We start from the raw sequence: 57,671 nt of genomic DNA on the forward strand, positions 1-57,671 counted from the left end.
CTTGACCGCCATCACCACCTCTTCGAGGCTGGTGTTGCCGGCGCGCTCGCCCAGGCCGTTGATCGTGCATTCGATCTGGCGCGCGCCGCCCAGCTTGACCGCGGCCAGCGAGTTCGCCACCGCCATGCCGAGGTCGTTATGGCAATGCACCGACCAGACCGCCTTGTCCGAATTCGGGATGCGCTCGCGCACCGAGCGGATCAGCGCGGCATAGCCTTCGGGCACCGCATAGCCCACCGTGTCCGGCAGGTTGATCGTGGTCGCGCCCTCGTCGATCACGGCCTCGAGCACGCGGCACAGGAAGTCCATGTCGGAGCGGCTGCCGTCTTCCGGCGAGAACTCGATGTCGTCGGTGAACTGGCGCGCGAAACGCACCGCCAGGCGCGCCTGCTCGTAGACCTGGTCCGGCGTCATGCGCAGCTTCTTTTCCATATGCAGCGCCGAGGTGGCGATGAAGGTATGGATGCGGAAGGAGTTGGCCGGCTTGAGCGCCTCGGCGGCGCGGGCGATGTCCTTGTCGTTGGCGCGGGCCAGCGAGCAGATGGTCGAATCCTTGACGGTCTGGGCGATCGCGCGGATCGCCTCGAAGTCGCCGTTCGAGCTGGCGGCGAAGCCGGCCTCGATCACATCGACCTTCAGGCGCTCGAGCTGGCGCGCGATGCGGATCTTCTCCTCACGCGTCATCGAGGCGCCGGGCGACTGCTCGCCGTCGCGCAAGGTGGTATCGAAAATGATCAGTTTGTCCGACATGGAAAACGCTCCTGGGGGATAAGTGCTCGAACGGGTTTCGGCGGTTTCTGTTCCGGGTGCCCCGCTGCCGGCTGTTCGCATCGTCGCCGATCGCTGCGGCACAATGCAAAACGCCCCGGCGTGCAGGGATGCAGGCCGGGGCGTGGATAAATCCTGTGCGACTTCGCGTTAAGGTATCGCTTCCTCAGCGCGCGCGCGTCCCGACCTGGCTGCCTAGTAGGCTACCTAGCAGGGTACGGGCGAGTCGGGCTTGGCGCGAAATCATGGCAGCGAATATAGCCGAGATGGCAACGGCGCGCAACACGCGGGTTTTCCCCAGCGGCCGCGCGCCGGCCTGCCCCGCGGGGTGCGGGGCAGCGGCAGCAGCATCAGGCCTGCGGCGGAATGCGCAGCTTCTGGCCCGGATAGATCTTGTCCGGATGCGACAGCATCGGGCGGTTGGCCTCGAAGATGGCGTTGTAGGCGGAGGCCTTGCCGTAGTACTTCTGCGCGATCGCGGACAGCGTGTCGCCCTTGGCCACGGTGTGCCATTGGGCCGATTCCGACTCGACGTTGACCGACATCTTGTCCTCGACCTGCTCGACGCCCTCGACGTTGCCGCAGCACAGGATGATCTTCTCGCGCGTGGCCTGGTCCGGCGCAACGCCAAATACCGTGACCTTGCCTTGGGCGCCGTCGACCTGCACCGACAGCCCGGTCGCATCGAGTCCCATCTTGCGGATGTAGTTTTCGATCGCTTCGCCGGCGGTACGGTTGGCCGCTTCGGCCTTCTGCGCGGCATCGGCGTCGGGCGCCGCCTGGGCCGGCTCGGCGGCCTTGGCCTCGCGTCCGAACAGCTTCTCGCCTGCTTCCTTGATGAAATCCAGCACGCTCATGGGATTCTCCTTGTGTCAGTGGCAAGTCGGTAGCCGATCGCGGCTACGCGGCGGGCCGCCATGCCTTCGCGGCATGACGCCTCGGCAACATACCGCGAATTGGACGGACATCACAAGCGGGGAATCGCAAGCAAACGCAAAAACGAAAAAGGCGCCGAAGGGCCTTTCCAGTTCATCAAATCGACATCCGCCGCGGTTCCGGCCGCGGCCGGCGTCAATCGGCGCTGTCCGCCCGGGCGCGCGCCACGCCGCCCTGCTCGCCGTGCATCGCGCGCCAGCCCCACAGCACGTAGCCGGAGATCGCATAGCCGACGAACAGGCCGAACAGCGCCACCGGTGGATCGCTCGACACCACCACGAACAGCACCATCACCAGGATCATCACGCCGAAGGAAACGCGATGGCGCACGTCGAGCGCCTTGCCGCTGTAGAACGGCGCGTTGGTGACCATCGACAGCCCCGCGTACAGCGTGATCGTGAACGCCACCCATGGCATCCACAGCTCGCGCACCGGCAGCTTGTTGTCGATCGCCAGCCAGACGAAGCCCGCCACCAGCGCCGCCGCCGCCGGGCTCGGCAGGCCTTGGAAGAAACGCTTGTCGACCACGCCGATATTGGCGTTGAAGCGCGCCAGCCGCAGCGCCGCGCAGGTGCAATAGACGAAGGCCGCGATCCAGCCCCACTTGCCGAGGTCCTTCAGGATCCATTCGTACATCACCAGCGCCGGCGCGACGCCGAACGAGGTCATGTCCGACAGCGAGTCGTACTGCTCGCCGAAGGCGCTCTGCGTATTGGTGATACGCGCCACGCGGCCGTCCATGCCGTCGAGCACCATCGCCGCGAAGATCGCGATGGCGGCGACATCGAAGCGCATGTTCATCGCCTGCACGATGGCGAAGAAGCCGGCGAACAGCGCCGCCGTGGTGAAGGCGTTCGGCAGCAGGTAGATGCCGCGCCGGCGCGGGCGCACGTATTCGACCTCGAGCTCGTCGTCGTCCACGGGATCGATCTCCGCGCCCCGCATCTGGTTATGGCGGAACGGCCGCAGATGGGTCACGTTGCCGCCGATCACGCGCTTGTTGCGCCGGTTGAATGCACCCATGCCGAATCTCCTCGATCGCCGTGGCTCAATCCAGCTCGGCGAGGACCGTCGACGAGGCCGACACCTTCTCGCCGATCGTCACCCGCGGCCGGGCGTCCAGCGGCAGATAGACGTCGACGCGCGAGCCGAAGCGGATGAAGCCGTAGCGCTGCCCGCGCGCCACCGTGTCGCCGACGCGCGTGTAGCACAGGATGCGCCGCGCGATCAGGCCGGCGACCTGCACCAGCGTGACGACCTTGCCGTCGCCGTTGCGGCGGATCACCACCGCGTTGCGCTCGTTCTCGGTCGAGGCCTTGTCCAGGTCGGCGTTGACAAACTGGCCGGGGAAATAATCGATCTTCTCGACCGTGCCGTCGACCGACACGCGGTTCGAATGCACGTTGAAGACGTTCATGAACACGCTGATCTTCAGCGCCTCGCGGCCGGCGTAGGGGTCCTGGGTCTTCTCGACCGCGACGATGCGGCCGTCGGCCGGCGCCAGCACCGCGTTGGGCTGGGTCGGAATCGGCCGGGGCGGGTCGCGGAAGAACTGCAGCACGAACACCGTGACGATCCAGAACGGCAGCGCCCACCAGAATCCCGCGCTGGCATGCACCAGCAGCGAAATGACAAAAGCGCCGGCCAGGAACGGCCAGCCTTCACGGGCGATCAGCGGATGGGGATAGTTCATGCAGGTGGGAAAGAGGTCAATGGAGGTCAGTCAAGTCTGACAAGGATAACAAAAAAGCCGCCCAGCCCTCGCCCGTTTTCCCTCGGCGGACCATGGTCTGGCCATGGCGACCGCCTCTGGGGGACGGAAGGCTGAACGGCTGCGGGGCTGAGGCCGCGCCGGCCGGCAAACCCGGCGGCGCGGCGTTCGGCACGCTTAGTTCTTCGACTGGTCGACCAGCTTGTTCTTGGCGATCCAGGGCATCATCGCGCGCAGCTTCGCACCCACTTCCTCGATCTGGTGCTCGGCGGTCAGGCGGCGGCGCGAGATCAGGGTCGGGGCGCCGGCCTTGTTCTCGAGCAGGAAGCTCTTGGCGTATTCGCCGGTCTGGATGTCCTTCAGGCACTGCTTCATGGCCTTCTTGGTCTCCTCGGTGACGACGCGCGGGCCGGTCACGTACTCGCCGTACTCGGCGTTGTTGGAGATCGAGTAGTTCATGTTGGCGATGCCGCCTTCGTAGATCAGGTCGACGATCAGCTTCAGCTCGTGCAGGCACTCGAAGTAGGCCATTTCCGGCGCGTAGCCGGCTTCGACCAGCGTCTCGAAACCGGCCTTGATCAGCTCGACGGTACCGCCGCACAGCACGGCCTGCTCGCCGAACAGGTCGGTCTCGGTTTCTTCACGGAAGTTGGTCTCGATGATGCCGGCACGGCCGCCGCCGTTGGCGGTGGCGTACGACAGCGCGATGTCGCGGGCGGCGCCCGACTTGTTCTGGTGCACCGCGATCAGGTGCGGCACGCCGCCGCCCTGGCTGTAGGTCGAACGCACGGTGTGGCCCGGGGCCTTCGGCGCGATCATGATCACGTCGAGGTCGGCGCGCGGGATCACCGCGCCGTAGTGCACGTTGAAGCCGTGGGCGAAGGCCAGCGCGGCGCCTTCCTTGATGTTGTCGTGCACTTCGTTCTTGTAGACGTCGGCGATCTGCTCGTCCGGCAGCAGGATCATCACCACGTCGGCGTCCTTGACCGCCTCGGCGACTTCCTTGACCTGCAGGCCGGCGTTGACCGCCTTGTTCCACGACGCGCCGTTCTTGCGCAGGCCGACCGTCACCTTGACGCCCGAGTCGTTCAGGTTCAGCGCGTGGGCGTGACCCTGCGAGCCGTAGCCGATGATGGTGACGTTCTTGCCCTTGATCAGGGACAGGTCGGCGTCCTTGTCGTAAAACACTTTCATGATGATTCCTTCGCTCTTTTTCCGATGTTGGGAGTCGACGACGCGCCGCGCATGTAGTCGGCGCGTGCGCGCCGCCGTCGATACTGCAATGTGGTGTGGTGGGGTTGCCGCGCGAGAGACCGGCGTCAGACCTTCAGGATGCGCTCGCCGCGGCCGATTCCCGAGCCGCCGGTACGGACGGTCTCCAGGATCGCGCTGCGATCGATCGCATCGAGAAAGGCATCGAGCTTGCTGCCGTTGCCGGTCAGCTCGATCGTGTAGGTCTTCTCGGTGACGTCGATGACCCGGCCGCGGAAGATGTCCGCGGTGCGTTTCATCTCCTCGCGCTCCTTGCCGACCGCGCGCACCTTGACGAGCATCAGCTCGCGCTCGATATGCGCGCCCTCGGTCAGGTCGACCACCTTGACCACCTCGACCAGCCGGTTCAGATGCTTGGTGATCTGTTCGATCACGTCATCCGAGCCGGTCGTCACGATCGTCATCCGCGACAGCGAGGCGTCCTCGGTGGGCGCCACGGTCAGCGTCTCGATGTTGTAGCCGCGCGCCGAGAACAGCCCCACCACGCGCGACAGCGCGCCCGGTTCGTTCTCCAGCAGGACCGAAATGATGTGTCGCATCACAGGTCCTCCGCGCCGAGCAGCATTTCGGAAATGCCCTTGCCCGCCTGCACCATCGGCCAGACGTTCTCGGTCGGATCGGTCTGGAAGTCCAGGAACACGGTGCGGTCCTTCAGGCGGAAGGCTTCCCGCAGCGCCGGCTCGACGTCCGCGGTCCTCTCGATGCGCATGCCGACGTGGCCATAGGCCTCGGCCAGCTTGACGAAGTCGGGCAGCGCGTCCATGTAGGAATGCGAGTAGCGGTTGTCGTACTCGATCTCCTGCCACTGGCGCACCATGCCCAGATAGCGGTTGTTCAGCGCGCAGATCTTGACCGGGGTGTCGTACTGCAGGCAGGTCGACAGCTCCTGGATGCACATCTGGATCGAGCCCTCACCGGTCACGGTGACGACCTCCTTGTCCGGGAACGCCTTCTTGATGCCCATCGCGTACGGCAGGCCCACGCCCATCGTGCCCAGGCCGCCCGAGTTGATCCAGCGGCGCGGCTGGTCGAACTTGTAGAACTGCGCGGCCCACATCTGGTGCTGGCCGACGTCGGAGCAGACGAAGGCATCGCCGCCGGTCAGTTCCCAGATCTTCTCGATCACGTACTGCGGCTTGATGATCTCGGAATCGCGGTCGTACTTCAGGCAGTCCACCGAGCGCCATTGCTCGATCTGCTCCCACCAGCGCGACAGCGCCTCGCGGCGGGGCTTGACGTCGCTGGCCTGCAGCTGCGCGATCAGTTCCTGCAGCACGTCCTTGACGTTGCCGACGATGGGGATGTCGACCTTGACCCGCTTCGAGATCGACGAGGGGTCGATATCGATATGGATGATCTTGCGCGGCTGCGAGGTGAAGTGCGCCGGATTGCCGATCACGCGGTCGTCGAAACGCGCGCCGATGGCGATCAGCACGTCGCAGTTCTGCATCGCCATATTGGCTTCGTAGGTGCCGTGCATGCCGAGCATGCCGACGAACTGCTTGCTGGTGCCGGGGAACGCGCCCAGGCCCATCAGCGTGTTGGTGACCGGATGGCCGGTCAGCGCGGCCAGCTGGCGCAGCTCGTCGCTGGCATTGGCCAGCACCACGCCGCCGCCCGAATAGATCAGCGGCCGCTCGGCGCTCTGCAGCAGCGCCAATGCCTTGCGGATCTGGCCCGAATGCCCCTTGTTGACGGGGTTGTACGAGCGCATGTCGATCGCCTTCGGGTACTCGTAGCGGCAGGCATTGCGCGACACGTCCTTCGGGATGTCGACCACCACCGGACCGGGACGGCCGGTCGCGGCGATATAGAAGGCCTTCTTGATCGTCGCCGCCAGATCGCGCACGTCCTTGACCAGGAAGTTGTGCTTGACCACCGGGCGCGTGATGCCCACGGTGTCGCACTCCTGGAAGGCATCCTGGCCGATCGCGTGGGTCGGCACGTTGCCGGTGATCACGACCATCGGAATCGAGTCCAGGTAGGCGGTGGCGATGCCGGTGACGGCATTGGTCACGCCGGGACCCGAGGTCACCAGCGCGCAGCCCACCTTGCCGGTCGCGCGCGCATAGCCGTCCGCGGCGTGGACCGCGGCCTGCTCGTGGCGCACCAGGATGTGCTCGATTTTCTTTTGCTTGTACAGCTCGTCGTAGATATACAGCACTGCGCCGCCGGGATAACCCCAGACGTATTCGACGCCTTCTTCGGCAAGTGCGTGGACGAGGATTTCCGCCCCGATCATTTCGGGTGCGGCGGATGAATTGCTGTCGGCGTGGGAGAATTCCGCGCTGGGCATGTTCATGTCAGTCCTTTGCAATTTTCGGCAAAAAATTGTTTGGATGCTCTCTGCCGGGCTTGTGGCACGGGTTCAAGCGGTGCGCGTCTGCATGGGAGACCGCCTCATAAGCGGCCAGATGAGACAACCACTGATGTCGTGAACCGTCGATGATACTGCATCGCACCAGCGCGGTCTATGGTCTCGCGTCGTGTCGCCGGGGCGACACGGCCGCCCGGTTATTTGCTAGCATCGGCGCATTTTGCTGATTTCCGGGCTGCCGGCCGCCCCGCCATGGTGCGGCCTTCGCGCCGGCCGCCCTTGCCCGCCGCATGGCAACCGAACAGGAACTATCCGATTTTCTCGCCAGCGCCGAACGCCGCGCCTTCAAGCACGCGGTATTCGCGGTACGGGACGAACAGGCCGCCCTGGACATCGTCCAGGACGCCATGATCAAGCTGGCCGAAAAATACGGCGACCGCGGCCCGGCCGAGTTGCCGCCGCTGTTCCAGCGCATCCTGCAGAACACCATCCACGACTGGTTTCGCCGCCAGAAGGTGCGCAACACCTGGGTCACGCTGTTCTCGAACCTGCGCGACGAGCGCGACGGCGACGACGCCGACCTGCTGGAGGCGCTGGAGAGCGAGCCGGGTTCGCAGGCCGCCGAGAGCAGCGCCGACCGGTTCGAACGGGTGCAGACCATGCGCATCATCGAAGAAGAAGTCCAGCGCCTGCCCACCCGTCAACGCGAGGCCTTCCTGCTGCGTTACTGGGAGGATATGGACGTCGCGGAAACGGCCGCTGCCATGGGATGTTCCGAAGGCAGCGTCAAGACCCACTGTTCGCGCGCCACGCATGCCCTGGCGCAGGCGCTGCGCGCCCGGGGACTCCGACTATGAACAGCAGAAACGCATCCGAGATCGAGCAACGCCGCCTGGCCCGGCAGATCACCGCCATGCTGGACGCCTCCGCCAACCAGGTGCCGGCCGACATCGCCGACCGGCTGGCCGCCGCACGCCGCGTGGCGCTGTCGCGGCGCCGCGTCGAAGCGCCTCAAACATTACCCCGCCTTGCCGCGGCCGGCCCGTCGCTGCACGGCGACGCGCGCCGCGCCATGCGGCCGCTGGGCGACTGGGTGCGCCGGCTGGGCCTGGTATGGACGCTGGTCGCGCTGGCCGGCGGGCTGGCGGGCATCTACCAATGGCAGCAGCAGCAACGGATCGAGGAACTCGCCGATGTCGACGCCGCCATGTTGCTCGACGAACTGCCGCCCGCCGCCTACGCGGACGAGGGCTTCCATGTCTTCCTCAAGCATGGCGAATAAACCGGGGGATGTCCGCACGCGCCGCGGCCTGGCGCTGCTGCTGGGCGCCGGCCTGGGCGCCGCGGCGCTGTGGTGCCTGACGCCGCCCGCCGCGCAGGCCCGCGATGCCGCCGAGCCGGGGGGCCAAGGTGTCGAGCCCCGCGGCCAAGCCGGCCACAAACGCGGCCACCAATGCGGCCACCAGTCCGGCCCCCCAGCGCGGCCGTCCGTACGGCTCGCCCCGCCTGGTCCGAGCTGACGGCGGCCCAGCAGCGCGTGCTCGCGCCGCTGGCGGGCCAGTGGAACACGCTGACCGAGGTCCATCGCCGCAAATGGCTGCGCATCGCCGCCCGCTTCCAGGAACTGGCGCCGGCCGAGCAGCAGCGCCTGCATGCGCGCATGACCGAGTGGGCGCAGATGACGCCCGAGCAGCGCCGGCTGGCGCGCGAGAATTTCCAGATCCACCGCACCGTGCCGGTCGAGCGCAAGACCGAGGCGTGGGACCGCTACCAGCAGTTGCCCGAGGCGCAGAAGCGCCAGCTGGCGGAAGCGGCCAAGGTGCCGCCGCGACCCGGCGCGGTCAGCGCGTTGCCCTCCAGCCGCAAGCCGCCCATTTCGACGACGCCGATACGGACCGTGCCGCCGCACGCGGCAAGCGGGGCGTCGGCCCCGCCCGCCGCGAGCGCTCCCGCGGTCCTCTCGGCCTCCGCCGCGCTGGTGCCGGGCACCGCCCCGGCCAGCGGTGCCAGCGTGGCGGCAGCCAGCGCGGCCGTCCCCGTCGAAGCCGCCAGCGGCACGGCGGCGGCCTCGGGGCCGGTCACCGAGATCGCGCCGGCCACCAGCACCGACACCTTCTCCCGCGGCAACTGATCGGGCCCCGCCGACCGCGGCGGCGGCGCGACGCGACGCTGCACCACTCGATCGCTACCCTGCACCACTTGCTCCCCCGCGCAATCCGGCCGGCCGCATAATCTGCCGCATAGTCCACCACATAATCCGCCGCGCAAATTGGCCGCAAATCCGGCACAGTCCGGCGCACACCTCGCAAGCCGCCTCGCCGCCACCCCGATGCAGGCCGACGCGACGCCTTGGCATAATGCCGCTGCCCATTACACCAGCGGCACGGCCCCCGTCCGCGCCTCGCCCGATTCGCACACCGCTGCCCATGCCTGCAAATGTCCGCCAAGCCCGCCACTGACGCCGCCGAACCCCGCCCCGAGCCGACCACCGCGCGGCAGGCGCACGCCTCGATGCACGCCTCGAAGCAGCCGCCCACGCCGGCGGCGCCTACCATCCGCCGCCGCGTTGCCTGCATGCTGTACGAAGGCGTGCTGCTGTTCGGGGTGCTGAGCGCCTCCACCGCGCTCTATCTGCTGGCCCGGCCACTGCTGCGCGAACTGCGCGTCGATACGCCGCTGACCATGCAGCTATGGAGCTTCCTGGTGATGGGCTTTTATTTCACCTGGTTCTGGCAGCGCACCGGCCAGACGCTGCCGATGCAGACCTGGCGCATCCGCGTCGAAGCCGCCAACGGCAAGCCGCCGCGCTGGCCCCGCGCGGCGCTGCGCTATCTGCTGGCCTGGCTGTGGCTGCCGCCATCGGCGGCGGTGGGGCATGCGCTGGGCCTCGTCAAGGGGCCCTTCGTTGGCGTACTGGCTTGCGGCCTGGCGGTCTGGCTGTTGCTGGCCTTCCTCGATCGGCGCCGGCAGTTCCTGCACGACCGGCTGGCCGGCACGCGGCTGGTCGACCTGCGGCCGCCGCGCCAGCCATGAAGCTGACCGCCACCGCGGTGCGCCGCATCGCCGTGGCGATGCAGCTCGGCGGTGCGTACGGTGTCGCGCTGGCGCTGGTCCGGCTGGCCGACTGGAACTGGCCCGCGGCGCTGGCCGGGGGCATCGCCACGGTGCTGGTGCTGTTCGCGCTGTCAGTGGCGATGGCCTTCGCGATCTCGGTGGGCGGCACCGGCGCGTTCGCCGCCGGCATGCCGACGCTGCCGCCGGCGCTGCAGGCGCATCGCTCGGCCGCGCGTCTCGGTCCGCGGCAAGCCCTGCTCTGCTATCTGCGCGAATGCATCGCGGTGTTCCGCATGTTCAACTGGCTGCAGCCCTTCCGCCATCGCCGGCCGTTCGTGCCGGCCAAGCCGGATGCCGCGGCTGCGCGACCGCCGGTGCTGCTGGTGCACGGCTACGGCTGCAATCGCGCGGTCTGGCTCGACCTGCAGCCGGTGCTGGCCGCCGCCGGCTATCGCTGCGAGGCGATCGACCTCGAGCCGATGCTGGCCGATATCGACGACTATGGCGACGCGCTGCTGGCCGCGATCGACACGCTGAACCGCAGCGCCGGCCGCGCCCCGCTGCTGCTGTGCCACAGCATGGGCGGACTCGCGGCGCGCGCGGCGCTGGCCCGCGCCCGCCGCGAGGGACGCCCGGCCGCCTGCGCGGGCATCGTCACGCTCGGCACGCCACACCACGGCTGCACGCTGGCCAGCATCGGCAGCGGCGCCAATGCGCGCCAGATGCGCTGCGGCAACGACTGGCTGCATGCGCTGGCGGGTGGCGAAAGCCCGGGCGATCGCGCCGCGATGGTGTCGATCTTCAGCTGGCACGATTCGATCGCCGGCCCGGCCGAAACCAGCTGGCTCGACGGCGCGCACAACGTCGCGCTGGCCGGCATCGGCCATGTCTCGCTGCTGCGCGACCCGCGCGCGTTCGACGCGGTGCTGTCGGCGCTGGACCGTCTCGCGCACGCCGCGGCTCCGGCCGCTTCCTGAGCGATCGCTTCCTGAGCGACCGCTTCCTGACCGGTCGATTCTCTGACCCGTCGATTTCCGACCGGTCGATTTCCGCCGGCATCGCCGCTCACGCCGACCGCCGACCGCACCGCTAGCCGCTAGCCGCTAGCCGCTAGCCGCTAGCCGCTGATCGGTGATCGCCGACGGCCAACCGCCGACCGCAGCCCCCCTTTACGGTTGGTCACATGTCATTCATGTTTCCGTCATGGCGCCGTCACCGATGGCTGGCTCAATGCAGTCATCGCCGTCACCGGGGCCGCCATGGTCAGTCCACTCCGTTCCGCCCGGGCACATCTGGCCCGCGCCGCGCAGCGACTGCGCGGACGCTCCGACCCGATGCTGCCGCTGGCCGCCATTCCCGGCATGCCAGCCGCCTTCATGCCGCCCGGTCTGGACCGTGCGCCGACCACTGCCTTCCCCGCCGACACCGACCGCCTGGACCACCAGGACCGGCGCGATCCGGTCCCGGCCACCGCCCCCCTCTTCCGAGCCACCTGAAGCCGAGCGCTACCGCGCGATCTGGCTGTCCGACATCCATCTGGGCACGCCGGGCTGCCAGGCGGACTACCTGCTCGACTTCCTCAAGCACAACGAGTCCGACACGCTGTACCTGGTCGGCGACATCATCGACGGCTGGCAGCTGCGGCGCGGGTGGTACTGGCCGCAGAGCCACAACGACGTCGTGCAGAAGCTGCTGCGCAAGGCGCGCAAGGGTACCGAGGTCATCTACGTGCCGGGCAACCACGACGAGGTCGCGCGCCAGTTCGACGGCCTGGCCTTCGGCGACGTGGTGGTGCGCGAGGAAGCGGTGCACGTGACCGCGACCGGCCGGCGCCTGTGGGTCGTGCATGGGGACCTGTTCGACGGCGTGGTGCAGCACGCGCGCTGGCTCGCCTATCTGGGCGACACGCTCTACACGCTGATCCTCGCGCTGAACCGGCATTTCAACCGCATCCGCGCGCGGCTGGGCTTTCCCTACTGGTCGCTGTCGCAGTACCTGAAGCACCAGGTCAAGAACGCGGTCAACTACATCAGCTCGTTCGAACACGCGATGGTCGAGGAAGCGCGCCGGCGCGGCTGCGACGGCGTGGTCTGCGGCCATATCCACAAAGCCGAGATCCGCGAGGTCGACGGCCAGCTCTACTGCAACGACGGCGACTGGGTCGAGAGCCTGTCGGCGCTGGTCGAGACCATGGAGGGCGAGCTGAAGATCGTCTACTGGACTACGCTGCGCGACCCCGCGCAGCCCGCCGCGCGCCGCCTGCGCAAGAGCGCGGCGACGGTGTAGCACCGCGCCGCATTCCGACCGATCGCTGCTGGGCAACCGATACCGCGGCGCCGCCGCAAGGACACACCATGAAAATCCTGATCGTCACCGATGCCTGGGAACCGCAGGTCAACGGCGTGGTTCGCACGCTGAAGTCGACCCGCCGCGAGCTGCAGGCGATGGGCCATACCGTCGAGCTGCTGACACCGCTCGAATTCCGCACGGTGCCGTGCCCGACTTACCCCGAGATTCGCCTGTCGCTGCTGCCCGGCGCGGCGGTGCGCCGGCGCATCCGCGAGTTCGCGCCGGACGCACTGCATATCGCCACCGAGGGCCCGCTCGGCCTGGCGGCGCGCCGCCACGCGGTGCGCCAGAAGCTGCCGTTCACCACCGCCTATCACACCCGCTTTCCCGAATACGTGCAGGCTCGCTTCGGCATTCCGCTGGCCTGGACCTATCGCTTCCTGCGCTGGTTCCACGGCCCGGCCCAGGCGGTGATGGCGCCCACGCCGGTGGTGCTGCAGGACCTGCACCGCTTCGGCATCGAGCATGCGGTGCTGTGGACGCGCGGCGTCGATCTGGACGTGTTCGTGCCGCAGTCGGTCAACGTGCTGAACACCGCCCACCCGATCTTCCTCTACGTCGGCCGCGTCGCGGTCGAGAAGAACGTCGAGGCCTTCCTCGCGCTCGACCTGCCCGGCTCCAAGTGGGTCGTCGGCGACGGCCCCGCGCTGCCGGCGCTGCGGGCGCGCTATCCGAACGCCAATTACCTGGGCGTGCTGAGCCAGCCCGAGCTTGCCAAGGTGTATGCTTCGGCCGATGTCTTCGTGTTCCCGAGCCGCACCGATACCTTTGGCCTGGTGCTGCTCGAAGCGCTGGCCAGCGGTCTGCCGGTCGCGGCCTATCCGGTCACCGGTCCGATCGATGTGCTGGGCGACAGCGACGCCGGCGTGATGCACGAGGATTTGCGCGAGGCCTGCCTCGAAGCGCTGCGCATCGACCGTGCCACCGCACGCGCGCACGCCGAACGCTTCTCGTGGCGCGCCGCGTCCGAACAGTTCCTCGCGCATCTGCGACCGCTGCACGGCATGCCGAACGGCCACGGCCAGACCGCGCGCCCCCGACAAGATCATGGCGAAACCCCCCTCTTCCCTCCGACAACTCCGTGCCGAAGCCGACCTTGCCCCGCGAGAACAGCGACTACACGATTGAAGACAACCCCCACAAGGGCAACCGCGGCATCGCCCGTGCCTGGCGGGCCGCGGTCAATTCGCTGTCGGGCCTGCGCTATGCGGTGCTCGAGGAAAGCGCGTTCCGGCAGGAACTGACGCTGGTGGCGGTGCTGACACCGCTGGCCTTCCTGCTGCCCGTGACCGTGGTCGAACGGATCCTGCTGCTGGGCACGCTGCTGCTGGTGCTGATCGTCGAGCTGCTCAATTCGAGCGTCGAGGCCGCGGTCGATCGCATCTCGCTGGAGCGGCACGGGCTGTCCAAGCGCGCCAAGGATTTCGGCAGCGCGGCGGTGATGCTGGCGCTGGTGCTGTGCGGCGGCACCTGGCTGGCGATCGCCGCTCCGCATGTGGTGGGCTGGCTGCGCGCGCTGAGCGGCTGAGCGGCTGAGCGGCTGAGCGGCTGAGCGGCTGAGCGGTTGAGCGGTTGAGCGGGTGAGCGGGTGAGCGGCTGATCGGCTGAGCCGGACTCAGCGGCATGGCGCCGCGGGGCCGCCTGCGATGCCATTGCATATAATCGCAGTCCGTCCATTCGCAGTGCGCCGGTCCGTCCGTTTGCGGCCCGCGCCTGTCCTAGCTTGCCCGGCCTCATGGAATCCAAACCCCAGACCGGTCCCCGCCGCACGCGGGACCGCATCCTCGATGTCTCGCTGCGCCTGTTCAACGAGGTCGGCGAGCCCAATGTGACCACCACCACCATCGCCGAGGCGATGGAGATCAGCCCCGGCAACCTGTACTACCACTTCCGCAACAAGGACGACATCATCACGTCGATCTTCGCGCGCTTCGAACAGGAAATGGAACGCCGGCTGAAGCTGCCGGACGACCACAAGCCGACGCTCGGCGAAAGCTGGGGCTATCTGCAGTACATGTCCGAGTTCCTGTGGAACTACCGCTTCCTGTACCGGGACATCAACGACCTGCTGGCCCGCAACCGGATGCTGGAGACCAACTTCAAGCGCATCGTCGAGCAGAAGAAGCGCTTCGCGCAGGAGATCTGCCGCCAGTTCCTCGACGACGGCGAGATGGAGGCCACGCCGGAGCAGGTCGACGCGATCTGCACCAATATCGTCGTCGTCGCGACCTACTGGCTGTCGTTCCAGTTCGTGCAGCATCCGCGCCAGTACAACGATCCCGAGCAGATCCGCGGCTACCTGCACAGCGCCAGCTACCACATCTTCTCGATCCTCGCGCCCTATCTGCGCGGCAACGCGCGCCAGGCCTTCGATCAGCTCGCGCGCGAGTTCGCCGCGGCCAAGGCGCAGGCAGAACCGTCGGGCAAGGCCGGTGCGCCGTCGCCCGCTCACCCCAAACCACAACAGGAAGGAAAGCAGTGAAATCGGTTTGCGTCTATTGCGGTTCGAGCCCCGGCAATCGTCGCGAATACGCCGAGGCGGCGCGCGCGATGGGCCGCGCGCTGGCCGACAAGGGCCTGGCGCTGGTCTACGGCGGCGGCAAGGTGGGCCTGATGGGGATGGTCGCCGATGCGGTGCTCGAACACGGTGGCACCGCGATCGGCATCATTCCCGAGGCGCTGATGCACAAGGAGATCGGCCACGCCGGCCTGACCGAGCTGCACGTCGTGCGCAACATGCACGAGCGCAAGCAGATGATGGCCGACCGTGCCGACGCGCTTCGTCGCGATGCCCGGCGGCATCGGCACCTACGAGGAACTGTTCGAGACGTTCACCTGGCTGCAGCTGGGCTATCACGCCAAGCCGGTCGGCGTGCTCAACGTCGCGGGCTTCTATGACGGCATGCTCGGCTTCCTGCGCCATGCGGTTGGCGAAGGCTTCCTGAAGCCCGAACACGCCGGCCTGCTGCGCGTGGCCGATACCCCCCGCCGGCATCATCGAGTCGCTGGCCAACGTGCCGCAGCTGCGCGTCGACAAATGGCAGCAGGCGCGCGACAAGACCTGAGCCGGGCCTGATCGGGACCTGAGCGGGACCAAGAGGGGACTGATCAGGACCTGATCCGAACCTGACCCGAACCTGACCCGAACCTGATCGCGACCCAAGGCGGACCCGGTTGGGCCCTGAGCAGCGTTGCGCCGGCACGAACGGCGGGCGACGCCGCCCGCTCCCTGTCGGAACCTGTCAGAAGGACGAGCCCGGCTGGCGCAGGAAGGCCACTTCCTCGTCGGTACTGGGCCGGCCCAGCACCGCATTGCGATGCGGGAAGCGGCCGAAGCGTTCGATCACCACGCGGTGCCGCTCGGCCCATTCGACGACATCGACCCGCCCCGCCGTGTCCTCGCGCAGCGCGGTCATCAGCTCGACCGCCGCGTGCTGGGCGTCCAGCGCTTCGGCATGCTCGAACGGCATATAGCAGAACATGCGGTGATACGGCGTCGGCAGGCAGCGGTCGTCGCCGCGCTCCACCATCCGCCGGGCCAGCGCCAGCGCCTGCGCGTCGGTGGCAAAGCTGCGCGGATCGCCGCGGAACATGTTGCGGGGGAACTGGTCGAGCAGCACGATGCGCGCGCAGAAGGTTTCCGGCGCGACGTCGGCGGTGTTCTCGACGAACGACGACCACCCATCGGTGCCCGCATGCGCGGCTTCCCATGCCGGCAGGAATTCGGCCCGCACGCGGGCATCGAATTCTTCGCTGCGGGTGAACCACATCGCCCGCTCGCGATCCCAGTCGGGCGCGTCCGGCGTGCCGAACCAGAACGCCAGGATGCGGGCGGCGAGGTTGTTGTGATTGGTCTGGTCCATCGCTTCTCCTTGCAGCTCCTGACGCATCACCGCGCGACGTTGCGCATCCAGTCGGCCGTCTGGAACAGCGCCTGCAGCAGCCGCATCTGCAGGTCCTCGGACAGGCCGACGTCCTGCATCGCCATCGCCATGCAGCGCATCCACTGGTCGCGCTCGCTGATGCCGATCTCGAACGGCAGATGGCGCGCGCGCAGGCGCGGATGGCCGAAGCGTTCGATGAAATGGTTGGGGCCGCCCAGCCAGCCGCACAGGAACCAGAACAGCTTGTCGCGCGAGCCGTCCAGCGAGGGCGGATGCAGCGCGCGCAGGCCGGCGAACTCCGGTTCGAGGTCCATCAGGTCGTAGAAGCGATCGACCAGCTCGCGCACGCGCGCCTCGCCGCCGATCAGATCGTAGGCGGTGGCCTGTGGCGCCTGATCGGTGGTGTCGGTGGGCTTGTCGGCGGCCGGGTCTGCGACCTTGTCGGTGGCCGGGTTGCTCGGCTGCGCGTCGGCAGCGATAGGGGTGTCGGCATTCTGCCGGGATACGTCGGACATTGCGGTTCGAATCAACGGAATCGGTTTGCCGGCGATGGCGCCGCTTCAGGGCCCTTTCGGAGCCTTCGAAAGCCCTTTTCGAGCCTTCGAGCCTTCGAGCCCTTCGAAGCCGCCTGAAGCGCCGTGAAGCCCTTCAAGCCTCCCGCAGCGTCGCGAGCGCCGGCTGGCGCAGCACGTCGCGCAGGCCCAGCCAGCCGCCGGCAAAAGCGCACAGCATGCCAGAAACCACGCCGACCGGCACGATCCACGGATTGAGCACATACGAGAAGTCGAACACGAAGCGCGACAGCGCCCAGCCGACCGCGATCGCGCCGATGCTGGCCAGCAGCCCCGCCAGGCCGCCGACCACCAGGAATTCGGCGTACTGCGTCTGCTTGATGGTCGCCGCCGACGCGCCCAGCGCCTTCAGCAGCCCGGCGTCGCGGCGGCGCTCGTCGCGCGCGCCCGCCAGCGCGGCATAGAGCACCGTCACGCCGGCCGCCAGCGTGAAGGCGAACAGGAACTGCACCGCGGCGATGACCTGGTCCAGCACGCCCTGCACCTGCCGCAGGATCAGCTCGGTATTGACGATCGTGATGTTGGGAAAGCGCGCGCTCAGCGCATTGCCCAGCGGCGCCAGCTCGGGCTTCAGGTGGAAGGCGGTGATATAGGTCTCGGGCAGCCCCTGCATCATCGACGGCGGCAGGATCACGAAGAAATTGACGCGCATCGAGCTCCAGTCGAGCTTGCGCAGCGAAGTCACCGGCGCCTCGATCTGCTGGCCCGCCACGTCGAAGCGCAGCGTATCGCCCAGCTTCACGCCCAGCGTCTTGGCGATGCCCTCCTCCATCGACGCCTCGGGCCGCTTGCCGTCGAACCAGCGGCCGGCCACCACGCGGTTGCCCTCGGGCAGCGCATCGGTATAGGACAGGTTGAATTCGCGCTCGACCAGATTGCGCGCACGGCCCTCCTCGTAGCGCGAGGCCTGCACCGGCTCGCCGCCGATATGCGTCAGCCGGCCGCGCACCATCGGATAGAGCAGATCGTCGATGCCGTCGCGCGACAGCATCTGCCGCAGCGGCTCGCGCTGGTCCGGCTGGATATTGATGATGAAGCGGTTGGGCGCGTCGGCCGGGGTGGCGTTGCGCCACGAATCGATCAGGTCGTTGCGCGTCATGCCGAGCAGCAGCAGCGCCATCAGGCCGACGGCCAGCGCCACCGTCTGCAGCACCGTGACGGCGCGGCGGCGCTCCAGCACGGCCAGCGCAAAGCGCCAGCCCACCGCGCGCCCGGCCGCCTTGCCGCCGACCAGACGGCCGCGCACCAGCCGCGCCAGCAGCGTCAGCAGGCCGAGCGCCAGCAGCGCGAACACCACGCCGGCGCCGGCGAAGCCGCCCGCGGTCAGCAGGCCGAGCTTGAGGTCGCGCGCGGCCACCAGCAGCAGCGAGACGAAGGCGCCCAGGCCCAGCGCATAGGCGATCCACACCGAGATCGGCGGCATGCCGACGTCGCGGCGCAGCACCCGCAGCGGCGCGACGCGTGTCAGCGCCAGCAGCGGCGGCAGCGCAAAGCCGATCAGCAGCACCAGCCCCGACAGCAGGCCGATCACCGCCGGCAGCGCGGACGGCTGCGGCAGCGACACGGTCAGCAGGTTGCCGAGCGACAGCAGCAGCCCGTAATGGCCGAGATAGCCCAGCACGACGCCCAGCGCCGCGCCGAGCACGCCGACCAGCAGGAATTCCAGCCCGAAGGCCAGCAGGATCTCCCTGCGCGAGAGCCCCAGGCACTTGTAGATCGCGCAGGCGTCGGTATGGCGCTGCATATAGCGGCGCGCCGACATCGCGATCGCCACCGCGGCGATCATCGACGACAGCACCGCGACCAGCGACAGGAAGCGCTCGGCCCGGTCCAGTGTGGCCCGCATCTGCGGCTGGCCCGAGTCCAGCGACTCGACCCGGGTATTGCGCAGCCCGCGCCGTTCGATCTCGCCCTCGGCCCACTGCCGATAGGCCACGCCCGCCGCCTCCGGCCCCGCCACCAGCAGCCGGTAGCTGACGCGGCTGCCCCAGCCGATCAGGCCGGTCGCCTCGAGATCGGACAGCGGCAGCATCACGCGCGGCGCGAAGTTCATGAAGCCGCCGCCACGGTCCAGTTCCTGCGTGATGATCCGGTCGATGCGGAAGCTGCGGCTGCCCAGCCGCAACGTGTCGCCGACCCGCACGCCGAGCCCGCCGAGCAGGGCCTCGTCGACCCATACCGTGCCGGGCGCCGGGATGCCGCCGGCCGGCTCGCCCGGTGCGCCGGGCGCGGTGGCGGTCTTCAACGTGCCGCGCAGCGGATAGCCGGGGCTGACGGCCTTCAGCGCGGCGAGCTGGCTGGCCGGCGCATCGCCGTCGGCCGGCGCGGCGCCGGGCTGGGCGGCGGTGCCGTTGTCTGCGCGCCCGGCACCATCCGCGCCGTTGGCGCTTTGCGCGGTCGCGCCGTTGGTGGCGCCGGTGGTGGGGCCGGTGGTAGCAGCACCGTTCGTGCTGCCGTTGGCGGCGCCGGCCGGGCTCGCCACGGTCGCCATGCTCGGAAAGGTCACCGTCTGCGCGACGGTCAGCCCCTGCGCCGCCGCCTGCGCCGCGAAGGCCGGATCGAAGGGCTGGTCGGCCACCAGCAGCACGTCGGCACCGATCAGCTGGCGGGCGTCGCGCTCCAGGCCCTGTCGCATCCGGTCGGACAGGAAGCCGACGCTGGCCAGCGCCGCCACCGCGAGCACCAGCGCGAACAGCAGCAGCGTCAGCTCGCCGGCGCGCCAGTCGCGCCGCGCCATCCGCCACGCCTGCGCCCACGGCGAGAAACGGGCCCCGGCATGGGGAACGGCGGCGGGGCGTACTAGCGCAGGGGCGGTGGAATCCGCGGCGGAATCGGTCGGCATGATGTCGTGGTCGGGTATTCGGGTATTCGGGTGTTCGGCGTATTCCGGGTGTTCGGCGTGTCCGGCGTATTCGGCGGGTATTCGGCGTATTGGGCGGTTCTCGGGGTATTTCGGCCGGTATTCGGGGTGTTCGGTTTGCGGGCGCGGATGGCGCCGGGATGACGTCGATGAGGGCGCCGATCCCGGTCAGTACGCGGCGGGCGGCCCGCCCTTGCGCGTCAGCGCGCCATGCAGCTTGCGCACGCCGCGCCACAGCTTGGGCAGCAGCCACAGCGCCAGCAACAGGCTGATGGCCAGCAGCACGAAGAACAGCACCGGCAGGAAGAACGCCAGCAGCAGGCTGCCGGTGGCGGTCACGTCCTCGGTGAATGAGGCCGCCCAATTTGAAAAGGGTTCCGGCGACACATTGATCAGCGCGCGGGTGCCGGCCTTGGCCGCATGGGCGGTGCCGGCCAGCGTGCCGCCGATCAGGCCGGCGATCACCATCCACTGCGGATCGAGATTGCCGAAGGCGGCCGCCGCCAGGATCGCGCCGGCGGGAATGCGGACAAAGGTATGGAAGCCGTCCCAGACCGAATCGAAGCCCGGCACCTTGTCGGCGATGAACTCGGCCAGCGCCAGCACCGCCGCCACGCCGATCACCCAGTTGGACGCCAGCGGCTGCAGCCCGGCCGGCAGATCGAGCCAGCCCATGCGGGCCAGCACGCCGGCGGCCAGCACGGCCAGATAGAGACGAAAGCCGCTGGCCCAGGACATGCCCGCGGCCAGCGCGGCGGTTTCCAGCATCGGGACGCCCTCGCAGAGTCGCGGCCGGCGGCGCCGGCCATGGGCGCAGTGTAATACGGGCCTGATCCGGGCCCCTCCGGGCCCGTCCTGGCCTGCCCGGCGCGGCTCGCGCCAAGCCTCAACCCTGCTCCCCCTCTCCCGCCTGCGGAGAGGGAGAAGACCAATGGTCTGTGAGCTGCCCCTACTCCCGCCCGTCCACCCCGTACCAGGGCAGCACCTGCTCCGGCGCCAGCAGGCCGCGCTGCTCGGCCAGCGCATAGCCCGGCAGCGCGGTGATGCGGGCACCGATCGCCGGATCGGCCAGCAGCGCCAGCAGCGCGTGCGCCCACGGCGCGAACTGGTCGGCCTTGCGCAGCGCCAGATAGTAGACCTCGCGCGTCAGCGGCACGAAGGCCAGGCCGTGCGCCTCGGCGTTGACGCGCAGGCCGAAGCCGACCTCGGCGCGGCCGGCATGCACGGCCTCGGCGACCTTTTCGTTGCTGAACTCGGGCTGGTCGTAGCCGGCGACCTGGTCGGCATACAGGCCCTGCGCCGCCAGCAACTGATCGAACAGCAGCCGCGTGCCCGAGCTGCGCTGCCGGTTGACGAAGCGCGCCTGCGTGCGCACCAGGTCGCGCAGCTCGCGGATCTCGCGCGCCCGCGACGGCGCGACGATCAGGCCCTGCTCGCGCGAGGCCACGGGGGATCAGCCGCACCGAGGACGGGCGCAGCCATTTGCGCAGCGTCACGTGCGCGACCGATCCGGCGGTCTGGATCGGCGCGACATAGAAGCCCGCCAGCTCGGCCTGCCGCTCGTGCAGGCAGATCAGGCCCTCGACGCTGCCGCAGAACACGGTATCGAGCTGCAGGCCCTCCGGCTGCTCGTTCAGCGCCGCCGCCAGCACCTCCATCGCCGGGTCGTGGCTGCCGGAGAAATGGATTCGCGTCTGCGGCCGGGCCGCATCGTCCAGCTCCGCGGCAAACTCGGCCAGCGCCTTGCGCACCGCCGGATCGACCGCCTCGCGCAGCTTGACCTCGGCGCGCAGCAGGCGCTCGCCGAAGCGGGTCAGCGAGGCGCCGCGGCCGCGCTCCATATCGAGCATGCTGCGCCCGAGCAGCGCCTCCCAGTCGCGCATCACGCCCCAGGCATGCCGGTACGACAGCCCGACCTTGGCGGCGGCGCGATGCAGCGAGCCGGTCTCGCGCACCGCCTGCAGCAGCAGGAACACCTTGCCGTTGGCACGAGGGTTGTCGTCCGTCGATACCACCGGAAACAGTTCGAAATGGAATGTCATATGTTCCGCTGTTCTTATTTACTTTGTTCTTGGAGTGCCGAGACAATCATGGCGCCCGTACAAGCTTGCGCAGATTAGCGGAAGCTTCGGATGTCGCGCATTGTCACCGAAGCGGATGGGCGCATGCAATTATGTTCAGATAAACATAACAAGAGGATTTCCGACATGCCGTTTGCCCGCCCGGGTCGCCACTCCGCCTCATCCGGCCTGACCGCCCCCTCCCGCCCATTCCGCCCATTCCGCCCATTCCGCGCCGCCCGCGCGCTGCCGCGCCTGGCCGCCGCCCTGCTGTCCGCCGCCGCGCTGCTCGGCACCGGCGCGGCCTTCGCGGGCGAACTGAAGCTCGCGACCACCACCAGCACCGAAAACTCCGGCCTGCTCAAGACCCTGCTGCCGCGCTTCGAGCGCGACACCGGCGTCACGGTCAAGGTGATCGCGGTCGGCTCCGGCAAGGCGATGAAGATGGGCGAGATGGGCGACGTCGACGTGCTGCTGGTGCACGCGCGCAAGATGGAAGACGCTTTCGTCGCCGCGGGCCACGGCATCGACCGGCGCGACGTGATGTACAACGACTTCATCGTGGTCGGCCCGGCGGCGGACCCCGCCGGGATTGCGGGCAGCAAGGACGTGATCACCGGCTTCCGCAAGATCGCCGCCAGCGGCGCCAGGTTCATCTCGCGCGGCGACAACTCTGGCACCGACGTGATGGAGAAGTCGTACTGGAAGGAGGCCGGCATCGAGCCCAAGGGCCAGCCCTGGTACATCAACGCCGGGCTCGGCATGGGCGAGGTGCTGACGATGGCGGCGCAGATGCCGGGCTACACGCTGTCCGATCGCGCCACCTACGGCGCCTATCGCGCCAAGACGGGCCTGGCGATCGCGGTGCAGGGCGATCCGAAGATGTTCAACCCGTACGGCATCATCGCCGTCAATCCGGCGCGGCATCCCGGCATCAACTACGCCGATGCGCGCAAGCTGATCGCGTGGATCACGTCGAAGGCCGGGCAGGACGCCATCGCCAGCTACAAGGTCGACGGCGAACAGCTGTTCTTCCCCAGCTACAAGTCGGGCTCCTGAGACTGGGCCGGCAGCCTGGGCCGGGAGTTCGGGCCTGCGGCGGCCCCTATCCTGTCAACCCGTCAGGGCTCGGCCGCCATCTCCAACCGCGGAAGCAGCGGCAGGTCGGCCGCGACCTCGGCGATCATCCGGCGCAGCCACAGCACGTCCGGCGCGGCGTGGCAGCGCTCGTGCCATAGCTGGTAGAAGCGCATGCGCGGGAACGACACCGGCGCCGGCACCAACCGGATCGGCAGGTACTGCGCATAGTGCGCGGCGAACTGCCGGCCGGTGGTGAACACCATGTCGGTCTTCATCAGCACATAGGGCACCAGCCCGAAATACGGCAGCGTGACCTGGATGCGGCGCTTGTAGCCCTGCTCCGCCAGCGCCTGGTCGATCATGCTTCGCTGCATCGACGCATACGGCGCCGGCGCCAGATGCGGCATCTCCAGGTAGTGCTTCAGCGACAGCCCCTTCTTCGCCAGCGGATGCTGGGCGCCGAGCATGCACACGACCTCGTCCTCGAACAGCGGCGAGATATGCAGATGCTCGGGCGGCGACAGCCAGTTGCCGATCACGATGTCGAGCTTGCCCTGCTCCAGCTCCTCCAGGAAGTCCGTGGCGCTGGTCAGCGGATGGACGAACAGCTTCGCGCCCGGCGCCAGCCGGCGTACCCGCTCGACGATATTGGGCAGGAAGAAGGCGTCCAGATAATCGGGCGCGCCCAGATGGAAGGTGCGGTCGGTGGTGGCCGGATCGAACTGCTGCGGGGGCCGCGCGATGCGGTCCATCGCGGCCAGGCTCTGCTCGGCCAGCTCCAGCAGCTCGCGCCCGCGCTCGGTCGGCACCATGCCGCTCTTGCCGCGCACCAGGATCGCGTCGCCGGTGATCTCGCGCAGGCGCTTGAGCGTATTGCTGATGGCCGGCTGCGATTGCCCCATCCGCACCGCCGTGCGCGTGACGCTCTGCTCGGTCAGCAGGGTATGCAATACCCGAAGCAGATAGGTGTCCAGATGGTCGCGTCCGTGCATGGTGGATTCGTCCGGCCTGATGAGCCTGCGGGCCGGTGGCGTGGGGATAAGGATCGGCGCATAGTGTATGCCAGTCACCCTGGCAGCGGTCAATTCGGCGCAAACCCGCGGAATCCCCGCAAATCTGTGCGCTGCAGCGCAATCGCGGGCCGCGGCGGCGGGCCCCGGGCGGCGTGCGCGTCATGATGGGGCATATCACCTGGGCCGAATATTGCTACTCGGCGCGAGTGCTATGTTTGTCGCCATCGCAAGGAGATAAAACGACCATGGAGACACAACCCATCCGCTTCTACCATCGCGGCCAGGTTCAGCAGGTCACCGATGCCCCGATCACCCGCACCGTGCTGCAATACCTGCGCGAGGACGCGCGTTGCACCGGCACCAAGGAAGGCTGCGCCGAGGGCGACTGCGGCGCCTGCACCGTGGTGATCGGCGAACTGCAGCAGGATGGCGAACTGAGCTTCAAGGCCGTCAACTCCTGCATCCAGTTCCTGCCCACGCTCGACGGCAAGGCGCTGATCACGGTCGAGGACCTGCGCCAGGCCGACGGCTCGCTGCATCCGGTGCAGGAAGCGATGGTCGAATGCCACGGCTCGCAATGCGGCTTCTGCACGCCGGGCTTCGTGATGTCGCTGTGGGCGCTGTACCAGCAGCACCAGCCGGGCGGACCCGCGCCGGACCGCCAGACCATCTGCGACGCGCTGACCGGCAATCTGTGCCGCTGCACCGGCTACCGGCCGATCATCGAGGCGGGCCAGCGCATGATGTCGCTGCCCGCCCCGCACGCCAGCCGGCTGGAGCCGAAGGCGATCGCCACCGCGCTGCGCACGCTGATGCGCGAGGACACCTTCCACTATCGCGACCCGTCGGGGGCCGTCTTCCATGCGCCGCGCACCGCGTCGGCCTTCGCCGCGCTGAAGGCCGACGATCCGTCCGCGCGCATCCTGGCCGGCAGCACCGACGTGGGCCTGTGGGTCACCAAGCAGTTCCGCGAGCTGGGCAATCTGCTCTATGTGGGCCAGGTCGAGGACCTGCAGCAGGTCGTCGAGCACGACGGCGTCATCGAGATCGGCGCCGCCGTCTCGCTGGAGCGGGCCTACGCCGCGCTGACCGACGCCCATTCCGAGCTGGAAGAGCTGTGGAAACGCTTCGCCTCGCTGCCGATCCGCAATGCCGGCACGCTCGGCGGCAATATCGCCAACGGCTCGCCGATCGGCGACTCGATGCCGGCGCTGATCGCGCTCGGCGCCGAGGTCGTGCTGCAGCATCGCGAGACGCGCCGCACGCTGCCGCTCGAGGACCTGTACCTGGCCTACCAGAAGACCGCGATGGCCGAGGGCGAGTTCGTCGCGGCGCTGCGCGTGCCGGTGGCCGGGCCCCAGCACTTCCGTACCTACAAGCTGTCCAAACGTTTTGACGAGGACATTTCCGCGGTCTGCGCCGCCTTCGGCATCACCGTCGCCGACGGCGTGGTGCGCCAGGCCCGCATCGCCTTCGGCGGCATGGCGGCCACGCCCAAGCGCGCCGCCCAGGCCGAAGCCGCGCTGCTCGGCCAGCGCTGGGACGAGACCGCCGTCAAGGCCGCGATGGCCGCGCTGTCGCAGGACTACACGCCGCTGACCGACATGCGCGCCACCGCCGAATACCGCGCGCGCGGCGCCGCGAATCTGCTGTACCGCTTCTGGCTGGAGACGCGCGACGATGCGCTGCCGGCCGCGGCCGTCAACGTCCGGGCGCCGGGCGCGGGCAGCGTGCCGGCCTCCGCGGCCAACGCGACCGCCTCGGCCACCGTTTAAGAAGAGGAGCGATCGGCATGAACAAGCAAACCGAGGCCTTCCTGCTCGACACCGGTGTCGCCAACGGCGGTGCTCCCGTCACGGCGGACTTCAGCGGCCGCGACCTCGCCGCGCATATCGCCGCCGAGGCGCCGCCGCAGATCGGCGTGTCGCGCCCGCACGAGTCGGCGCATCTGCACGTGGCCGGCACGGCCACCTATACCGACGACATCCCCGAACTCGCGGGCACGCTGCACGCCGCGCTCGGCATGAGCGCCCGCGCCCATGCCCGCATCCGCTCGATCGCGCTCGACAAGGTGCGCGCCGCGCCGGGCGTCGTCGCGGTGCTGACCGCGAAGGACATCCCCGGCGTCAACGACTGCGGCCCGATCATCCACGACGACCCGATCCTGGCGAGCGACACGGTGCAATTCGTCGGCCAACCGATCTTCGTCGTGGTGGCCTCCTCGCACGATGCTGCGCGCCGCGCCGCGCGCCTGGCGGCGATCGACTACGAGGACCTGCCGCCGATCCTGTCGCCGCAGGCGGCACACGAGGCTCGCAGCTACGTGCTGCCGCCCATGCATCTGGAGCGCGGCCAGCCGCGCGAGCACCTGGGCAAGGCCGCGCATCGCGACAAGGGCCATATCCGCCTCGGCGGCCAGGAGCAGTTCTATCTGGAAGGCCAGATCGCCTATGCGGTGCCGAAGGAAAACGACGGCATGCACGTCTGGTGTTCGACCCAGCATCCGACCGAGATGCAGCACGCGGTCGCCCACGTGCTCGGCTGGCAGGTGCACCAGGTGCTGGTCGAATGCCGGCGCATGGGCGGCGGCTTCGGCGGCAAGGAATCGCAGTCCGCGCTGTTCGCCTGCTGCGCGGCGCTGGCCGCCTGGAAGCTGATGTGCCCGGTCAAGCTGCGTCCGGACCGCGACGACGACATGATGATCACCGGCAAGCGCCACGACTTCGTGTTCGACTACGAAGTCGGCCACGACCCGCAGGGCCGCATCGAGGCCGTCGCGGTGGAAATGGTGTCGCGCGCCGGCTTCTCGGCGGACTTGTCGGGCCCGGTGATGACCCGCGCGATCTGCCACTTCGACAACGCCTACTGGCTGCCGCACGTGCAGATCGACGGCTACTGCGGCAAGACCAATACGCAGAGCAATACCGCCTTCCGCGGCTTCGGCGGACCGCAGGGCGCGTTCGCGATGGAGTACATCCTGGACAATATCGCGCGTACCGTGGGCCGCGATGCGCTCGACGTGCGCCGCGACAACCTGTACGGCAAGACCGAGCGCAACGTGACGCCCTACGGCCAGACCGTCGAGGACAACGTCATCCACGAACTGCTCGACCAGCTCGAGGCCAGCAGCGACTACCGCGCCCGCCGCGAGGCCACGCGCGCGTTCAACGCGGCCAGCCCGGTGCTGAAGAAGGGCATCGCGATCACGCCGGTCAAGTTCGGCATCTCGTTCAACGTCGCCCACTTCAACCAGGCCGGCGCGCTGGTGCACGTCTATAACGACGGTTCGGTGCTGGTCAATCACGGCGGCACCGAGATGGGGCAGGGGCTGAACACCAAGGTGGCGATGGTGGTCGCGCACGAGCTGGGCATCCGGCTCGAACGCGTGCGCGTGACCGCGACCGACACCAGCAAGGTGGCCAACACCTCGGCGACGGCCGCCTCGACCGGCACCGACCTGAACGGCAAGGCCGCGCAGGACGCGGCGCGCCAGATCCGCGAGCGGCTGGCCGCCTTCGCCGCGCGCCAGGCCGGCGTCGATCCATCGACCGTGCGCTTCGGCGACGACCTGGTGGTCGCGGGCGAGCTACGCCTGCGCTTCGACGAGCTGGCGCGCCAGGCCTATGTGGCCCGCGTGCAGCTGTGGTCCGACGGTTTCTACGCCACTCCCAAGCTGCATTGGGACCAGAGCAAGCTGCAGGGCCGGCCGTTCTACTACTACGCCTATGGCGCGGCCTGTTCGGAAGTGCTGGTCGACACGCTGACCGGCGAATTCCGGCTGCTGCGCGCGGACGTGCTGCACGACGTCGGCCGCTCGCTGAATCCCGCGATCGATATCGGCCAGGTCGAAGGCGGCTTCATCCAGGGCATGGGCTGGCTGACCACCGAGGAGCTGTGGTGGAACAAGGACGGCAAGCTGATGACGCATGCGCCGTCGACCTACAAGATCCCGACCGTCAACGACTGCCCCGAAGTGTTCAACGTGCGGCTGTTCGAGAACCGCAACGCCGAGGACAGCATCCACCGCTCGAAGGCGGTCGGCGAGCCGCCGCTGCTGCTGCCGTTCTCGGTGTTCTTCGCGATTCGCGATGCCGTTGCCAGCCTGGGCGGCTATCGCGTCAACCCGCCGCTCGATGCGCCGGCGACCGCCGAGGCGATCCTGAACGCGGCCGATGCCGTGCGTCAGGCCGCGGCCGCGTGATCGCGGCCGCCGACGGCACGAAAGCGATCATGCAGGACGCCCCGCTCAAGCCCTTCCGCTTCGCCGACGCCGCCGCGCTGGTGCGCGCCGGCGTACCGGTGGCGATGGTCACCATCGTCGAGGTCAAGGGCTCCGCGCCACGCGAGCCCGGCATCCGCATGCTGGTGACCGGCGACGACCTGATCGGCACCATCGGCGGCGGCCATCTGGAATGGCGCGGCATGGCGATCGCGCGCGAGATGCTGGACGCGGCGTCGCGCGGCAAGCCCTCTTCTCTCGCGCCCGATGCCACGCGCCGCGTCGTGCGGATTCCGCTCGGGCCCGCGCTGGGCCAGTGCTGCGGCGGCGTGGTGCAGCTCGGCTTCGAGCGGCTGGGACCGGCCGATCTCGAATGGCTCGATGCGGTGGCGGCCGCCTTTGCCGCGCGCCGCACCGTGACGCGCACGGTGCCGGCCGCCGGCGCGGTGCGCCATGCCATCGACCGCACGCCCTTGCCCACGCTGCCCGCCGTCACGCTGCACGAGGACGGCAGCTGGACCGACCTGCTGGCCCCGGACGAGATGCACGTGGTGCTGTTCGGCGCCGGCCACGTCGGCCATGCGCTGGTCAAGGTGCTCGGCACGCTGCCGTGCACGGTCCATTGGGTCGACGAGCGCGACACGCTGTTTCCTGCCGGCCTGCCCGGCAACGTGGTGGCCGAGGCCACCGATACGGCCGAGGCGGTGGTCGACCACGCACCGCCCGGCAGCTACTTCCTGGTCATGACGCACAGCCACGCACTGGACCAGGCGCTGTGCGAACGGATCCTGCGGCGCACCGACTTCGCGTACTTCGGGCTGATCGGCTCGAAGACCAAGCGGGCCCGCTTCGAACACCGGATGGTCGAGCATGGCATCGACCCGGCCGCCTTTGCGCGGATGACCTGCCCGATCGGCGTCGCGGGCATCACCGACAAGGCTCCGGCTATGATTGCAGTTGCCATCGTCGCCCAGCTGCTGCAAGTGCGCGACCAGCGCCTGGCCGCGCTGCGCTCCGACGCACCGCCCATGCAGCGGGACGGCGGGCGACCGGGCGAGCGCGCCAGCGGAAGCGGCAGCGACAGCGGCAGCCCCGCCCACCGGTAACCGCGCCGGCCCTCTGCTCGAACGCGAGCAGCATGCCGGCATAGCAAAAAAAGGATCCCCCATGACGCTCGACGCCGCGCTCGCGGAACGCATCCGCCGCACTCCCAAGGCCGAACTGCATGTGCACATCGAAGGAACGCTCGAGCCCGAGCTGATCTTCCGGCTGGCGCAGCGCAACCAGGTCAAGCTGCCCTACTCCAGCGTCGAGGCGCTGCGCGCCGCCTATGCGTTCACGGACCTGCAGTCCTTCCTCGACATCTACTACGCCGGCGCCAGCGTGCTGCTGACCGAGGAAGACTTCTTCGACATGACGATGGCGTACGTCGAGCGCGCCGTCGCCGACAACGTGCGCCACGCGGAAATCCTCTTCGATCCGCAGACGCATACCGCGCGCGGCGTGGACATCGAGATCGTGATCGACGGCATCGCCGACGCGCTCGCGCAGGCACGCACGCAATACGACTTCTCCAGCAGCATGATCCTCTGCTTCCTGCGGCATCTGTCGGAGGAAGACGCGTTCGCCACGCTGGAAGCCGCGCTGCCCTATCGCGACCGCTTCGTCGGCGTCGGCCTCGATTCGTCGGAGCGCGGCAATCCGCCCGAGAAGTTTGCGCGGGTGTTCGCCCGCGCGCGCGAGCTGGGCCTGCATCGCGTGGCCCATGCCGGCGAGGAAGGCCCGGCCGATTATGTCCGCGACGCGCTCGACATCCTGCAGGTCGAGCGGATCGACCACGGCGTGCGGGCGATCGACGATCCGGCGCTGGTCGAGCGGCTGGCGCGCGAACGCATCGCGCTGACGGTCTGCCCGCTGTCGAACCAGAAGCTCAAGGTCTATCCGGACCTGCGCGACCATTCGCTGAAGAAGCTGCTCGACGCCGGCGTTGCCGTGACGATCCATTCGGACGACCCGGCCTATTTCGGCGGCTATATGAACGCCAACTGGGAAGCGACCTTCGAGGCGTTGCCGCTCGATGCCGCCGACGCGCACCGGCTCGCGCGCAACAGTTTCGAGGCGAGCTTCCTGCGGCCGGCGCTGAAGGCCGAATACCTGACCGAGGTCGACCGCTTCTGGCAATCGGCCAGCCCCACGACGCCGGCAAGCGCCGCGACGGCCTGATGCCGTTGCGGCCCTGACCGGCGCAATATCGGCCGGCGTCCCGCGCCGGCCCTCTCCAACCCCACGACCATGAACCAGACCACCAGCTCCTCTTCCCCGACCGGTACCATTCGCGCCATCCGTGGCCGCGTGCTGCATTTCCTGCGCGACCCGCAATTCCATGATGACGCGTATCAGTATTGGGAAGACGGTGTGCTGCTGGTCGCCGACGGCCGCATCGCCGCCGTGGGCCCCTACGCCGAGCTGTCGCCGTCGATTGCCCCGGGCACCGAGGTGATCGACCATCGCGGCAAGCTGATCGTGCCGGGCTTTATCGATACGCACGTGCACTACCCGCAGACCGACATGATCGCGTCGCCGTCGCCGGGCCTGCTGCACTGGCTCGACACCTACACCTTCCCCCGAGGAGCGCCGCTTCGCCGAGCCCGAATACGCGGCCGGGGTGGCCAGCTTCTTCGCCGACGAGCTGCTGCGCAACGGCACCACCAGCGCGCTGGTCTGGAGCACGGTGCATGCGACCTCGGCCGACGCGCTGTTCGCCGAGAGCCATCGCCGCAATCTGCGGCTGGCGACCGGCAAGGTGCTGATGGACCGCCATTGCCCGGACTTCCTGCGCGACACCGCGGAGTCCGGCGCGCGCGAATCGGCCGATCTGCTGTCGCGCTGGCATGGCAAGGGGCGCCTGTCCTATGCGATCACGCCGCGCTTCGCGCCGACCTCGACCGAGGCGCAGCTGGCGGCCTGCGGCGAGCTGGCGCGCGCCTACCCCGATGCGCTGATCCAGACCCACGTGGCCGAGAACCGCGACGAGGTCAAATGGGTCGCCGAGCTGTTCCCGCAGGCGCGCAGCTACCTGGACGTCTACGATCGATACGGCCTGTTGCGCCCGGGCGCGTTCTACGGCCATGCGATCCACCTGGATGACGACGATCGCCGCCGGCTCGCCGATACCGGCGCGGCCGTGGCGCACTGCCCGACCTCGAACCTGTTCCTCGGCAGCGGCCTCTACGACTTCCACCAGTCGGACGCGCATCGGCTCCATCTGACGCTGGCCACCGACGTCGGCGGCGGCACCTCGTTCTCGATGCTGCGCACGATGAACGCCGCGCACAAGGTCGCGCGGATGGGCGGCTACCACCTGACCGCGCTGCGGATGTTCTACCTGGCCACGCGCGCGCCGGCCGATGCGCTGGGCTGGGGCGACCGCGTCGGCAGCTTCGCGCCGGGCAACGAGGCCGACTTCATCGTGCTCGACCCCGACGCCACGCCGCTGCTGGGCCGCCGCAGCGCGCGCTCGGAAACGCTCGAAGAGCAGCTGTTCGCGTTTGCGATGCTGGGCGACGATCGGGTCATCGACAGCGTCTATGTGATGGGCGAGCGGGCGGGCGTATAAACACGCAGCGCCATCGGCGAACGGCGCCAGACAGGCCGCGCAGCCCGTCCGGGCGCCGTGCCTTGACCGCGGTCAAGGCGGTTGTCATCGATCTGCATTACGCTGGCCCGCGCCATTCGACAATGCCGATGCCAAGATGACCACACCAGCCTCAGCCGTTGCACCCGTCTCGCCCGCCCCAGCCGTTCCCGCGGCCTCGGCCGTTCCGCCCGCCGATGCCGATCGTTCCGGCCATCCGCCCGCGCCGCTGCCGCCCGACGCGCCGCTGCCGCCGCGCAAGATCATCCGTAGCTGGCTGATTCCGCTGTCCGAGCGCAGCACGCCGCGCGCGCTGCTGCTGTTCGCGCTCGACGCGGCGCTGTTCATCGCCGCCCTCGCCGCGCTCGTCGTCGCCCCGCACTGGCTCGCCAAGCTCGGGCTCGGCGTGCTGGCCGGCGTGCTGATCGCGCGCCTGTTCATCCTCGGGCACGATGCCTGCCACCAGAGCCTGACGGCGCGCCGCGGCCTGAACAAATGGCTGGGCCGGATCGCCTTCCTGCCGTCGTTGACGCCATACAGCCTGTGGGAGGTCGGCCATAACGTCGTCCATCACGGCTATACCAACCTGAAGGGCTTCGACTTCGTCTGGGCGCCGTACTCGATGGAGGAATACGCGGCGCTGCCGTGGTGGCGGCGCGCGCTGGAACGGCTGTACCGCAACGGCCTGGGCGCCGGGCTGTATTACCTGATCGAGATCTGGTGGCTGAAGCTGTTCTTCCCCAGCCGGCGGCAGATGGCGACACGCCGGCGGATCTTCCTGGCCGACTGCCTGCTGGTGGCGGGCTTTGCGGTGCTGTGGATCGGCGCGCTGGTCTGGCTGGCGCTGGCGACGCAGCAGTCGGTCGCGCTGCTGCTGGCCGCCGGCTTCGCTGTGCCCTTCCTGGTCTGGAACGCGACCGTCGGCTTCGTGCTCTACGTCCACCATACTCATGAGAGCGTGGCCTGGTACGACAGCAAGGCGATGTGGGCGCGCGCCCAGCCCTTCGTCTCGACCACGGTCCATCTGCGCTTTCGCCATGGTGTCGGCACCCTGCTGCACCACATCATGGAACACACCGCCCACCACGTCGACATGAGCGTGCCGCTGTACCGGCTCAAGCGCGCGCAGGCGCTGCTGGAGCAGGCGCTGCCCGGCCGCATCGTGGTGCAGAACTTCTCGTGGCGCTGGTATTTCGATACCGCGCGCCGCTGCAAGCTGTATGACTTCCAGGCGCTGTGCTGGACCGATTTCCGCGGCCGCCGCACCACCACGCCGTCGCCGGTGCCGGCGTAATGGGCGCGGTGTTGGCGCGGTCCGGGCGCGATCTGTGCCCAGTCCGAGGCCGGTCTGCGCCAGATCTTGGCGCGATCCGCTGCGTCACAGGCTAGCCGCGGGATGGACGACCGCCTCGCAGACTGGCTATAATCGCGCTTCCTCATTGGGGAGTAGCCGCCCTGGCGCCCGACACCGAGTCGCGCGACAGGGGCGTACGTCAACAGACTTGACCGCTTGCGGTTATGGCGTGCGCAGCTTCGGAACGGTGCAATGCCTGTTCCAGGGCCTGGCGAGACCGATGACGTCGTTTTTCGGCTGGGCCGGGGAAAACGCACGTCATTGGCATCTCGCGATGCGTCCGGCCCGCTGCTCCGATAACAACGAATGGAATCCCTGCTCGTCTCGACCGGTATCGTCGCCCTCGCGGAAATGGGCGACAAGACCCAGCTGCTCTCGCTCATTCTCGCTGCGCGCTACCGCAAGCCCATCCCCATCATCCTCGGCATCCTGATCGCGACGCTGGTCAATCACGGCCTGGCCGGCGCGCTCGGCGGCTGGATCACGCAAATGGTCGGCGCGGCGCTGCTGCGCTGGATCCTCGGCCTTGGCTTCATCGCGATGGGCGCATGGATGCTGATCCCGGACAAGCTCGACGAGACCGAGAAGCCCAAGGCGGTCAAGGGCGCGTTCGGCGTGCTGTGCGCGACCCTCGTGGTGTTCTTCTTCGCCGAGATGGGCGACAAGACCCAGATCGCCACCGTCGCCCTCGCCGCCCGCTTCAGCACGGACATCCTCGCGGTGGTCGCCGGCACCACGATCGGCATGATGCTGGCCAATGTGCCCGCGGTGCTGCTCGGCGAACGCTTCGCCCACCGGCTGCCGATCCGGCTGGTCCACCGCATCGCCGCGGCGGTGTTCGTCGTGCTGGGGGGTGGTGGCGCTGATGGATATCGGGCGCTGATGGGCGCCGCCAGCATCGGCAAGGGAATGCCGGCCGCTCACTGATACCGCGTCTCTCGCGACGCGCGGCCGCAACGGCGGAAGCATAATATTGCAATCGCATCTGCCGAGGGACCCTATCATGGCCAGCATGACGATTCCCGATATCGACGACCAGCTTGCCGCGCGCCTGCGCGAGCGCGCAGCCTTGCATGGCAAATCCGTGGAAGACGAGGCTCGCGACATACTACGCCAGGCACTGTCGGCGCCCCCGGCGACGCGCCCGCTCGTCGAAGCCATCCGCGCGCGCATTGCCCCGTTGGGTGGCGTCGAGCTGGACATTCCGCCAAGAAGCTGATGCCGCGAACCGTAGCGGTGCACGATGATCGTTCTCGATACCAATGTCCTGTCCGAGCTGCTACGGCCGATGCCTGAGCCAAGGGTGACGGCCTGGGTCGCCGCGCAGCCTGCCGCTTCGGTCTTTACCACCACGGTGACCCGCGCCGAGCTTCTCTACGGCATCGCGTTATTGGCGCCCGGCCGGCGTCGTGACGCCTTGCGGGCGGCAACCAGGTCGATTCTCGATGAGGAACTGTCCGGCAGGATCATTCCGTTCGACAACGATGCTGCCGACGCCTATGTCGAGGTGTCCGCCAGACGAAGAATGATTGGTCGGCCCATCAGCCGATTGGATGCCATGATCGCCGCGATGGCGCGGTCGAAAGGCGCCATCGTCGCCACGCGCAATACCAGGGACTTCGTCGACTGCGGTATCGCGATCGTCAATCCGTGGGAGCAACCGCCAGGCGACACCGGCGACCGTTGAGCGGCGTCTGCTGAGACGCGTCACCGAACACCCGATACGGATACAAGGCCATAAAAAAACGGGGCTTTCGCCCCGTTCAAACCCTCGCCGGTCCGGTACTGCGGTCGCCGACTGCGCGGCCACCGGACCGTCGATCACCGATCGGTGGGTTATTGCGTCGTGTTGGCGCCGGACTCGAACCACTGGCCCAGCAGCGCGCGCTCGTCGTCCGTGATCTGCGTGACGTTGCCCAGCGGCATCGCCTTCTGCTGCACGGCCTGCTGATAGATCAGCTGGGCATGGCCCTTGATCTCGTCGGCGGTCTCGAGCTTGATGCCCTTGGCCGCGGTCGGCATCATCTTCGGCGCCTCGGCATGGCACTGCACGCAGCGCGCGTTCATGATCTCCTGGACCTTGGCGAAGCTGACCTTGGTCGCGGTGGCGCCGTCCGGTTGCGCGGCCACCGGCTGGCGCGGCTGCGGGGCGATCATCACGGCGACCACGCCCAGCGCGGCGACGCCGGCGGCGGGCCACAGGACATTGATCTTGCCCTTGTGCTTCAGGATGAAGAACTGGCGGATCAGCACGCCGGCCAGCATGATCAGCACCAGCACGACCCAGTTGTACTTGTGCGCGTAGGTCATGCTGTAGTGGTTCGACAGCATCGCGAACAGCACCGGCAGCGTGAAATAGGTGTTATGCACGCTGCGCTGCTTGGCGTTCTTGCCGTGGATCGGATCGACCGGCTTGCCTTCGCGCATCGCCGCGACGGTCTTGCGCTGCCCCGGGATGATCCACACCAGCACGTTGGCGCTCATGATGGTCGCGATCATCGCGCCGGTCAGCAGGAACGCCGCGCGGCCCGAGAACAGGTGGCAGGCCACGTAGGCGGCCAGCACCACGTACAGCGCCACCAGGATGCCGACCACGCGATCGTTCTTGCCGAACACGCGGCAGATGCAGTCGTAGACCACCCAGCCCACCAGTAGATACGCCAGGGCCAGGCCGACCGCCGCGCCCGGCGACATGTCGTAGACGTTCTTGTCGATCAGGAACGTGCTGGCGTTGAACAGGTACAGCACCACCAGCAGCGCGAAGCCCGTCATCCAGGTCGAATACGACTCCCAATAGAACCAGTGCAGGTTCTCGGGCAGTTTCTTCGGCGCGGTCAGGTATTTCTGCGGGTTGTAGAAGCCGCCGCCGTGCACGGCCCACAGCTCGCCGCCGACGCCCTTGTCCACCAGTTCGGGATCGACCGGCTTTTGCAGGCTGTTGTCCAGCCAGACGAAGTAGAACGACGAGCCGATCCACGCGATCGCGGTGATCACGTGGGCCCAGCGCAGCAGCAGATTGGCCCAGTCGAGAATGTAGCCTTCCATCTCTTGTCTCCTGTTTCCCTCGCTGCGCGAATCAGCTGCCGCGGTAGGTCGAATACGACCACGGCGACACCAGCAGCGGCACGTGGTAATGCGCGCTGGTATCGGCAATGCCGAAACGCAGCGTCACCACGTCGAGAAAGGCGGGCTCGGGCAACTGCACGCCGCGCGCGCGGAAATAATCCCCGGCGCCGAATTCGAGCTCGTAGACACCGACGGCAAAGTCGGCGCCTTCGAGCAGCGGCTGATCGCAACGGCCGTCGTGATTGGTCACAACGGTCTTCAGCGTTTCGCGGCGATTGTCAACAATTTTGGAAAGGGTAATCGACAGGCCTTGGCCGGGAATGCCTGCGGCGGTGTCGAGAACGTGGGTGGTCAAGCGTCCCATGGTCTGGTTCCTTAGCACGTGGGTGGTGAGAGGCGCCGCTGCCTTCACTAGCACCATTTGTGGGTATGGTGCCCGCTCGGTACGTCTTTTCAACGCATCCCGGCGCAGAACTGGTGCATGGCGACAATGCGCTGCACCAATCCGGATGACAACTGCGGGATTACCCGTAGTTGTCGAAAACCTGGTTCGGTTTTGTTGACAATATTGAATGCACAACCAAATAATTGTCAACAATTTTTGGATCGGCGCCCTCGGACGAGGCGCGGCCGAACTCTCCACCAGCGGGTGCCACGATGTCCAAGACTCTCAAGCTGATTGCCGGCGCCGATGAAGGCGCCGCGCCCAACGAAACGAAGCCGCGCAAGGGCTCGGTCGAGGAGCGCATGTATCACGAGATCTACGACGCGATCATGGAGCATCGGCTGCCGCCGCGCACCAAGCTGACCGAGCATTCGCTTTGCGAGATCTATGCCACCGCGCGCCACACCGTGCGCAAGGTGCTGGCCCGTCTCGCGGCCGACGGCATGGTGGACCTGGAACCGAATCGCGGCGCCTTCATCGCCAGCCCTTCCACCGACGAGGCGCACGACATGTTCGAGCTGCGCCAGATGCTCGAGCGCGCGGTGCTGGAAAAGCTCGCGGCGCAGCGCAATGTCCGCAGCGTGATCGCGCCGGTGCGGCAGATGGTTCAGCAGGAACGGCAGGCCTTCCTGAACAACGAGCGGCCCAAGTGGATCCGCCTGTCGGCCGAGTTCCATACTGCGCTCGCGGAGCTGTCCGGCAACGCGCTGCTGGTCACGATGATGCGCCGCCTGGTATCGCGCACCACGCTGATGATCGCCAGCGTCGAGGCGCCGGGCAACAACGCCTGCTCCTTCGACGAACACGAGGCCATTCTCGATGCGCTCGAACAGGGCGACGCCGCCCTGGCGCAATCGCGCATGGCGCACCATCTCGGCGCCTGCGCCGACCGCGTACAGCCCGACGAACCGGGCAACTTCGATCTTCGCAGCGTGCTGGGACGCTCCACCTAGCCCGCTGTTCCACCCTGCCGGCGCCCCGCCCAGCTTTCGCAGCCCGCCCAGCCACGCGCACCCCTCGCAGGTGCCGGCAGCGGGACCAGGCCCGAATCGTTCCGAACGATCGGGCCGGACGCACCAGAAGGCATGCGGACGCCAAGCAAACGTCCAACCATCGGAGAGGAGACAAACACAATGACAAGCGCAAGCACCACGGTCCCCACGGACCTGACCAATGAGCGCCTGCCCTCGGGGCGGCTGCTCGCGCTCGGGCTGCAGCATGTACTGGTGATGTACGCGGGCACCGTGGCGGTGCCGCTGATCGTCGGCGGCGCGCTGAAGCTGCCGAAGGACCAGCTGGCCTTCCTGATCAACGCCGACCTGTTCGCCGCCGGCATCGCCACGCTGATCCAGGCGTTCGGCTTCTGGAAGTTCGGCATCCGGCTGCCGGTGATGATGGGCGTGACGTTCGCCTCGGTGGCGCCGATGATCGCGATCGGCACCGACCCCAATATCGGGCTGCTCGGCATCTACGGCGCGGTGATCGCGTCCGGCCTGTTCGGCATCCTGATCGCGCCGATGATGGGCCGCATGCTCGGGCTGTTCCCGCCCGTGGTGACCGGCACGGTGATCACGCTGATCGGCGTGTCGCTGATGCGGGTCGGCATCAACTGGGCCGCCGGCGGCCAGCCCACCACCCGTGCGGTGATCGACGGCGTGGTCAAGGAAGTGCCCAACCTCGCCTACGGCGACCTGACCAACCTGGGCATCGCCGGGGCGGTGCTGGTCATCATCCTGCTGCTGACCAAGTATGGCCGCGGCCTGGTGTCGAACTGCGCGGTGCTGCTCGGCATCATCGCCGGCACGCTGATCGCGATGGCGATGGGCAAGGTGTCGTTCGAAGGCCTGCACGAGGCCAGCTATGTGGCCGTCATCACGCCGCTGCATTTCGGCATGCCGACCTTCCACTTCTCGGCGATCCTGTCGATGTGCATCGTGATGGTGATCACGCTGGTCGAATCGACCGGCATGTTCCTTGCACTGGCGGACATCACCGGCAAGCGGCTGTCCAACGCCGACCTGACGCGCGGCCTGCGCGCCGACGGCCTGGGCACGGTGATCGGCGGCGTGTTCAATACCTTCCCGTACACCTCGTTCTCGCAGAATGTGGGCCTCGTCACCGTGACCGGCGTGCGTTCGCGCTATGTCGCGGCGGCGGGCGGCCTGATCCTGATCGCCTTCGGCCTGTTCCCCCAAGATGGCGCACGTGGTTGCCTCGGTGCCCCAGTTCGTGCTGGGTGGCGCCGGCATCGTGATGTTCGGCATGGTGGCCGCGACCGGCATCCGCATCCTGGGCTCGTGCGATTTCAACCGCAACCGCCACAACCTGTTCATCGTCGCGATCTCGATCGGCTTCGGCATGATCCCGACGCTGTCGCCGACCTTCTTCCAGTACCTGCCGAGCTGGACCCATGCGATCACGCACAGCGGCATCGTGCTGGGCACGGTGGTCGCGGTGGCGCTGAACCTGTTCTACAACGGCATGCAGTCGGCCGACGAAGCGATGCGCAACGCGGCCGCCAATACCCACGGCACGGAATAAGGCCAGCCGTGCGATTGCCCACGCCGCCGCCTCGGCGGCGGCGCGGGCCGGGTCGATGCCGTGCGGCCTGTTTTGACAACCCGAGTGACCCTGATGACAAACCATAACTATCCACGCGATCTGATCGGTTACGGCAGCCAGCCGCCGCACGCCCACTGGCCGGGCGGCGCCCGCGTGGCGCTGCAGTTCGTGCTCAATTACGAGGAAGGCGGCGAGAACTGCGTGCTGCACGGCGACGCGGCCTCCGAGCAGTTCCTCTCCGAGATCGTCGGCGCGGCGGCCTACCCCGACCGCCACATGAGCATGGAGAGCATCTACGAATACGGCTCGCGCGCCGGCGTCTGGCGCATCCTGCGCGAGTTCGAGCAGCGCGGCCTGCCGCTGACCATCTTCGGCGTGTCGATGGCGCTGCAGCGCCATCCCGAGCTGACCCGCGCCTTCGTCGAGCTGGGCCACGAGATCGCCTGCCACGGCTGGCGCTGGATCCACTACCAGAACATCGACGAGGCCACCGAACGCGAGCACATGCGCATCGCGATGCAGATCATCCGCGAGCTGACCGGCAGCGCGCCGCTGGGCTGGTACACCGGCCGCGACAGCCCCAACACGCGGCGCCTGGTGGTCGAGCACGGCGGCTTCGTCTACGACTCGGACTACTACGGCGACGACCTGCCGTTCTGGACCGAGGTGCGGACCGGCAACGGCGAAACGAAGCCGCATCTGGTGGTGCCGTACACGCTGGACTCGAACGACATGCGCTTTGCCACGCCGCAGGGCTTCAACACCGGCGAGCAGTTCTTCCAGTACCTGAAGGACGCCTTCGACGTGCTGTACGCCGAGGGCGATCCGCAGGGGCTGAACCAGCCCAAGATGCTGTCGATCGGCATGCATTGCCGGCTGCTCGGACGCCCCGGGCGCTTTCGCGCGCTGCAACGTTTTCTGGACTACGTGCAGTCGCACGACAAGGTCTGGATCGCGCGCCGCATCGACATTGCGCGGCACTGGATCGAGACGCATCCGTACACGGCCGGCGCGCCGCGTTAGTTCGCCGCATTAGTTCGCCGCATTAGTTCGCCGCGTTAGTGCGCCGCGTTAGTGCGCCGCGGCAACCTGCAACGGCGACAAGCAACGGGGCAATGTGCCGCGGCAATGCCCCTCTCCTCCGAACCCGAACCCGATAACCGAGTCCCGACGTGACCTACACCCTCTCCCAACTGAACGCGATGCCGTCCGCCGAATTCGTGCAGGCGCTCGGCGGCATCTATGAACACTCGCCCTGGGTCGCGGCCAGCGCCGCCGAGCAGCGCCCCTTCACCGATCGCCAGGCGCTGGCCGCGGCGATGCGCGCGGCCGTCGACCAGGCCGGCGAAGCGGCCCAGCTCAAGCTGGTGCGCGCCCACCCGGAACTGGCCGGCAAGGCCGCGGTGCGCGGCGAGCTGACCGAGGAATCGACGCGCGAACAGAGCGGCGCCGGCCTGAATCAATGCACGCCGCAGGAGTTCGAACGGCTGCAGGCATTGAATGCCCGCTACAACGAGAAATTCGGCTTCCCGTTCATTCTGGCGGTACGCGGCTACGATCGCGCCGGCATCATCGACGAGTTCGCAAGACGCATCGAGAATTCGCCGGCCGATGAGTTGCAAACATGCATCAACCAGATCCATCGGATTGCCCAGTTCCGCCTCGACGACTTAGTATCCGGCTGAGTCGAAATTCCGCTCGCATGGAACATGCGCATGGAGCAAGACCGCGCATCGGGCAAGGCCTCGGCAAGGGTTCGCCGGCGCCCTGTCCGATGACACGATGAACGGCGCCCGAAGCCAGCGCCGTCCGCCGCCGGCACCCCCGCCACCGATGCCGGCGTGCATACCAAAAAGAGAACCCGTCAGGGACCCAGTACACAACGTTCCAACAGGATCAAACCACGGAGGTCTTTCATGCAGAAGCAGTTCAAGTTGGCGGCACTGGCCGCGGCCCTTTTCAGCGGCGCGGCCATGGCGCAATCGAGCGTCACGCTCTACGGCCAGGTCGACATGTTCGTCGGCGCCGTCAAGAACCCGGGCACCGGCGAGCGCGCCTGGGTCGCCAATTCGGGTGGCATGCAAACGTCGTACTGGGGAATCAAGGGTGCCGAGGATCTGGGTGGCGGACTCAAGGCGATCTTCGACCTGAACGGTTTCTATCGCACCGATAACGGCCGCACCGGCCGCTTCGACGGCGATGCGATGTTCAGCCGCAATGCCTATGTCGGGCTGCAGAGCGACCGCGCCGGTACGCTCAAGCTCGGCCGCAACACCACGCCGTATTTCATCTCGACCATCCTGTTCAACCCGCTGGTCGATTCGTACGTGTTCTCGCCGGCGATCTTCCACACCTACTTCACGGCCACCAACGGCACCGTGTTCGATCCGGGCATCATCGGCGATTCGGGCTGGAGCAATTCGCTGGTCTATTCGACGCCGACCTTCGGCGGCCTGACCGCGAACCTGATCTATTCGTTCGGCGAACAGGCGGGTTCCACCGGCCGCAACAAGTGGGGCGGCAACCTGATGTATTTCAACGGCCCGCTGGCCGCGACGGTGGCCTTCCAGCAGGTCAAGTTCAACAACGTGCCGGGCGATGTCACCTCGCCTGCGGCACTGGCCGGATTCGACAAGCAGAACGCGGTGCTGGCCGGCCTGTCGTACGACTTCAAGGTGGTCAAGCTGTTCGCCCAGGGCCAGTACATCAAGAGCGACGTGACCAATGCCACCGGCGACATCAAGCACACCAGCGGCCAGATCGGCGCCTCGGTGCCCATCGGCGCCGGCAGCCTGCTCGCTTCGTATGGCTATGCGAAGGCCGAGAACAATGTCGACGACTTCAAGCGCAACACGTTCGCGATCGCCTACGACTACAACCTGTCGAAGCGCACCGACGTGTATGCCGCCTACTTCTACGACAAGATCACGGGCGCCGAGCACGGCGATTCGTTCGGCGTGGGCATTCGCCACAAGTTCTGATCCGGGGCGGGCCTGAGCGGCCCGCGCTTGCCCCTCTCGCTTGCCCTTTCCCCAGCGGAGAGGGCAACCCCTTCGCTGCGGTGCAATGCCGCAGCACCCCCCTTCCTCGCCCTGTTTGCTGTTTTCCCCGCTGCATCGCAACACCTTTTCCTGCTCGCGCGGCGGGATTGACCGACTTCGCCTCATAGGCTCATTCAATTGGCACGGCTCTGGACGAGTGCCTACATTGAACGTCCAGACCACGATTAGCCAAACGAGAGAGGTGACTCATGCGGCGATACGCGAAGACCCGGTCGGAGTTGATGGCGATCCTCAACCAGTGCCTCGATAACAATCCGGAATGCGGCGAGTGCGAATTGCATGCGGTACGCGTGCACCAGCCCGACCATACGGGATGCAATTGGAGCGCCGAGGTGGACTTTCCCCGTGCGGCCGAAGACAGCGTGTCGATGCAATTGCGCGCGGCGAAGTCGATCATCGTCGACATGCGCCAGCAGTACAACGTCCTGCAGTAGCGCTGCCTTCAGCGCGCCTTCAGCGATTACGCTGCTCCGCAGCAGAGCACCGCGGCACCGAAATATCAGGCGCCAAATCGACGAGCACCAATACAGCAATCACCACAACGACGATCGCAACACGCGACCGAATGTCGCAATGAAAAAGCCGGGCACGCAGCCCGGCTTTTTGTTTGGATCGGCCATCGGCCGACCGTGCGTCGGATCAGCGCAGCGCGCCCGACTCCGCCACCGCCACCGCCGTCATATTGACGATGCGGCGAGTGGTCGCCTGCGGATTCAGGATGTGCACCGGCTTGGCCGCGCCCAGCAGGATCGGGCCCACCGTCACGCCCTGGCCGCCGGTGATCTTCAGCAGATTGAACGCGATATTGGCCGCGTCCAGCGTCGGCATCACCAGCAGGTTGGCCGAGCCGGCCAGCTTGGTGCCCGGCAGGAAATGACGGCGCACGTCCTCGACCAGCGCCGCATCGCCCTGCATCTCGCCCTCGACTTCCAGCTCGGGCGCGATCTGGCTCAGGATCTCCTGCGCCGCGCGCATCTTGCGCGCCGAGGCGCGGTTCGACGAGCCGAACATCGAGTGCGACAGCAGCGCGACCTTCGGCGTCAGGCCGAAGCGGCGGATTTCCTCGGCCGCCAACTGCGTGATCGCGGCCAGTTCGTCCGCGGTCGGGTCCTCGTTGACGAAGGTGTCGGTGATGAACAGCGTGTACTTCTCCAGCATCAGCGCGTTCATCGCCGCCAGCACCTTGGCGCCGGGCTTCAGGCCGATCACGTCGCGCACATGCTCCAGATGCGCCTCGAAGCGGCCCACCGTGCCGCACAGCAGCGCATCGGCGTCGCCCATGTGCATCAGCATCGTGCCGATCAGCGTGTTCGAGCGGCGCAGCGCGACCTTGGCCATGTCCGGGGGTCACGCCATCGCGCCCGCGCAGCGTGTGGTAGGCCTCGTGATAGGCGCGATAGCGCGGATCGTCCTCGGGATTGACCAGCTCGAAATCGACGCCCGGCTTCAGGCGCAGGCCGGCCTTGTCGATGCGCATCTGGATCACGTGCGGACGGCCGATCAGGATCGGACGCGCCAGGCCCTCGTCGACCACGGTCTGCACCGCGCGCAGCACGCGCTCTTCCTCGCCCTCGGCATAGGCGACACGCTTGGGCGCGGCCTTGGCGGCCGAGAACACCGGCTTCATGATCAGGCCGGTGTGGTAGACGTATTGCGTCAGCTGCTGGCGATAGGCCTCGAGGTCCTGGATCGGACGCGTGGCCACACCCGACTCCTGCGCGGCGCGCGCGACGGCCGGCGCGATCTTCTCGATCAGGCGCTGGTCGAACGGCGTCGGGATGATGTAGTCGGGGCCGAACTTCAGTTCCTTGCCCGCGTAGGCGGCGGCCACCGCGTCGTTGGTCTCGGCCTCGGCCAGCTCGGCGATCGCCTTGACGCAGGCCAGCTTCATTTCCTCGGTGATCTTGGTCGCACCGCAATCGAGCGCGCCGCGGAAGATGTACGGGAAGCAGAGGACGTTATTGACCTGGTTCGGATAGTCCGAACGGCCGGTGGCGATGATGCAGTCGGGGCGCGCGGCCTTGGCCACTTCCGGACGGATCTCCGGCTCGGGATTGGCCAGCGCCAGGATGATGGGCTTGTCGGCCATCGTCTTGACCATCTCGGCGGTCAGCACGCCGGCAGTCGAGCAGCCGAGGAACACGTCCGCGCCTTCGACGATGTCGGCCAGCGTGCGGGCCGAGGTGTCCTGCGCGTAGCGGGCCTTGTTGGCCTCCATGTTGGCGTCGCGGCCGGCGAAGATCACGCCCTTCGAATCGACCACGTAGATGTTCTCGCGCTTGACGCCCAGGCTCACCATCGTGTCCAGGCACGCGATCGCCGCGGCGCCGGCGCCCGACACCGCCATCTTGACGCTGGCGATGTCCTTGCCGACCACCTTCAGGCCATTGAGCAGCGCTGCCGCCGAAATGATCGCGGTGCCGTGCTGGTCATCGTGGAAGACGGGGATGTTCATCCGCTCGCGCAGCTTCTTCTCGATGTAGAAGCACTCGGGCGCCTTGATGTCCTCGAGGTTGACACCTCCGAGCGTGGGCTCGAGCGCGGCGACGATCTCGACGATCTGGTCCGGGTCGCGCGCATCGAGTTCGATGTCGAACACGTCGATGCCGGCGAACTTCTTGAACAGGCAGCCCTTGCCTTCCATCACCGGCTTGCCGGCAAGCGGGCCGATATCACCCAGGCCCAGCACCGCGGTGCCATTGGTGACCACCGCCACCAGGTTGCCGCGCGAGGTGTACTCCGCCGCGGTGGCGGGGTCCCTGGCGATTTCCTCGCAGGCATAGGCCACGCCCGGCGAATAGGCCAGCGACAGGTCGCGCTGGTTCGACAGCGCCTTGGTCGCGGTCACCTGGATCTTGCCCTTGGTCGGGCTGCGGTGATATTCCAGCGCGGCGAGGCGCAGTTGCGCTTCAGGACTGTTGGGGGGCGTGTTGCGGTGCGTCACCGCTGGTCTTGCTGCTCATGTCGCTCGTCCGGAAAGAGGCCCAACATGGCGCCGTGCGATGCCGGTCGATGCCGGTCGAACAGCCAGGGCCGAAAAAATCGAGGAGCTATTCTAGCCCAGCCGCAGTGCGCGAGTCGCGCCGATGGCGCCGTGGAGGGCCGCAAATGCGGCGAATTTCCGGTTAAAGAGCTTTTACCGGAATAGCGTCAATGGCGAATGGAGTGGAGGAGGCGGATCGGTGCGACCGGAGGCGAATGCGCTCTGCGCGATCCACCAGTAAAACAAGACGCCGGCATGCCTCCCTTGGCGAAGGCATGCCGGCGTCCATGCCGGTGCACCGGAACCGCGCCGTGTCGCGCTATCTCGCGTTCTTGTCGACCTCCAGCGTCACGCGCCGCGGCCGGCCGCTTTCCATCGGAAATTCCGCGAAGGCGCTGCGCACCAGATACGGCATCAGCCCAGGCATCGTGCTGCCTTCGCTGAGATTCTGCGCGGTGACCTGGTAGACCCGCTTGTTGCCCGCGGCTTCGCGGATGAAGACGCGCAGGCTCGCCAGCGTGGCGGGCACGTCGCGGATCACCGTCTGCGGCGGCCAGTAGCCCGGACCCCAGCCCCAAGGCCCCCCACGGGCGGTAGTAGCCGTACGGACCCCAGTAAGGGCCCCACGGGTACCAGGGATCGGGATAGTAGGTCTCGTGCACGCGCACCAGGCGCGGATCGGCATCGAAATCGAAGCTGACCAGATAGCGCGCCTGCGAGCGGGCCACCTGCGTGAAGCCGTGGCCGGCCAGCGCGTCGGCGATCCAGTTCTGATAGGTGGCGCGGTCCAGCTGTGCCTGCTGCTCCTGCTGGCCCTGGCCCTTCTCGGCCTCGAAGGCGTAGGTCCGCGGCGGATCGTTTTGCCAGCCGGGCTGGCGGAACGCCGTCACGTCGGTGGTCACGGTGCTGGCGCAGCCCGACAGCAGCAAGGCGCCGAGCATCGCGGCACCGGTCCATCGGGACCACCATCGCGCCCACGATCTTCCGGACCAGCCTGCCGACGAGCCGGCGTTGCCGGCCCGGGCCGCTCCCTCACCGCGGCCGCCCACGGTGCCCAGCCATTGGCTCGCCCGTGCACAGGCCTCTCGCCATTGCCACATGATGTTCTTCCTTCTGTTCATGGTCCCGCCGATAGGGCTCCACCGGAACGTTTGCCGGCGGTTTGCGCGGGGGCGGTCGGCGGGCCGCCCTCTCGTTGCTTCAGACCGGCGGCGTGCGCCGGAATTCCCTTGGCGCCATGCGGCCATGCCGTGCTTGGCTACAATGGATTACCCGGCGCCCGGCGCGCCCGATTCACCGCCTTCCAGGACAGGACCATCCATGCTCCGCACCGATACCCCCCGTCACCGTCCACCGCAAGGACTATACCCCGCCCGCCTTCGCGATCGAACACGTCGACCTGGTGTTCGAACTGGATCCGCAGCGCACCGTGGTGACCAGCACGCTCCGCTTTGCCCGCCGCCAGGCCGGCGCGCCGCTGGTGCTGGCGGGCGAGGCGCTCGAACTGCTCAGTGTCAGCGTCGACGGCCAGCCGCTCGCCGACTATCGCCAGGACGACGGCGGCCTGACGCTGAACGGGCTGCCCGAGCAAGGCACGCTGCAGATCGTCAGCGCCTGCCAGCCGGAGGCCAACACCACGCTGTCGGGCCTGTACGTCTCCAATGGCAACTTCTTCACGCAGTGCGAGGCCGAGGGCTTTCGCCGCATCACCTATTTCCTCGACCGTCCCGACGTGATGGCGACCTACCGCGTCACGCTGCGCGCGGACAAGGCCGCCTATCCTGTGCTGCTGTCCAACGGCAATCTGATCGGCGAACAGGATCTGGACGGCGGCCGCCACGAGGCCGTGTGGGAAGACCCCTTCCCCAAGCCGTCCTATCTGTTCGCGATCGTCGCCGGCAAGCTGCAATGCATCGAGCAACGCATCACCACCGGCTCGGGCAAGGAGAAGCTGCTGCAGGTCTGGGTCGAACCGCAAGACCTCGACAAGACGCAGCACGCGATGGATTCGCTGATCCACGCGATCCGCTGGGACGAGCAGCGCTTCGGGCTGGAGCTCGATCTGGACCGCTTCATGATCGTCGCCGTCGGCGACTTCAACATGGGCGCGATGGAGAACAAGGGCCTGAACATCTTCAACACCAAGTACGTGCTGGCCAATGCGGCGACCGCGACCGACACCGACTTCTTCAATATCGAATCGGTGGTCGGCCACGAGTACTTCCACAACTGGACCGGCAACCGCGTGACCTGCCGCGACTGGTTCCAGCTGTCGCTGAAGGAAGGGCTGACGGTGTTCCGCGACCAGGAATTCTCCGCCGACATGATGGCGCAGCAGGGGGCCGACGACGGCTCGGCCCGCGCGGTCAAGCGCATCGAGGACGTGCGCGTGCTGCGGCAGGTGCAGTTCCCCGAGGACGCCGGCCCGATGGCGCATCCGGTGCGGCCCGACAGCTACGAGGAGATCAACAACTTCTACACCGTGACGGTGTACGAGAAAGGCGCCGAGGTCGTGCGCATGTACCAGACCCTGCTGGGCCGCGAGGGCTTCCGCAAGGGCATGGACCTGTATTTCCAGCGGCACGACGGCCAGGCGGTGACCTGCGACGACTTCCTCGCCGCGATGGCCGACGCCAACGGCCGCGATCTGACGCAGTTCGGCCGCTGGTACAGCCAGGCCGGCACGCCCGTGGTCGGCGTGCATACCGACTGGGACGCCGACCAGGGCCGGCTCACGCTGACGCTGACGCAGCAATGCCCGAAGGTCGGCATCGAGACCCAGCCGGGCACGCCGGAGAAGCTGCCGTTCCATATCCCCTTCGCGCTCGGGCTGATCGGCGCCGACGGCAAGGACCTGCCGCTGCAGCTCGACGGCGAGGCCGCCGCGGGCGACACCACGCGCGTGCTGAACTTCACCGAGGCGCGGCAGACCTTCCGCTTCGTCAACCTCCCCAAGGGCCCGCGCGCGCCGCTGCCCTCGCTGCTGCGCAACTTCTCGGCGCCGGTGATCGTCGATGTCGACTACAGCGACGATGAGCTGACCTTCCTGCTGGCGCACGACAGCGATCCGTTCAACCGCTGGGAGGCCGGCCAGCGGCTGGCCACGCGCGCGCTGCTGAAGCTGGTCGCCGACGTGCAGGCCGGCCGCGAACTCGAGCTGGACCACGCGCTGATCGGCGCGTTCCGCTCGGTGCTGACCGACACCTCGCTGAGCCCCGCCTTCCGCGAGCAGGCGCTGATGCTGCCGGCCGAGGCCTATCTGGCCGAGCGCATGGGCGTGGCCGACCCGGCGGCGATCCATCGCGCGCGGCAGTTCATGCGCGCCGGCCTCGCCCGCACGCTGCAGAGCGACTGGCTCGGGGGCCTACGAGACCAGCGCGACCACTGGTCCGTATCGTCCCGACGCGGAGTCGGCCGGCAAGCGCGCGCTGCGCAATCTCGCGCTCGGCTATCTGGTCGAGGTCGGCGACGACGCGATGTATGCGCTGGCCGGCGAGCAGTATCAGCAGGCCGACAACATGACCGACCGCTTCGCCGCGCTGACCGCGCTGGTCAACAGCTTCGCGCCGGGCCGCGAGGCCGCGCTGGCCGACTTCTACCAGCGCTTCGAGCACGATCCGCTGGTGGTCGACAAGTGGTTCTCGCTGCAGGGCATGCAACGCGGCGAAGTCGGCCCGCATGCGGGCAAGCGCACCATCGACACGGTGCGGGCGCTGATGCAGCATCCCGCCTTCACGCTGCGCAACCCCAACCGGGCGCGGGCGCTGATCTTCAGCTTCTGCTCGGGCAACCCGGCGCAGTTCCATGCCGAGGACGGTTCCGGCTACGCGTTCTGGGCCGAACAGGTGCTGGCGCTGGACGCCATCAACCCGCAGGTGGCGGCGCGCCTGGCGCGCGCGCTCGACCGCTGGCAGAAGTACGCGCTGCCGCTGCGCGACAGGATGCGCGCCGCGCTGGAGCGGGTCGCGGCGGCCGACAAGCTGTCGCGCGACGTGCGCGAGATCGTCGGCAAGGCGTTGTCGGCGTGATGCGGGCCGCTGGGGCCGATGGCGGCGCGGTTGCCGGGGCGCGGCTCGCTGCCCGGTTGGGGGGCGCGGTCGGACGACGGGTGTGGGCGTGGTTGGAGGCGTGGTTATGTGCCCGCCAGGGTGCCCAGCCGGATGCCTCGGGCGGGTGCCAGTTGGGTGCGATAGCGAACCGGCGATCGCAAGCGGGTCCGCCGGCAACGGTGGGCCGCCCGCCCCGGCCTGTAGAATGGCGGCCATTCAAGGAGGAAACCCATGACTCGCATCAGCCTGACCCGCTATCTGGTCGAGGAACAACGCAAGCACAACACCATCCAGCCCGAACTGCGGCTGCTGATCGAGGTGGTCGCGCGCGCGTGCAAGGCCATCTCCAATGCCGTCAGCAAGGGCGCGCTCGCCGGCGTGCTCGGCTCGGCCGGCACCGGCAACGTGCAGGGCGAAACCCAGCAGAAGCTGGACGTGATCGCCAACGAAGTGCTGCTCGACGCCAACGAATGGGGCGGCCACCTGGCCGCGATGGCGTCGGAGGAAATGGACTCGTTCTACGAGATCCCGAACCGCTATCCGAAGGGCGAATACCTGCTGCTGTTCGATCCGCTCGACGGTTCGTCGAACATCGACGTCAACGTGTCCATCGGCACCATCTTCTCGGTGCTGCATATGCCCAAGCCGGGCCAGACCGTCACCGAGAGCGACTTCCTGCAGCCGGGCACGCATCAGGTCGCGGCCGGCTACGCGGTGTACGGCCCGCAGACCACGCTGGTGCTGACCGTCGGCAACGGCGTCCATATGTTCACGCTGGACCGCGAGGCGGGCAGCTTCGTGCTGACGCAGTCGGACGTGAAGATCCCCGAGGACACCAAGGAGTTCGCGATCAACATGTCGAACATGCGGCATTGGGCCCCGCCCGTGCGCCGCTACATCGACGAATGTCTGGCCGGCGAGGAAGGCCCGCGCGGCAAGAACTTCAACATGCGCTGGATCGCCTCGATGGTCGCCGACGTGCATCGCATCCTGACGCGCGGCGGCATCTTCATGTACCCGTGGGACAAGCGCGAGCCGGAGAAGCCCGGCAAGCTGCGCCTGATGTACGAGGCCAACCCGATGGCGATGCTGGTCGAACAGGCCGGCGGCGCGGCCACCAACGGCCACCAGCGCATCCTCGAAGTCCAGCCGGAAAAACTGCACCAGCGCGTGTCGGTGATCCTGGGCTCGAAGAACGAGGTCGAGCGCGTGACCGGCTATCACCGGGAAGCGCAGGCAGGCGGCTGATACGCCTTGGCTGCACCGCGGCCGGCCGTTGCGCCCGCCTGGGGACCGGCCTTTGTGCCTGCACGGTGACCGGCCTCCGGGAGAGGCCGGCCTGATCCGGACCGGCTTCGACGTGCCCGTCCTCGCCTTGCCTCGCTGAATGGGAGCCAACCGCAATGCGGTGGCTCCTTTTTCTTTGGGCAGCGCAAATCAGAATCCGCTCATTTCCCCCCGCCTCGCCGAGTCCCTACCCTGCTGTTTTCTGCACCACACTTGTCCCCCAACAAGCAGCAAGGAAACCGCGATGGTCCCCCTCTCGGATGCCGGCGCCCGCTACGCCATCACCCCGCCGATCAACCCGCCCGCCAGTGCCATCGCGCCGGCAAACCCGCCCTGCGGCGAGGCCCCGCTCGAACGCGCAGCCGTGCAGGCCCTGGCCATCCGGCTGCACGAGACGCTGGACGTCGCGCTGCATTACGGCCTGAGCGACGGCATCGATCTGCATGTCTGCGACCTGCGCCAACTGGCGAACTGGGGCGTGCCCATCAGCGCCCAGGAGCGCGAGTTGTACTTCTATCCGTGGACCATCGACGCGTCGGACCCGGTCTTTCCGGTCACGCTGGTCCGCCTGCGCGAATTCGTGGCCGCGACCGACGGCCTGCTCGCCGCCCTGACGCGCCCCGACGAACCGATGCCGGCCAATCCCGCCAATCCGGCATCCTCCCCCGACCGCACCTTCGGCTGACGGGCGCCGGCACGCACCGTGAAAAAAGTGTGCCGGGGCTCCACAGAAAAAGTGCGCTGAGGGGCTTCACAGCCGCCTGATCCGCTGCTATTATTGCGGGCTCTATCCGGTTCCCAACCGGTAGTGTTGCCGAAGTAGCTCAGTCGGTAGAGCAGCTCATTCGTAATGAGAAGGTCGGGGGTTCGATTCCTCTCTTCGGCACCAGGTTTCAAAGAAATGCCCTTGGATATCCAAGGGCATTTTTGTTTTGGCGCGGCCCTCCCCTTGCGCCTGGCCACGCCGGGCATTCGTTCCTCCCCGCCCCTCCCGCCTTTCAGAATCCGCTCAGCGCCAACCGCGCTGGCGCCGGATAAGCTCGAACTTCCTCCATCCGCTCGAGCTCGCCATGAATCCCATCACAATTCACCGACAGCCAGAGGTATCCGGCCTTCCCCTCCTTGCCTGACCCCACGGCCTCGCTGAAGCGCACTGCCATATCCGAACACGGCGCGGACGACAACGGTCCGCCGGACTGCACCGAAGTGCGCGCGATAGCGATGCGATTGGACCAGGCCATTGGCAGCGCCGGCTCGAACGATCCCGATGCCTTCGTCACGCTCCGCGTCGCCGACCTGCGGCAAATGGACAACTGGGGCGTCACGATCCACGGCAACACGCTGCGAAGTTATTTCGACCTCGGCTCGATCGACGACGTGGAGCAGCGCTATCCGGTAACGCTGGACGAAGCGCGATGGTTGCGGCGCGCTCTTGAGGCGTTGGATGATGGTCATTGTGCGTCCATCAATCGGAATCGGCGTTGGCGGCCGATGGCCTAGGAGCCGAAGGACCCATGTACGACTACCCCGTCCACCTTCGACTCGACACCAACGGCACCTACCGGGCGAGTTTTCCGGATGTACCGGAGGCAATGGCGCTGGGAGAAAGCGAAGAGCACGCGCTGGCGCAAGCGCTCGAGGTCTTGCAGGTACGCACGGGAACTGGCTCAGGGCGTCATCCATCCACCACCCCTGCCCCGGATCACCCCTCCGCTCCAACACAATGCATCGAGAAAAAACGGCGCCGTGGCGCCGTTTTTCATTCCCGCACCACCCCGATCCCCTCGCCTATCAGCCGCAGTTCCACCTTCGGCATGTCCTCCATCACGCGCATGGATTTCTGTCCGATGGTGACGCTGACCCCGCCGTGCACCTTCTTGCCGACCACCACGGCGGCGTCCGGGCGCGGGTGCAGCTGCTCGGTCAGCCTGGCCAGATGGGCGTCGGTGTCCAGCATGTCGCGGGTGTACTTGAACAGCGTGGCGCGCGCCTTCTCGCGCAGTTCCGGCGTGGCACGCTCGGGATTCTTGGCGAAGAAGGCCATCAGTTGCTGGATCTTGGCCTGCTCCTGTTCCTGCCGGCGCTTGTCCGCCTCGAGCGCGGCCTTCTCGGCATCGGCATAGGGGTTCAGGCCGACGTGGATGGCGGTGGCGGTGCCGGCCGGCGCGCCGAGCGTGCCGGTGCGCACCGCATGCCAGGCGCGGCAGCGGCCGCCGGTGATATTGCCACTGCCGACGGCGGGGTCGCCCGCGGTGATGGTTTCGCCCGCGGCGACATCGCTCTGGCGAATGCCGCTGTCGACAGTGACCGTGGTACCGGCTTCGACCACGGCGTTTTCGATGAAGCGGGCATGCACCGATCCCTTGCACTGGATCCGCGCGACGGTGCTGGCCGGATCGTGGGGCCCCTCGGACTTGCCGATGATGCCGCCGCTGACGACCACATTGCCGCCTGCCTCGACATGGGCGGCCTCGATGGTGCCGCCGACGATCACGTCGCCGGCCACGCGCACCGACATGCCGGTCTTGATATCGCCGCTGACGCGCAGCGTGCCCTCGAACGCAATGTTGCCGGAGTGCATGTCGACCGCGTCCACGGCGACGACCGGGTTGACGCTGACGCCGCGCGCGCGCACCGACGGCAAGCCCGCCACCGTCGCCACCAGCAGATTGGGGTCGTTTGCGTCCTGGGCCACGCCGTTCAGGCGTTCGGCGAACGGCGTGTCGGCAACCTCGGGAGCCGGCAACACGCGGCCGAACACGTCCTGCCCCGCGGTGCCCGGCACCGCCGGGATACGCCGCATCAGATGCGTGCCGGGCTGCACCAGCAACAGATTGCCGAGGTCGCGCAGATCGATGCGGGCGCGGTCGTCCTCGGCGCCGCCGCGGCGCGGCTCGAGCAGGTTGATGAAGCGCGCCGGCGTGCCGCGCGTGGGCGCCGTGCCGTGCACGATCGGCAGGTCGTCGCAACGCCCCGCGGCGAAGGCCTCGGCCAGCGCCGGCTCGTCAACGGGCAGCTTGATGCCGCGCCCCGCCAGCACGATACGAACGTCGTTGGGCTGCACCGCGCGGCCGCCCTCCGGCGGCCATAGCGTCAGCCGCACCGTCAGCGAATCGGCATCGATATCGATCTCGAAGTAGCCATCGACCAGTTCGCCGATCACCGCGTCGGCCGGCGCGCCGTCGCGATGGCAAGCCAGCAGGAAGGCGGCGATGGCGTGCTCATCGAGCTTCGCGTGCGCCCAGCCCTGGGCCTCGAGAGCTGCCATCAGCGCCGCGCGATCGGGCGGTCCACCGCCCCCCCTCCATCTCCGCCGGCACCTCGTACCGCGCCCGCACGGACTTGTCCGTGTTCTCCACCCACACCCGTACAACCGAAGCTGCTACGTCGCCCATCGCGTCCTCCAGCCGTCTGCCTTTGATTTATCGTTGTTGTCGGGGCGGCACCCGAGTCGGCATGCCGCCTGTCCGTCACCTACGGCGGATTTCGGCAAAACTTTAGGAAAATTTTTTCGGTACGCCTTCCGGTAAACTGTCGCCCTGCCCGCCCGGGCCCCCGCCGTCCCCAGACACGGCGCGTCAGAACCCCGGGCCAACCCCGCCGTATCCCATGTCGAACACCCACGAAATCCGTCCCGGCCAGTCGATCGAGCTGCTCAAGGAACTCCATATCCTGACCCGCGACGGCAAGATGAACCAGGACAGCCGCCGCAAGCTGAAGCAGGTCTACCACCTCTATCAGTTCATCGAGCCGCTGCTGCAGGACCTCAAGCGCGACCATGCCGACCTGACGCTGGTCGACCATGGCGCCGGCAAGTCGTATCTCGGCTTCATCCTCTACGATCTGTTTTTCAAGACGCAGCAGGACCGCTCGCACATCTACGGCATCGAGACGCGCGAGGAACTGGTGCGCTCGTCCACCGCGCTCGCCGAGCGGCTCGGTTTTCCGGGCATGTCGTTCCTGAATCTGTCGGTGGCGGAGTCGATCACCTCGGAGCGGCTGCCCGCCACGGTCGACATGGTGACCGCGCTGCATGCCTGCAATACCGCGACCGACGACGCCATCCGCTTCGCGCTGACCAAGCGCGCCAAGTACATCGTGGTGGTGCCCTGCTGCCAGGCCGAGGTCGCCGCCGTGCTGCGCCGGAACAAGTCGAAGACGCTGGGCAACCCGCTGACGGAGATCTGGCGCCATCCGCTGCATACGCGCGAATTCGGCAGCCAGGTCACCAACGTGCTGCGCTGCCTGCAGCTGGAGGCGCACGGCTATCAGGTCACGGTGACCGAGCTGGTCGGGTGGGAACACTCGATGAAGAACGAGCTGATCGTCGCCCAGTACAAGGACCTGCCGCGCCGGCGGCCGGCCGAGCGCCTGGCTCACGTGCTCGAAACGCTGGGGCTGGAGGAAATGCGCGAGCGGTTCTTCACGCCCGCCTGAGATTCACCGGGGCGCGCTGACCCGCACCTGGTGCATCGCGCCCACTGTGTCGCAGTTGTTGCGTCACACATTGCGTCACACCTGCCGCGCCGCACCTGCCGCGTCGCACCTACTGCGGATCGTCGCCCGCCATCCAGCGCCGCCAGCCTTCATGGCCGAGCCGGCGCATGGTTTCCTCGTTGCGCTCGTAGATGTCCGCCGCGTCGGGAAAGGCCTCGACCGCCCGCTCGATGCTGTCTTCGCGCAGCAGATGCAGGATCGGATACGGCGCGCGATTGGTGTAGTTTTCGATATCGTCGGCGGCGGTGCCGGCGAACTGGTATTGCGGGTGGAAGCTGGCGATCTGCAGCACGCCGGACAGGCCGAGGCTGTCGAGCAGGCGCTCGGCCAGATAGAGGAAATCGTTGTAGTCGGCGAAGTCCGCCAGCATCCAGGGGACGATCAGCAGCGTGGTGTCGATGCGCGCGGGATCGGCCTCCGCCAGCCCCTTCAGCTCGGCCTCCAGCGCGTCGAGCAGCGCCTCGGCATCGGTGGCCTCGCAGACCACGTAGCGGATCTGCTCCCTTGACGTGGACGCTCTTGGCGAACGGGCACAGGTTGAGCCCGATCACCGCGCGCGTCAGCCAGTGGCGCGTGGCGTCGAGAATCGCCTGCTGCTCCGACGGCGACATCGCTCAGGCCGCCTTGCCGACCCGGCCGACGATATCGAGCGCGACCGCCTCGGCGACCTCGATGCCGTCGATCGCCGCGGAATAGATGCCGCCCGCGTAGCCCGCGCCCTCGCCAGCCGGATAGAGGCCCGCGACATTGACGCTCTGGTAGTCGTCCTTGCGGCGGATGCGCAGCGGCGACGAGGTCCGCGTCTCGACGCCGGTCAGCACGGCGTCGTCCATCGCGAAGCCCGGCACCTGGCGCTCGAACGCCGGCAGCGCCTCGCGAATCGCCTCGATCACGTAGTCGGGCAGCGCGGTGCTCAGATCGGTCGGCGTCACGCCCGGCTTGTACGACGGTTCGACGGTGCCCAGCGCGGTCGACGGCCGCCGCGCCAGGAAGTCGCCGACCAGCTGGCCCGGCGCGCAGTAGTTGCGCCCGCCCAGTTCGAAGGCGCGTTCCTCCCAATGGCGCTGGAAGTCGATCCCGGCCAGCGGTCCGCCCGGATAGTCGGCCGGCGTGATGCCGACGACGATGCCGGCATTGGCATTGCGCTCGGCGCGCTTGTACTGGCTCATGCCGTTGGTCACCACACGCCCCGGCTCGGAAGCGGCCGCCACCACGGTGCCGCCTGGGCACATGCAGAAGCTGTAGACCGAACGGCCGTTGCTGCAGTGGTGCACGATCTTGTAGTCGGCCGCGCCCAGCAGCTTGTTGCCGGCGAACTTGCCGAAGCGGCTGCGGTTGATCATGCCCTGCGGATGTTCGATGCGGAAGCCCAGCGAGAACGGCTTGGCCTCCATGAACACGCCGCGGCGGTGCAGCATCTCGAAGGTGTCGCGCGCGCTGTGGCCCACCGCCAGCACGACCTGCTCGCACGGCAGGTAGTCGCCATTGGACAGCTGCAGTCCGCGCACGCGGCCGCCTTCGATGTCGATATCGTCGACGCGCGTGCCGAAGCGGATCTCGCCGCCGAGCGCGAAGATCTCGGCGCGGATGTTCTCCACCATCTTGACCAGGCGGAACGTGCCGATGTGCGGCCGTGCCTTGAACAGGATGTCCTCCGGCGCGCCCGCCTTGACGAACTCGTGCAGCACCTTGCGGCCGTAGTGCTTCGGGTCCTTGATCTGGCTGTAGAGCTTGCCGTCGGAGAAGGTGCCGGCGCCGCCCTCGCCGAACTGCACGTTGGACTCGGGGTTCAGCACGCTCTTGCGCCATAGGCCGAAGGTGTCCCGGGTGCGTTCGCGCACTTCCTTGCCGCGCTCCAGGATGATCGGCCGGAAGCCCATCTGCGCGAGGATCAGCCCGGCCAGCAGGCCGCACGGGCCCATGCCGATCACGACCGGGCGCGGCGTCGCCGCATGCTGCGGTGCCTGCGCGACGAAGCGGTACGTCATGTCGGGCGTCACGCTCCAGTTCGGCTTGCCGGCGATGCGCTTGCGCGCCGCCTGCTCGTCCTTCACCTCGATATCGACGATGTAGGTCAGCTTGATATCGGAACGCTTGCGCGCGTCGTGCGCGCGGCGGAACACGGTGAAGGACACCATGCCGTCGCCCTTGACCCCGATCTCGACCAGCCGCGCACGGACTGCGGCCTCCAGGTCACTTTCCGAATGGTCGAGGGGGGAGCTTGAGTTCACTGAGGCGTAGCATGGGGGCAATGTATTCGGCGGCCGAACGGCGGGTCCGATGGCCGGACCGCAATTCTAAAGCCTTTCGGGCGCGCCGGCCCCTTGCCGAGGCCGTCGCGCCCTGCCCCCCGGTATCGTCAGTCCTGCGCCGGCACCTGCCCCAGCAGCGCGGCGTAGCGCGCCATGTCGACATTGCCGCCGGACAGGATGATGCCGACCCGCTTGCCGGCGATCGGCGCCTTGCCGGCGAAGGCGGCGGCGGCGCCGAGGCAGCCGGTCGGCTCGACCACCAGTTTCATGCGGCCGGCAAAGAAGCGCATCGCCTCGACCAGCTGGGCATCGCTGACCGTGACGACGTCGTCGACCAGCTGCTGCAACACCGGGAAGGTGTAGCGGCCCAGATGCTGGGTCTGCG

At 67.9% G+C, this 57,671-nt stretch carries 44 protein-coding genes, 1 tRNA gene, 10 pseudogenes and 1 riboswitch (2 of these 56 only partly in view); of the genes and pseudogenes, 34 read left to right on the plus strand and 21 right to left on the minus strand.

Annotation, left to right across the window (positions count from 1 at the left end; genetic code table 11):
* The 7 genes from OJJOAM_RS03820 to OJJOAM_RS03850 all read right to left on the minus strand — a co-directional run.
* Window positions 1-750: the start of a 2-isopropylmalate synthase gene (locus OJJOAM_RS03820; protein ID WP_006577032.1), read on the minus strand. 789 nt of this gene lie to the left of the window's left edge; only the first 750 of its 1,539 coding nucleotides appear in the window; its start codon is at window positions 748-750; its stop codon lies beyond the left edge, outside the window.
* Window positions 751-1,118: 368 nt separating this feature from the next.
* A complete protein-coding gene (lysM, locus tag OJJOAM_RS03825; RefSeq protein ID WP_422648912.1) occupies window positions 1,119-1,625 on the minus strand; it encodes a peptidoglycan-binding protein LysM in 507 nt (168 codons plus the stop codon).
* A 214-nt stretch (window positions 1,626-1,839) separates the two neighbouring features.
* On the minus strand, window positions 1,840-2,727 hold the full coding sequence (pssA, locus tag OJJOAM_RS03830; RefSeq protein ID WP_422648913.1) for a CDP-diacylglycerol--serine O-phosphatidyltransferase: 888 nt from the start codon (window positions 2,725-2,727) through the stop codon (window positions 1,840-1,842).
* A gap of 25 nt (window positions 2,728-2,752) precedes the next feature.
* Window positions 2,753-3,397, minus strand: coding sequence for a phosphatidylserine decarboxylase (locus tag OJJOAM_RS03835; RefSeq protein WP_422648914.1), 645 nt, complete (start codon window positions 3,395-3,397; stop codon window positions 2,753-2,755).
* Between the two features lie 195 nt (window positions 3,398-3,592).
* The gene (ilvC, locus tag OJJOAM_RS03840) at window positions 3,593-4,609 is read right to left on the minus strand and encodes a ketol-acid reductoisomerase (RefSeq protein WP_006577028.1); all 1,017 of its coding nucleotides are present in this window, start codon (window positions 4,607-4,609) and stop codon (window positions 3,593-3,595) included.
* A 125-nt stretch (window positions 4,610-4,734) separates the two neighbouring features.
* Window positions 4,735-5,226 carry an acetolactate synthase small subunit gene (gene ilvN, locus OJJOAM_RS03845; protein ID WP_006577027.1) on the minus strand — a complete coding sequence of 164 codons (492 nt, stop codon included), beginning with the start codon at window positions 5,224-5,226 and terminating at the stop codon, window positions 4,735-4,737.
* Window positions 5,226-6,989, minus strand: a complete 1,764-nt coding sequence (locus OJJOAM_RS03850) for an acetolactate synthase 3 catalytic subunit (RefSeq protein ID WP_422648915.1) — start codon at window positions 6,987-6,989, stop codon at window positions 5,226-5,228. The genes ilvN and OJJOAM_RS03850 overlap by 1 nt, the downstream gene beginning before the upstream one ends.
* Window positions 6,990-7,294: 305 nt before the next feature.
* On the opposite strand from OJJOAM_RS03850, the gene OJJOAM_RS03855 reads away from it, so the two are divergent.
* The 11 genes and pseudogenes from OJJOAM_RS03855 (at window position 7,295) to OJJOAM_RS03905 (ending at window position 15,472) form a co-directional block, all read left to right on the plus strand.
* Window positions 7,295-7,861 (plus strand): RNA polymerase sigma factor, encoded by a 567-nt coding sequence (locus tag OJJOAM_RS03855; protein WP_422648916.1) that lies wholly within the window; start codon window positions 7,295-7,297, stop codon window positions 7,859-7,861.
* Window positions 7,858-8,286 carry a DUF3619 family protein gene (locus OJJOAM_RS03860; protein ID WP_422648917.1) on the plus strand — a complete coding sequence of 143 codons (429 nt, stop codon included), beginning with the start codon at window positions 7,858-7,860 and terminating at the stop codon, window positions 8,284-8,286. Before OJJOAM_RS03855 ends, OJJOAM_RS03860 begins: the two co-directional genes overlap by 4 nt.
* Entirely contained in the window at window positions 8,276-8,524 is a 249-nt protein-coding gene (locus OJJOAM_RS03865; protein ID WP_422648918.1) for a hypothetical protein, read from the plus strand. Before OJJOAM_RS03860 ends, OJJOAM_RS03865 begins: the two co-directional genes overlap by 11 nt.
* A gap of 17 nt (window positions 8,525-8,541) precedes the next feature.
* Entirely contained in the window at window positions 8,542-9,135 is a 594-nt protein-coding gene (locus tag OJJOAM_RS03870) for a DUF3106 domain-containing protein (protein WP_422648919.1), read from the plus strand.
* A 380-nt stretch (window positions 9,136-9,515) separates the two neighbouring features.
* Entirely contained in the window at window positions 9,516-10,037 is a 522-nt protein-coding gene (locus tag OJJOAM_RS03875) for an RDD family protein (protein WP_422649486.1), read from the plus strand.
* Window positions 10,034-11,035, plus strand: coding sequence for an esterase/lipase family protein (locus tag OJJOAM_RS03880; protein WP_422648920.1), 1,002 nt, complete (start codon window positions 10,034-10,036; stop codon window positions 11,033-11,035). The genes OJJOAM_RS03875 and OJJOAM_RS03880 overlap by 4 nt, the downstream gene beginning before the upstream one ends.
* 478 nt (window positions 11,036-11,513) lie before the next feature.
* Window positions 11,514-12,344 carry a UDP-2,3-diacylglucosamine diphosphatase gene (locus OJJOAM_RS03885; protein WP_422649487.1) on the plus strand — a complete coding sequence of 277 codons (831 nt, stop codon included), beginning with the start codon at window positions 11,514-11,516 and terminating at the stop codon, window positions 12,342-12,344.
* Between the two features lie 68 nt (window positions 12,345-12,412).
* Window positions 12,413-13,465 (plus strand): annotated as a pseudogene (locus tag OJJOAM_RS03890) (glycosyltransferase family 4 protein); the annotation flags it as partial.
* Window positions 13,360-13,935, plus strand: a complete 576-nt coding sequence (locus tag OJJOAM_RS03895) for a diacylglycerol kinase (protein ID WP_422648921.1) — start codon at window positions 13,360-13,362, stop codon at window positions 13,933-13,935. The pseudogene OJJOAM_RS03890 and the gene OJJOAM_RS03895, both read left to right, overlap by 106 nt.
* 207 nt (window positions 13,936-14,142) lie before the next feature.
* The gene (locus OJJOAM_RS03900; RefSeq protein ID WP_422648922.1) at window positions 14,143-14,889 is read left to right on the plus strand and encodes a TetR/AcrR family transcriptional regulator; all 747 of its coding nucleotides are present in this window, start codon (window positions 14,143-14,145) and stop codon (window positions 14,887-14,889) included.
* Window positions 14,886-15,472 (plus strand): annotated as a pseudogene (locus OJJOAM_RS03905) (TIGR00730 family Rossman fold protein). Before OJJOAM_RS03900 ends, OJJOAM_RS03905 begins: the two are co-directional and overlap by 4 nt.
* 177 nt (window positions 15,473-15,649) lie before the next feature.
* Here the strand turns inward: OJJOAM_RS03905 and OJJOAM_RS03910 are convergent.
* The 5 genes and pseudogenes from OJJOAM_RS03910 to OJJOAM_RS03930 all read right to left on the minus strand — a co-directional run bounded on the left by OJJOAM_RS03910 (window position 15,650) and on the right by OJJOAM_RS03930 (window position 21,765).
* The gene (locus OJJOAM_RS03910) at window positions 15,650-16,270 is read right to left on the minus strand and encodes a DUF924 family protein (RefSeq protein ID WP_422648923.1); all 621 of its coding nucleotides are present in this window, start codon (window positions 16,268-16,270) and stop codon (window positions 15,650-15,652) included.
* A gap of 26 nt (window positions 16,271-16,296) precedes the next feature.
* A complete protein-coding gene (locus tag OJJOAM_RS03915; RefSeq protein WP_422648924.1) occupies window positions 16,297-16,806 on the minus strand; it encodes a group II truncated hemoglobin in 510 nt (169 codons plus the stop codon).
* Window positions 16,807-16,939: 133 nt separating this feature from the next.
* Entirely contained in the window at window positions 16,940-19,705 is a 2,766-nt protein-coding gene (locus OJJOAM_RS03920; protein ID WP_422648925.1) for an ABC transporter permease, read from the minus strand.
* A gap of 186 nt (window positions 19,706-19,891) precedes the next feature.
* Window positions 19,892-20,491 (minus strand): DUF4126 domain-containing protein, encoded by a 600-nt coding sequence (locus OJJOAM_RS03925; protein WP_149319405.1) that lies wholly within the window; start codon window positions 20,489-20,491, stop codon window positions 19,892-19,894.
* A 181-nt stretch (window positions 20,492-20,672) separates the two neighbouring features.
* Window positions 20,673-21,765: pseudogene (locus OJJOAM_RS03930) on the minus strand (substrate-binding domain-containing protein).
* A gap of 165 nt (window positions 21,766-21,930) precedes the next feature.
* Between OJJOAM_RS03930 and OJJOAM_RS03935 the strand changes: the two are divergent.
* Window positions 21,931-22,842, plus strand: coding sequence for a substrate-binding domain-containing protein (locus OJJOAM_RS03935; protein WP_422648926.1), 912 nt, complete (start codon window positions 21,931-21,933; stop codon window positions 22,840-22,842).
* 62 nt (window positions 22,843-22,904) lie between these two features.
* Here the strand turns inward: OJJOAM_RS03935 and OJJOAM_RS03940 are convergent, their stop codons facing one another.
* Window positions 22,905-23,855 carry a LysR substrate-binding domain-containing protein gene (locus OJJOAM_RS03940; RefSeq protein WP_422648927.1) on the minus strand — a complete coding sequence of 317 codons (951 nt, stop codon included), beginning with the start codon at window positions 23,853-23,855 and terminating at the stop codon, window positions 22,905-22,907.
* A 266-nt stretch (window positions 23,856-24,121) separates the two neighbouring features.
* Here OJJOAM_RS03940 and xdhA point away from each other — a divergent pair, with 266 nt between their 5' ends.
* The 9 genes and pseudogenes from xdhA (at window position 24,122) to OJJOAM_RS03985 (ending at window position 34,770) form a co-directional block, all read left to right on the plus strand.
* Window positions 24,122-25,651, plus strand: coding sequence for a xanthine dehydrogenase small subunit (gene xdhA / locus OJJOAM_RS03945; RefSeq protein ID WP_422648928.1), 1,530 nt, complete (start codon window positions 24,122-24,124; stop codon window positions 25,649-25,651).
* Window positions 25,652-25,668: 17 nt separating this feature from the next.
* Window positions 25,669-28,077: a xanthine dehydrogenase molybdopterin binding subunit gene (gene xdhB / locus OJJOAM_RS03950; RefSeq protein WP_422648929.1), complete on the plus strand. Its 2,409-nt coding sequence runs from the start codon at window positions 25,669-25,671 to the stop codon at window positions 28,075-28,077.
* A gap of 29 nt (window positions 28,078-28,106) precedes the next feature.
* On the plus strand, window positions 28,107-29,201 hold the full coding sequence (gene xdhC / locus OJJOAM_RS03955; protein ID WP_422648930.1) for a xanthine dehydrogenase accessory protein XdhC: 1,095 nt from the start codon (window positions 28,107-28,109) through the stop codon (window positions 29,199-29,201).
* A 61-nt stretch (window positions 29,202-29,262) separates the two neighbouring features.
* A complete protein-coding gene (locus OJJOAM_RS03960; RefSeq protein WP_422648931.1) occupies window positions 29,263-30,318 on the plus strand; it encodes an adenosine deaminase in 1,056 nt (351 codons plus the stop codon).
* A 69-nt stretch (window positions 30,319-30,387) separates the two neighbouring features.
* A pseudogene (gene guaD, locus OJJOAM_RS03965) lies at window positions 30,388-31,711 on the plus strand (guanine deaminase).
* Between the two features lie 136 nt (window positions 31,712-31,847).
* Window positions 31,848-33,023 carry a fatty acid desaturase gene (locus OJJOAM_RS03970; protein WP_422648932.1) on the plus strand — a complete coding sequence of 392 codons (1,176 nt, stop codon included), beginning with the start codon at window positions 31,848-31,850 and terminating at the stop codon, window positions 33,021-33,023.
* A 135-nt stretch (window positions 33,024-33,158) separates the two neighbouring features.
* A riboswitch (yybP-ykoY riboswitch) is annotated at window positions 33,159-33,340 on the plus strand.
* Window positions 33,341-33,389: 49 nt separating this feature from the next.
* The gene (locus tag OJJOAM_RS03975; protein ID WP_422648933.1) at window positions 33,390-34,010 is read left to right on the plus strand and encodes a TMEM165/GDT1 family protein; all 621 of its coding nucleotides are present in this window, start codon (window positions 33,390-33,392) and stop codon (window positions 34,008-34,010) included.
* A gap of 76 nt (window positions 34,011-34,086) precedes the next feature.
* On the plus strand, window positions 34,087-34,302 hold the full coding sequence (locus OJJOAM_RS03980) for a FitA-like ribbon-helix-helix domain-containing protein (protein ID WP_422648934.1): 216 nt from the start codon (window positions 34,087-34,089) through the stop codon (window positions 34,300-34,302).
* A gap of 24 nt (window positions 34,303-34,326) precedes the next feature.
* Window positions 34,327-34,770 (plus strand): type II toxin-antitoxin system VapC family toxin, encoded by a 444-nt coding sequence (locus OJJOAM_RS03985; RefSeq protein ID WP_422648935.1) that lies wholly within the window; start codon window positions 34,327-34,329, stop codon window positions 34,768-34,770.
* 149 nt (window positions 34,771-34,919) lie between these two features.
* Here the strand turns inward: OJJOAM_RS03985 and OJJOAM_RS03990 are convergent, their stop codons facing one another.
* Window positions 34,920-36,128 (minus strand): urate hydroxylase PuuD, encoded by a 1,209-nt coding sequence (locus OJJOAM_RS03990; RefSeq protein WP_422648936.1) that lies wholly within the window; start codon window positions 36,126-36,128, stop codon window positions 34,920-34,922.
* A gap of 31 nt (window positions 36,129-36,159) precedes the next feature.
* Window positions 36,160-36,513, minus strand: coding sequence for a hydroxyisourate hydrolase (gene uraH / locus OJJOAM_RS03995; protein WP_006576977.1), 354 nt, complete (start codon window positions 36,511-36,513; stop codon window positions 36,160-36,162).
* 293 nt (window positions 36,514-36,806) lie between these two features.
* Here uraH and OJJOAM_RS04000 point away from each other — a divergent pair, with 293 nt between their 5' ends.
* The 6 genes and pseudogenes from OJJOAM_RS04000 (at window position 36,807) to OJJOAM_RS04025 (ending at window position 42,652) form a co-directional block, all read left to right on the plus strand.
* Complete coding sequence (locus tag OJJOAM_RS04000; RefSeq protein ID WP_422648937.1) at window positions 36,807-37,547, plus strand: GntR family transcriptional regulator; 741 nt, start codon at window positions 36,807-36,809, stop codon at window positions 37,545-37,547.
* Between the two features lie 180 nt (window positions 37,548-37,727).
* Window positions 37,728-39,135: pseudogene (locus tag OJJOAM_RS04005) on the plus strand (nucleobase:cation symporter-2 family protein).
* Between the two features lie 93 nt (window positions 39,136-39,228).
* Window positions 39,229-40,179: an allantoinase PuuE gene (gene puuE / locus OJJOAM_RS04010; protein ID WP_422648938.1), complete on the plus strand. Its 951-nt coding sequence runs from the start codon at window positions 39,229-39,231 to the stop codon at window positions 40,177-40,179.
* 179 nt (window positions 40,180-40,358) lie between these two features.
* Window positions 40,359-40,841, plus strand: coding sequence for a 2-oxo-4-hydroxy-4-carboxy-5-ureidoimidazoline decarboxylase (gene uraD, locus OJJOAM_RS04015; protein ID WP_422649488.1), 483 nt, complete (start codon window positions 40,359-40,361; stop codon window positions 40,839-40,841).
* Between the two features lie 231 nt (window positions 40,842-41,072).
* Window positions 41,073-42,137 carry a porin gene (locus OJJOAM_RS04020; protein ID WP_422648939.1) on the plus strand — a complete coding sequence of 355 codons (1,065 nt, stop codon included), beginning with the start codon at window positions 41,073-41,075 and terminating at the stop codon, window positions 42,135-42,137.
* Between the two features lie 269 nt (window positions 42,138-42,406).
* Window positions 42,407-42,652, plus strand: a complete 246-nt coding sequence (locus tag OJJOAM_RS04025; protein WP_006576013.1) for a hypothetical protein — start codon at window positions 42,407-42,409, stop codon at window positions 42,650-42,652.
* A 205-nt stretch (window positions 42,653-42,857) separates the two neighbouring features.
* Here the strand turns inward: OJJOAM_RS04025 and OJJOAM_RS04030 are convergent.
* Window positions 42,858-45,181, minus strand: a pseudogene (locus tag OJJOAM_RS04030) (NADP-dependent malic enzyme).
* A 339-nt stretch (window positions 45,182-45,520) separates the two neighbouring features.
* A pseudogene (locus OJJOAM_RS04035) lies at window positions 45,521-46,142 on the minus strand (DUF4136 domain-containing protein).
* Window positions 46,143-46,438: 296 nt separating this feature from the next.
* Here OJJOAM_RS04035 and pepN point away from each other — a divergent pair.
* The 6 genes and pseudogenes from pepN to OJJOAM_RS04065 all read left to right on the plus strand — a co-directional run.
* A pseudogene (gene pepN, locus OJJOAM_RS04040) lies at window positions 46,439-48,562 on the plus strand (aminopeptidase N); the annotation flags it as partial.
* On the plus strand, window positions 48,501-49,229 hold the full coding sequence (locus OJJOAM_RS04045) for an aminopeptidase N C-terminal domain-containing protein (RefSeq protein ID WP_422649489.1): 729 nt from the start codon (window positions 48,501-48,503) through the stop codon (window positions 49,227-49,229). The pseudogene pepN and the gene OJJOAM_RS04045, both read left to right, overlap by 62 nt.
* Window positions 49,230-49,481: 252 nt before the next feature.
* A complete protein-coding gene (locus tag OJJOAM_RS04050) occupies window positions 49,482-50,498 on the plus strand; it encodes a class 1 fructose-bisphosphatase (protein WP_149317977.1) in 1,017 nt (338 codons plus the stop codon).
* A 283-nt stretch (window positions 50,499-50,781) separates the two neighbouring features.
* Window positions 50,782-51,222 (plus strand): hypothetical protein, encoded by a 441-nt coding sequence (locus OJJOAM_RS04055; protein ID WP_422648940.1) that lies wholly within the window; start codon window positions 50,782-50,784, stop codon window positions 51,220-51,222.
* Between the two features lie 128 nt (window positions 51,223-51,350).
* Window positions 51,351-51,426, plus strand: a tRNA-Thr gene (locus OJJOAM_RS04060).
* Between the two features lie 233 nt (window positions 51,427-51,659).
* Window positions 51,660-52,037: a hypothetical protein gene (locus OJJOAM_RS04065; protein ID WP_422648941.1), complete on the plus strand. Its 378-nt coding sequence runs from the start codon at window positions 51,660-51,662 to the stop codon at window positions 52,035-52,037.
* 259 nt (window positions 52,038-52,296) lie between these two features.
* On the opposite strand, the gene OJJOAM_RS04070 is transcribed toward OJJOAM_RS04065, so the two are convergent.
* A complete protein-coding gene (locus OJJOAM_RS04070; protein ID WP_422648942.1) occupies window positions 52,297-53,805 on the minus strand; it encodes a DUF342 domain-containing protein in 1,509 nt (502 codons plus the stop codon).
* A gap of 341 nt (window positions 53,806-54,146) precedes the next feature.
* On the opposite strand from OJJOAM_RS04070, the gene OJJOAM_RS04075 reads away from it, so the two are divergent.
* Entirely contained in the window at window positions 54,147-54,974 is an 828-nt protein-coding gene (locus tag OJJOAM_RS04075) for a class I SAM-dependent methyltransferase (protein WP_149317971.1), read from the plus strand.
* Window positions 54,975-55,083: 109 nt separating this feature from the next.
* On the opposite strand, the pseudogene OJJOAM_RS04080 reads toward OJJOAM_RS04075, so the two are convergent.
* The 3 genes and pseudogenes from OJJOAM_RS04080 to OJJOAM_RS04090 form a co-directional block, all read right to left on the minus strand.
* Window positions 55,084-55,645, minus strand: a pseudogene (locus OJJOAM_RS04080) (DUF1415 domain-containing protein).
* Between the two features lie 3 nt (window positions 55,646-55,648).
* Window positions 55,649-57,278 (minus strand): annotated as a pseudogene (locus tag OJJOAM_RS04085) (NAD(P)/FAD-dependent oxidoreductase).
* Window positions 57,279-57,393: 115 nt separating this feature from the next.
* Window positions 57,394-57,671, minus strand: the end of a protein-coding gene (locus tag OJJOAM_RS04090) for a threo-3-hydroxy-L-aspartate ammonia-lyase (protein WP_422648943.1). It continues 703 nt past the right edge of the window; only the last 278 of its 981 coding nucleotides appear in the window; its start codon lies off the right edge, out of view; its stop codon occupies window positions 57,394-57,396.

The organism is Cupriavidus sp. H18C1 (assembly GCF_049311595.1).
Lineage (GTDB): Bacteria > Pseudomonadota > Gammaproteobacteria > Burkholderiales > Burkholderiaceae > Cupriavidus > Cupriavidus cauae.

Coding starts and splice junctions, on each gene's coding strand:
- OJJOAM_RS03835 (WP_422648914.1), bottom strand. CDS start 3,397: ATGAACTATCCCCATCCGCTGATCGCCCGTGAAGGCTGGCCGTTCCTG.
- OJJOAM_RS04075 (WP_149317971.1), top strand. CDS start 54,147: ATGTCGAACACCCACGAAATCCGTCCCGGCCAGTCGATCGAGCTGCTC.
- lysM (WP_422648912.1), bottom strand. CDS start 1,625: ATGAGCGTGCTGGATTTCATCAAGGAAGCAGGCGAGAAGCTGTTCGGA.
- OJJOAM_RS03855 (WP_422648916.1), top strand. CDS start 7,295: ATGGCAACCGAACAGGAACTATCCGATTTTCTCGCCAGCGCCGAACGC.
- OJJOAM_RS03970 (WP_422648932.1), top strand. CDS start 31,848: ATGACCACACCAGCCTCAGCCGTTGCACCCGTCTCGCCCGCCCCAGCC.
- uraH (WP_006576977.1), bottom strand. CDS start 36,513: ATGGGACGCTTGACCACCCACGTTCTCGACACCGCCGCAGGCATTCCC.
- xdhA (WP_422648928.1), top strand. CDS start 24,122: ATGGAGACACAACCCATCCGCTTCTACCATCGCGGCCAGGTTCAGCAG.
- OJJOAM_RS03975 (WP_422648933.1), top strand. CDS start 33,390: ATGGAATCCCTGCTCGTCTCGACCGGTATCGTCGCCCTCGCGGAAATG.
- OJJOAM_RS04020 (WP_422648939.1), top strand. CDS start 41,073: ATGCAGAAGCAGTTCAAGTTGGCGGCACTGGCCGCGGCCCTTTTCAGC.
- xdhC (WP_422648930.1), top strand. CDS start 28,107: ATGCAGGACGCCCCGCTCAAGCCCTTCCGCTTCGCCGACGCCGCCGCG.
- OJJOAM_RS03915 (WP_422648924.1), bottom strand. CDS start 16,806: ATGTCCGACGTATCCCGGCAGAATGCCGACACCCCTATCGCTGCCGAC.
- uraD (WP_422649488.1), top strand. CDS start 40,359: ATGCCGTCCGCCGAATTCGTGCAGGCGCTCGGCGGCATCTATGAACAC.
- OJJOAM_RS04055 (WP_422648940.1), top strand. CDS start 50,782: ATGGTCCCCCTCTCGGATGCCGGCGCCCGCTACGCCATCACCCCGCCG.
- OJJOAM_RS03940 (WP_422648927.1), bottom strand. CDS start 23,855: ATGCACGGACGCGACCATCTGGACACCTATCTGCTTCGGGTATTGCAT.
- OJJOAM_RS03860 (WP_422648917.1), top strand. CDS start 7,858: ATGAACAGCAGAAACGCATCCGAGATCGAGCAACGCCGCCTGGCCCGG.
- OJJOAM_RS03935 (WP_422648926.1), top strand. CDS start 21,931: ATGCCGTTTGCCCGCCCGGGTCGCCACTCCGCCTCATCCGGCCTGACC.
- OJJOAM_RS03985 (WP_422648935.1), top strand. CDS start 34,327: ATGATCGTTCTCGATACCAATGTCCTGTCCGAGCTGCTACGGCCGATG.
- OJJOAM_RS04025 (WP_006576013.1), top strand. CDS start 42,407: ATGCGGCGATACGCGAAGACCCGGTCGGAGTTGATGGCGATCCTCAAC.
- OJJOAM_RS03910 (WP_422648923.1), bottom strand. CDS start 16,270: ATGGACCAGACCAATCACAACAACCTCGCCGCCCGCATCCTGGCGTTC.
- OJJOAM_RS03880 (WP_422648920.1), top strand. CDS start 10,034: ATGAAGCTGACCGCCACCGCGGTGCGCCGCATCGCCGTGGCGATGCAG.
- OJJOAM_RS03865 (WP_422648918.1), top strand. CDS start 8,276: ATGGCGAATAAACCGGGGGATGTCCGCACGCGCCGCGGCCTGGCGCTG.
- OJJOAM_RS04050 (WP_149317977.1), top strand. CDS start 49,482: ATGACTCGCATCAGCCTGACCCGCTATCTGGTCGAGGAACAACGCAAG.
- OJJOAM_RS03850 (WP_422648915.1), bottom strand. CDS start 6,989: ATGAACATGCCCAGCGCGGAATTCTCCCACGCCGACAGCAATTCATCC.
- OJJOAM_RS03980 (WP_422648934.1), top strand. CDS start 34,087: ATGGCCAGCATGACGATTCCCGATATCGACGACCAGCTTGCCGCGCGC.
- OJJOAM_RS03960 (WP_422648931.1), top strand. CDS start 29,263: ATGACGCTCGACGCCGCGCTCGCGGAACGCATCCGCCGCACTCCCAAG.
- OJJOAM_RS03875 (WP_422649486.1), top strand. CDS start 9,516: ATGCACGCCTCGAAGCAGCCGCCCACGCCGGCGGCGCCTACCATCCGC.
- ilvC (WP_006577028.1), bottom strand. CDS start 4,609: ATGAAAGTGTTTTACGACAAGGACGCCGACCTGTCCCTGATCAAGGGC.
- OJJOAM_RS03990 (WP_422648936.1), bottom strand. CDS start 36,128: ATGGAAGGCTACATTCTCGACTGGGCCAATCTGCTGCTGCGCTGGGCC.
- ilvN (WP_006577027.1), bottom strand. CDS start 5,226: ATGCGACACATCATTTCGGTCCTGCTGGAGAACGAACCGGGCGCGCTG.
- OJJOAM_RS04070 (WP_422648942.1), bottom strand. CDS start 53,805: ATGGCAGCTCTCGAGGCCCAGGGCTGGGCGCACGCGAAGCTCGATGAG.
- OJJOAM_RS04000 (WP_422648937.1), top strand. CDS start 36,807: ATGTCCAAGACTCTCAAGCTGATTGCCGGCGCCGATGAAGGCGCCGCG.
- OJJOAM_RS03925 (WP_149319405.1), bottom strand. CDS start 20,491: ATGCTGGAAACCGCCGCGCTGGCCGCGGGCATGTCCTGGGCCAGCGGC.
- pssA (WP_422648913.1), bottom strand. CDS start 2,727: ATGGGTGCATTCAACCGGCGCAACAAGCGCGTGATCGGCGGCAACGTG.
- puuE (WP_422648938.1), top strand. CDS start 39,229: ATGACAAACCATAACTATCCACGCGATCTGATCGGTTACGGCAGCCAG.
- xdhB (WP_422648929.1), top strand. CDS start 25,669: ATGAACAAGCAAACCGAGGCCTTCCTGCTCGACACCGGTGTCGCCAAC.
- OJJOAM_RS03920 (WP_422648925.1), bottom strand. CDS start 19,705: ATGCCGACCGATTCCGCCGCGGATTCCACCGCCCCTGCGCTAGTACGC.
- OJJOAM_RS03900 (WP_422648922.1), top strand. CDS start 14,143: ATGGAATCCAAACCCCAGACCGGTCCCCGCCGCACGCGGGACCGCATC.